The organism is Acinetobacter sp. YH12041 (assembly GCF_013419975.1).
Lineage (GTDB): Bacteria > Pseudomonadota > Gammaproteobacteria > Pseudomonadales > Moraxellaceae > Acinetobacter.
This window is the reverse complement of record NZ_VOZC01000007.1, coordinates 115343-173013: the sequence shown is the minus strand read 5'-3', so window position 1 is coordinate 173013 and position 57671 is coordinate 115343. Positions and strand designations below refer to the sequence as shown.

The following is a 57671-nucleotide window of genomic DNA, read 5'->3' as shown; positions in this document are numbered from 1 at the left end:
ACTATTGACTGATTTTTATCTTCAAAAACCTTTGTAAAATATAAGAATATTCACATAATGTTAAATTTTGTATAAATATATTATTTTTTGTAAGTTTTGACTTACATAGATTGGAGCAAATACTCTATATCCTGTTTCCTCAATTTTTGACATTATGTTTCACATAAAGAGTCAGCAAGGAAAGCTGATAATAATCGCATTACAATGATAATAAAGTCGAAAGACAGCGAACTTACTGGGATGGTAAGTGATAAAAGTAGAGACTACAGCCGCTAAGCCTTATAGTTTTGGGAGAGACTATAAGGCTTTTATTTTATTAGCATCTACTTATTTATTGATTCGGTGATACTCGCCAAATCACGTTCCCTACATCATCAGCAACTAATATTGCGCCTTGAGCATCTGTAGCTACACCCACAGGCCGACCAAATGCATCTCCATTTTTGCTTAAAAATCCGGTCAGAACCTCTTGAGGCTGACCAGAAGGCTGACCATTTTGAAATGGCACAAAAATAACTTTATAACCACTATGAGGTTTCCTATTCCAGGAACCATGCTGGCCAATGAGTGCACCATCACGATATTGGGATATTAAATTAGCCTTATAAAATGTCAGACTCAGTGATGCAGTATGATTCCCCAATGCATAATCTGGCTTAATTGCTTTCGCGACCAGTTCAGGCTTTTGCGGTTTTACCCGGGTATCCACATGCTGGCCATAATAACTATAAGGCCAGCCATAAAAAGCGCCATCTTTTACTGAGGTCATATAATCAGGAACCAGATCATTGCCCAGCTCATCACGCTCATTCACTACAGTCCATAAGGCTCCACTCTGAGGCTGCCAGTCCATGCCATTGGGATTACGCAGGCCTGTAGCAAACGGCCGGGCTTGACCTGTAGAAAGGTCCAATTCCATGATCAGGGCGCGTCCTTCTTCCTGAGCTATGCCATTTTCAGCCACATTACTATTAGAGCCTACCGTAATGTAGAGCTTCTTGCCTGCAGGATTGGCAATAACATTTTTCGTCCAGTGATGATTTAAAGGGCCTGCAGGCAAGTCTAATACATTAGTTCCTTTTTCTTTGATCTGGGTCATACCTGGCTGATAAGAGAATCGCACTAAAGCATCTGTATTTGCGACATAAAGCATATTACCCACTAAGGTCATTCCAAACGGCGAGTTTAAATTTTACAGAAATACCGTTTTCTGGTCAGCAATGCCGTCTTGATTACTGTCACGCAGCAGGCTAATACGGTTGGCGCTTGGATAGGATGATCCTGCTCTTCTCATCACCATTTTCATGATTTTGCCTTTAATCCCTTTACTGTCTTCGGGCTTAGGTGGAGCATCAGTTTCAGCTACCAGTACATCTCCATTCGGCAATACATATAACCAGCGCGGGTGTTGAAGGCCTTGTGCGAATGCTTGCACTTTTAAACCTGGTGCTGGCGTCGGCATGACACCTTCGGGCCAACCTTTTGCAGGGGCAATGTTGACGACCGGAAACAGTCTTGATTTTGGTTCAGGTAAAGACGGCTGAGCGCCATAACTATCTGTTACAGGTGTTTTGGATGAAACTGTATAGCCGGTAAATGCCAATATGATTACGGTACTTAAGGCTGATAGGAGAAATTGAGCCGCCATGGTATTTCCTTGCTTTTTGTTTTTATCTCTCCCATTTTAAAAGGTGGTTGAAATCGTAATGATATAGTTCTTGTAGTTTCTGGTTGTGGATTGATTGCCGTAAATATACTAGTGACGCAAGCTGCCCAAAGCATAGAACACGGTCTAATTTTTTACTTATATTCACTCCAATCTTCTTAAATAAATGGCCATGCAATACTTAATAAAAGTAAAAGTCCTAATACAGCACAACTGATTTGCCAGAAACGTAAAGGATCACGTTCAATCATGGTAGGAGCTTTGGATTTTAATAATTCCTTGGATGGGTGTTCCAGATCATGGATCAATTCAGTCAATGCCTCATAACGATGCATCGGCTCGATATTCAGTGCCTTTTTTAGAATCTGGTCTAACCAGAGTGGTAAATCCGGCCGATATTTTTGAATGGAATGATATTGAACTTTTTTCATCTGTTTCAATGACTTACATCGAGCTAAATCTGTACCATAAGGAAGCTGTTTAGTCAGTAAATAATAAGCCATGGCTGCCAAAGAAAATTGATCGGACTGAATCGATGGTGAATGTTCAATGAAATATTCAGGTGCCATAAATGCCAAGGTACCAAGTGGCCGATTCACATGTTTAGGATTAATTTCGACTAAACCTCGTACAGCAGTTGAACCATAATCAATCAGTTTGACTTTAAGTGTATTATCAACGTTTAAGACCATAACATTTTCAGGACGTACATCTTGATGCAACATTTCCAGTCGGTGCATTGCATTTAAGGCCAATGCTGTTTGCTGCAAAATAGGGAGAATATCTTCCATCTGCAAAGGCTTTTTCTGTTGATGCAGCCAGCGATCTAAGGTTTCTCCCTGCAAATATTCATAACTCTGGAATAAATATTTTTTCTCTGATTGATGCGGATAACATTGCAGCAGATTTTCGTGCTTAAGACGCTTTGAAACCCAGTCTTCAAGTTGAAACTGTTCAACAGCCTGTTCATCTTGTTGTAAATCTACTGCCAGAGTTTTAATCACTAGCGGTTGCCGATCATGATCGTGTGCCAAATACAGGCAACTGCGGTGATTTTGGTGCAGGATTTTGTCAATGGCATAGCCTTCAAATGCTTCACCTTTGCTGAGCTGGGGTGGAAAGACATAATCCTGGTGCATATAAAACTGATCTGGTTCAGGCAACTGCTCAATACGGAGCACTTGAAGACTTAAATTATCATCACTGCCCTGTTTTAAAGCCTGTTCAACCAGGAATTTGGCAAGCTGATTTAAGTGATCTGCTGCTAAGGTGAAATCTAATAATTGTTGGTCTGTAACAAACTCATAAACCCCATCAGTCATGAGTAGAAAGACATCTTTTTCTTTTAGTTCAAGGCTTTGATAATCAATTTCAATACGATAATCCACCCCTAAGGCACGACTGAGATAATGTTCTGTCGAAGACAGACAGACGCGATGATCATGGGTTAATAATTCAATTTCACCATCTCGGATTCGATAAATACGACTATCACCGACGTGAAAAATATGCGCCTGATGCTGCTTTAAAATAAGTGCGGATAAGGTACAGACATAGCCCCGATCTTTATCGAAACGTCCCTGACTTTGTTGAGTTTGTGCATATAACCATGAATTAGTGGCACGAATCACCCGTGCTGCTGAAGTCTGAGTGCTCCAGGCATCCGAAGTCGAATAATAATCAGAGAGAAAACTGCTAACGGCTGTTTCTGCGGCAATGTGACTGACATTGCTACTGCCGATCCCGTCGGCAATCGCACAGCCTATACCTTTTTGCTTCAGTACATGACCTTCTGGCAAATAGATGCCATAAAAATCCTGATTCTGATCTTTAATACCAGCCGTAGAATACTGTCCAATAGCGACTTTTAATGTTTTTTTCATATTGAAAACTCAAAAAGGGATCATATTGATCCCTTTAAAAATGATTCATTATTAGAATTCTTTTTTCGCGCCAGTACGTACATGTGTGGTGTAAAGTGCCAGACCTGTTAAGACTAAACCCCCTACCAGATTACCTAAAGCAACCGGTAATTCATTCCACAGGAAATAATCTGCAATCGAGAAGTCACCACCCATCATCATGGCAAATGGGAACAGGAACATGTTTACCACTGAATGTTCAAAGCCCATGGCAAAGAACAGCATCACTGGCATCCACATTGCGATGAACTTGCCACTCACTGTAGTTGACATCATCGCACCAATCACCCCTAAAGACACCATCCAGTTACACAGCATGCCGCGAATAAAAATAGTTATCCAACCTGAGAAACCATAAGCCGCATAACCTAAGGTACGGTCTTCACCAATATGAGAAATCTTTTCACCGACTGGATTCGGATCAGTCGCAAAGCCCATGGTATAAACAGCAGCCATCAGTACTGCAACGACTAAACACCCAGTAAAGTTACCTAAAAATACCAGTCCCCAGTTTTTTAAAATGCGTGCCCAGGTTACGCCAGGACGTTTATCCAGCCATGCCAGCGGTGTTAATACAAATACCCCGGTTAGCAAGTCATAGCCCAATAAATACAACATGCAGAAGCCGACAGGAAACAGTAATGCGCCAATCAGTGGCACACCAGTTTGCACTGCAATCGTAATTGCAAATACGGCTGCCAAGGCCAAAATCGCACCTGCCATAAAGGCACGAATCAAAACATCACGGGTTGCCATATGAAGCTTGGATTCACCCGCATCTACTACTTTTTTTGCAAACTCCGCAGGAGCAAGATATGCCATGTTGTCGTCCTCTTTTTCAATATACGGACCTGTTTTTCGAAAAAAAGACGCCTAAGATCATTGAAGACCTTAGGCGCCGTTGCCTTGAATATTAGAACAGGTAATGGTGAATGGCGTCGTTGCCATGTATATCGAAATAGAAGCAAAAGCTATGCCACAAATAATTAACAATCACTTAAATATTCATTTTCTATTTAGCATGAACTCTAGAATGCTGTTGGCATGATATCTGCATTATGCGTTCTGCATACATTCATTTGAGAATAATTTGGAGAGGATTATGATTACCCATCGTCAACAAGTAACTGACATGATCATTTCAGCGAAAGTTTTAAAGTCAATTAAGTGGTCAGATGTTGCCAAAGAGATTGGTCTTTCTAAAGAATGGGTAACCGCTGCATGTTTAGGTCAGATGGCGTTTAATAAAGAGCAAGCAGAAAAGATTGGTCAGATTTTTGGCTTAAGTGATGAAGCCGTTGCATGGCTACAGATCGTGCCATATAAAGGTTCCCTGCCAACCAGCGTACCGACCGATCCTTTAATTTATCGTTGGTATGAAGTGGTGAATGTATATGGTTCTACCATTAAAGAACTGATTCATGAAGAATTTGGTGACGGTATTATGAGCGCGATTGATTTTAGTATGGATATTCAACGCGAAGAAAATCCGAATGGCGACCGTGTCAATGTCGTATTGTCTGGCAAGTTCTTGCCTTATAAAACTTATTGATCAATATCATTTATAAAAAGCCATCAATGTGATGGCTTTTTTTTATTTCATTTTTCTTTTTATATTTGAGCATTAATCTCATTCTCTACATGAAAAAAATTTAGCGAATATACTTTATAAATTTAAAAAATTAATATGAAGTCAATAATTTACATATTATTTTACTAAAATAAATCGTTTTTATTTTAAGCAAAATCTTAACCCCTTCTTCTTTTAATCTGCTTTAACTGCAAAGTATTCCTCTATCAATGAGTAATTTTTAATTTAAATTTCCTATTGTATTTAGATTGATTTAAAAATATCTAATCAATAACATTAGCGATAATTATTATCATTTACATTCATTAAAATGTTTTATACCAATCATCCAACTTTCAAGCTATCTTTGCTCAGTTTTGCCATATTGATGACACAGCAAAGTTTTGCAGAAAATAGTCAGCAACTTCCTACCATCACGATAGTCACTGATGCAGCACAAACAACAGAAAGCTCTGAACAGACTAAAAGCTATATTATTCAAAATTCTGCAACAGCTTCTAAACTAAATATTCCTCTTAAGGAAACGCCACAAACAGTGAATGTAGTGACGCGTCAACAATTAGATGACTTTGCACTGGATAATACCCGTGATGTACTCCGCAACTCACCGGGGATCATTGTAAGTAACCAGGAGACCGAACGAACTTCATATCTATCACGTGGTTTTGAAATCTCAAACGTATTGGTAGACGGCGTTGGGATTCCGCTTGAAGGCTATAACTACAATAATGACAATCCAGACAGCTTTTTATTTGACCGTATAGAGATCGTTAAAGGTGCAAATGCCTTAAATAATGGTATTGGCGATCCGGGCGCTACCATTAATATGATTCGAAAACGCCCTACTCAGGAATTTCAGGCCGCGTTTAATACCAGTTATGGATCATGGAATACCCAACGTTATGAAGCGGATGTTTCCTCTCCCCTGACACAGGATGGAAAAATCAGAGGCCGAGTATTTGGCTATCAGCAGACAGGTGATAGTTATCTGGATCACTATGAACTCGAAAAAAATGGAATTGGTGCCGTGGTTGAGGCTGACCTGACTGATTTGACCTTAATAACTGCTGGTTATACCGAAACGAATCATAATCCCAATGGGGTCAATTGGGGTTCTAATCCTTTAATCAATACTGAAGGTGAACAGTTAAGCTATTCAAGAAATTATAATTACAGTCCGGACTGGGCCTACTGGGACAGTAATATTAAAAACTATTTTGCCGAGATCGAACAACAACTTGGCGCTGATTGGAAAGCTAAACTGAGTTATGAGGAAAAACGGACTGACCGGGATTCAAAACTTTTATTCCTGTCCGGTAAACCTGGTGCTGACGGTACTTCAGGTATTTTCTTATATCCAGGTATGTATATTGATGACAACAAGGAACAGCAGGCCAGTCTGAGTTTTAGTGGCACCTATCCACTTTGGGGACAACAACATGAGGCATCTTTTGGTTATATCTGGGCTGAAAACAATCTGAATGAGTTAGGTTATGCAGGCAGCTTTACCAACCCACTTACCACAGATTTATCCAGTTTTACGCCGCCCGAACCAGTTTGGGATATGTCAAAAACCAGTGGTGAGATGCACATCCGGCAAAAAAACCAAAGCCTATATGCCGCCACCCGTTTACATATGACTGACGATCTGAAACTGCTTTTAGGTGCCAACTATGTTCAGGCTGAAAGTACAGGCAGCAGTTATGGAACAGACACGATTTATGATGAGAATAAGCTATTACCTTATGCAGGCCTGACTTATGAATTTAGTCCTGAATATACAGGTTATCTAAGCTATACCTCAATTTTCCGTCCACAAACAACTAAAGCGCTGGATGGCAGTATTAATAAACCGGTTGAAGGTGAAAGTTATGAAGCCGGGATTAAAAGTTCTTGGCTAGATGATAAGCTCACCGCCAACATGGCCGTATTCAGAACAGAACAAAGCAATTATCCGTTGCGAGATTCTGACGGTATCCCGACTTTACGCACAACTCAGGTCAGTGACCTGCGTTCCCAAGGCTACGAGTTTGGCTTGGCGGGACAACTGACCGACCATTTTAACTTAAGCTTTGGTTATACCCAGTTTAGCCTGAAAGATCTGATCAATGGCGGTGATGCGCGTACCTTCAATCCAACCCAGTCTTTTAATCTTTTAACGACCTATCAGGTGCCACAGATTCCAAAACTGAAACTGGGCCTTGGTGTGCAATGGCAGGATAAAACTTATCTAGAAGTTCCTGAAGCTGCTACAGAGGGTGTTGTTACCCAACAAGCAGGCATTATCAAACAGGATGCATATGCGCTTGTGAATCTGATGGCCAGTTATGAACTCAATGATCACATTACTTTGCAGGCCAACGGGAATAATCTGACCAATGAAAAATACTTATTTAATTTCCCGAATCAGCAAGGCTTCTATGGTGCACCGGCAAATTACAGTGTGGCCGTAAAATTCAAATATTAATTTTTCGCTTGAGCTTTGAAAGAATATTCAGAGCTCATTTTCTTATATGTAAACAATAATCAGGTAAAATTCATGAAAAAAATCATTACTTTGACAATTGGACTGTCAATGACCCTTTCTGCTCAGGCCCATATGCTTTGGCTAGAACGTGCTTCAGATGCAAAAACACATGCATTCTTTGGTGAATATAGTGAACAGCTCAAAGAGACTCAAGAAGGTGCCTTAAAGTCTTTCAATCAGGCAAAGGCCATTCAGTCTAGAAAGACCTTTAGTCCTCAAATGCAACAGGATCATTTGCTCTATGCCACCCAAGGCCAGACAGATGTCCAACTCAGTCATGAATTGATCTATGGAGAATCATTGCTGAGCTATCATGCCAAATCCGGCAGACAAAACTTGAAAGCAGAGTCAGAACTGGATATCGTACCGGTTCAACCGAACAGTAATACTTTTACAGTCATGTATCAGGGTAAACCCGCTGCGGATGTCAAAGTGACTGTCTATTCCCCACAGCACTGGCTTAAAAACTATACGACCAACAAGCATGGCCAAATTAATATTGCTACGCCATGGAAGGGTCAATATGTACTAGAGGTGAGTCAAGAAGTAGACAAGACAGGAAAATTGAATCAGCAAGTGTATAAGAAACAGTACCTGGTCACGACCTTAAGCTTCGTGCATTAAGTTGCCTCAATATTTATTTATACAGATTCATATAAAGGCCTTTCCATGATTTCTACCCTTCAGCCACTTGCTATCCTGTATCGATTAGGCATGAGCTTTGGTATTGGTTATTTATGTAGTTATCTGATTGCTCTCGATCTGGCCTATTTTTTACAGGCGAGTTTACCCAAAGCTGAATCGGTTTATCTGGCTGCCTTTATTGCCCTGATTTTTTATGTCTGTTTTGTGATTGGAATCTTCTGTATCCAAAATCTTAAAACACTTTCAGTCTATAGCCTGATTCCTCTCATTGTTTTATTTGTCATTTCCCGCTTCATAGGTTAAACCATGCATAAATCTGTCCGTCAATCTATGGCATGGCTACATTCATGGCTAGGTTTAAGTTTTGGCTGGCTCCTCTTCGCGATCTTTTTAACAGGTGCGGTTACCTATTATCGCCATGAAATTACAATGTGGATGCAGCCACAATTTGTCATGATGCAGGTGAACCAGGAAACAGCTTTAAAAACTGCTTATAGCTATTTACAGCAACATGCACCTGATGCACAGAACTGGTATATCGGGGTAGCAAATCATGATTTACCGGTTAATAAAATTTATTGGCAAACTGCAGAGGGTGCTTATCAACTTAAAACCCTGGATGCTATGACAGGTAAGGAATTAACGCTTTCGGCTACACAGGGCGGAGATTTTTTCTATAACTTTCATTTTCAGCTATATGGCGTACCTTATACCATTGGCCGTCTGATTGTCACCATTGCTGCATTCATCATGTTGATGACCCTGATTTCCGGAATCATTACTCATAAAAAAATTCTGACCGACTTCTTTACTCTGAGAGCTTTTAAAGGACAACGTTCCTATCTGGATTTTCATAATGTCAGTTCCGTCATTGCGCTACCGTTCTTTTTAACTATGACTTTTACTGGACTGGCTATTTTCTTTTATATTGTTTTGCCTTCTGGCATGAAGCAGCTATATCCAGAAAATCCATTTCAATATTTTGAAGAAATCCGAACCAAAAATGTGCTTGCTCCCTCTGCTGTGCCCATTAAAACGGAGATGTTACCGATTCAACATTTTATCACTACGGCGCAGCAGCACTGGGGAAAATCAGAATTTGACAATATTACCGTGAAGCAGCCGAATACCCAGCTGGCAAAGATTACCTTAACCGAATTGAAAGATCATTCTATTACCCGCAATCAGGCACAACTCGTATTCAATGCGACGACAGGCAAATTGCTTGAAAACACCCGTAATGACAGTGCAATTGCTACCCTGAATGCTGGAGTATATGGTTTGCATATGGCACGTTTTGCCGAACCTGTTTTACGTTTCGCCCTATTTTTCTCAGGCATATTAGGCTGTGCCATGATCGCTTCCGGATTATTGCTCTGGAGCCTGAAACGACAGATGCAGAAAAAATCGGATCGTTTTCACTTTGGATATTATCTGGTGAATCGTCTGAATATCACCATGATAATTGGTTTACCTATTGCCATGCTGGCTTATCTTTATGCAAACCGTTTGATTCACATTCCTGTGGGCACCACAAATTATGAAATCTATATCTTCTTTAGTATTTGGCTGATTAGTTTTATCTTGGCCTGTTTAACGCCACAACAGCATTTATGGAAAACGCAGCTTAAAATTCTCATCTGTGCCGCTTTTATGCTTCCACTCATCGACCTGTATTATTTGTGGTCCCAGCATTATCTGGATTCTTTTGCGAACTATTGGCTGTTTTTGCGTATCGATCTGATGCTCTGGATCTTGGCACTTCTCGCTTACTTCCTACATCAGAAAATTACACCTATCCAGCAAAAAGCCGTTCATAAAATTCAGGCCAAGCTTAAAATTGCACAGCAGGAGTCTTCTTCATGATATGGATGGCAATAGTAGGACTGATCTGGATGGCCTGTTTTGGTTTCTATGCCGTGAGTGAAAAACAGATTTTAAAAACCAGACAATCTCGATATTCTTTTCTTGTGAGTTATCCGGTCATCGTTAAATTGATCTCAGACAGTCTTTTTCTATTGGTATTGTTGCTTTTACGAACTCAATTCAGTAGTAGTATTAGCTTTATGGCACTTTGGGTTTTTATAAGTCCAATCGTATTTATATTTATTCTGAAAATGAATAATTTAAAACAAAGAAAAATATAAAAGTTTATAGAGGCCTTAAGAATAAGATATAGCTGAGTATATGAGGCGAGAAAATGATTTTCCCGCCTCATAAATATTAGCTTACATACATATCTGTTTAGAACATCATTCTTAAACCGATTCCATAACGCCAGCCCTGTTCAGAATCAGATGCGTCCTGCCATGAAGTTTTCTCGTTGCCCTTGGAATATTCATAAGCAATATCAAGGTAAGGCATGATCTTTTTATTGATCTCATAACGAGTTTCCAGACCGAATGCCGCATGACTTATTCCAGTCTTTTTAGCATTGGCTGCTTTATCCTTCAAAATGAGGTCAACTTCAACATAAGGCTGCAAAATCAGTTTTTGTGTGAGTAGCAGATCACGTTCTGTTTCTAGCTCAAGTCCGATAAAATCATCTTCACCAAGATACAGATGTGTATTGGTTTCAAAGAAATACGGCGCCAGTCCATGGAATCCAAATACTGCATCTACATGGTCAATATCTTGCCCAGCATTAGGTTGCCCCAAATTTTCCTGATGGTAGCGAAGACCCGCCTGAGCATCCCAGAAATCTGAAATATTCCGGCTATACAGAGCTTGGACTGCATATTCTGTTGCGCTGGATTCCTGCTTGTCAGCTTTGAGTTTAATGAACAGTTTATTTTCATCCGTGCCAATCCAAAGTTCATTCTTGGACTGTAAGCCTCCCTCACCCTCTGAATTTTCGATCCATTTATTGTCCAGTTTAACCTGTGTATAAATTTGCCCTCCATGTTCCTTGCGATGATCATGCTTGCTGGAATAGGTTGAGGCTAAATCTGGAATTAAATTTTCAGCAACTTCCGATGCTACTGAAGTTAAATGATGCTCTGACGATTGGATAGAGTGTTGATGATGCATCGAATGATCAGCATGCTGTTGAGAACTTTCGTCGGCAAAAACAGCCATATTTCCCAACGCCAATACACTAGCCAAAACCGGTTTCAAACAAAGATTAATGGCGCGCATGAGCATCTCCTTGTTTTTCTGCTGATTTTGGCATGTGATGATTGGAATGACCTTCCCGCACAGTATCCTGAGTCGAAACGTCATTTTCCTGAACATTTGCTACGATCAGTTTATTCATCATGCCGGCAGTCATGTGATACAGCAGATGACAATGAATCGCCCATTCACCTAGTTCATCTGCAGTCAGCAAAGTCGTAACGGTTTTTCCAGGTGGGACAATCACTGTATGTTTATTCGGCATATCTATTGCAGACTGGCCATTTTCGAGCTGCATGAACATGCCATGTAAATGCATTGGATGTGCCATCATACTGTCATTGATAAATTTCAGCCTGATCCGTTCCCCAAATTTCACTTTGAGCGGCTCTGCTTCATTAAATTTTTTGCCGTTCATGGTCCAGATATACCGTTCCATGGTGCCGCCTAAACGAATCACCAATTCGCTTTCTGCGTCGCGAATATCTTTTTGCGGAGTTAAAGATTTGAGGTCGCTATATTGCAAAGCTTTATGCCCTACCGGTGTAGAGGCATTGGCCCAGCCGTAAACTGGTTGCTGCGTAAAAGTTTTGGCATCTTTTTCATGTTGCATATCCCCGGTCATATTTGAGTGATTCACATGATCTATAGCGGATGAAGTATCTGAATGCTCGGTATGATTGTCCTCTCCTTGTTCGATAATTTTGGCTGATGCATGCTGCTTATGTCCCATCATCGAATGTTCAGTATCTTTTTTAACATTTATGTCATGGCTAGCATGATTCTGATGATTCATCTGCTCGTGTGCTTCACCCTGCATATTGCCATGTCCCATATCTTCCATGGTCAATAAGGCACGAGGACGGGATATAGGTTTGTGTATGGCATGATGAGCTGGCTTTAATTCATTCTGTAAGCTGCCAATCGCAAAACCGGAACGGTCAATCGATTCAGCTTCAATCTGATAATGTTCCGCAGTGGGCTCCACAATCACATCATAGGTTTCTGCGGCACCAATGCGGAATTCATCGACAACTACAGGTTTGACAGGCTGTCCGTCTGCACTGACCACCGTCATTTTCAACTGTGGAATACGCACATCAAAAAATGACATGGCAGAGGCATTGATAAAACGCAGTCGCACTTTTTCATTCGGTTTAAACTGTCCCATCCAGTTCTGTTCAGGCGTTTTTCCATTCACCAAAAAGGTATAGCCGGTTACATCAGACAGATCAGTTTTCAGCATGCGCATCTGGTTCCACATTTTGCGATCATTCCAGGTGGCTTTAAGCCCTTCCCGTTTGATTTGCTGAAAAACATCGCTCAGAGTTTCACGCTGATTTTGATAATACTCGGCAGATTTTTTTAAATTATTCATGATCTGCTGGCCGGACTGCTCATGAAATTCTGAAAGCATGACCACATAATCACGCTCGGTCTGCTCATGTGCAGGAACTTCCGCCTGGTTTTTGGGATAGATTACAAAGGCGCCGTAAAGGCCGTCCTGTTCCTGCCCCTTGGAATGGGCATGATACCAGTAGGTTCCACTCTGACGAATTTTAAAGCGATAGACAAATTCCTGATTGGGTGCAATGCCCTGAAACCCGTTAAAACCGGGGACACCATCCATCAGGCCGGGTAGCAATAAACCATGCCAATGCAGAGAGCTTTCTTTATTCTTTAGCTTGTTTTTGACGCGAATAACAGCTTCATCACCTTCCTCAAATTCCAGTAAAGGTGCAGGAAATTTTCCATTCACTGTAATACGTTGTACCGTTTTACCGGTGAGATTAACAGGACCTTCTTCAATAACCAGCTGGTATTCTTTTACAGCAGCAAATAATGAAGACGAGATCACTAAACTTAAGCCCAATAACAGGCTTTGACTAATTTTAATCGACATAACTTAATCCTTGATTTTTGAAATATTAATAACGAGGATTAAGCTTTAGGTGGGCGCAGAATTTCCTGCCAATACCCGGCAAGGTGCTTGGCTTGATAATTAGAAATAAAAGTAGTTTCTAAAACATGGATCTCAGGGAGAGATAACTTCGAGATTTCCACATCGATCCAGCTACTCAGGTTATGGCAAGAGCTATAAATACAATCCGGACAGTCATCTTTGTGCTCGTTTAAGTCGGAGTGGCAATCCATGTCCTGACTCATATCATGAGCAGAACCATGCATAGCTTGATGCTGGCGATGTAACTTCTCTATTTTTGCCATTTCCTGACAATGGGAACTCATCTGCTTAGCTGACGTTTCCAGATGCATCGTTTTTGCTGAAGCAACAGACATGCTGCTCCAGCCTACGGTGAAGACCATAAGCATCACAAACCAGATCTGTTTAAAGAACTGTCTGAGCACGACGCACCCTGAAAATATAAAAATGAGTTAACCCAAATAGCATAGAGTGGAATATTAAAATTCGCAAACTTTATAAGCGCTTAATTTAAAGATTAATATTTTGTTCCTGATAAATTGATCACTTCTTAAAATAATTTAGCGGCAGCTTCAAATAAGACACGCCATTGGCTTCTGGCATTGGGAACTGTCCGCCATTCATATTAATCTGGATCGCAGGCAAAATCAGCTTTGGCATACTTAAACCCGCATCACGCTGCCGACGCATCTGCACAAATTCAGATCTGCTAATCCCTTCACGGATATGAATGTTTTGCTGTTTTTGCTGCTGAATCGTGGTTTCACATTGATATTCATGACGTGACTCTGGCAAATAGTCATGACACAAAAATACACGGGTGCTTTCCGGGAGCTGAAACAGCTTGTGAACAGAATCATATAAAACCGAGGCACTGCCATTTGGAAAATCACAACGAGCCGTGCCATAGTCCGGCATAAACAGTGTATCCCCTACAAAGACGGCGTTACCAATCACATAGCTTAAACAGGCAGGTGTATGGCCTGGCGTAGGAATATTATAAACTTCCAGTTCTCCAATCTTGAAATGCTCACCATCCTCAAACAGATAGTCAAAAGGCTGATGCGCATTGATCTGTTTCATGTCCAGATGATATATCTTGGCAAACGTTTCCTGCACCAGCGCAATTTTCTTACTGATTGCAATCTTGCCGCCTAATTGCTGTTTCAGATATTGTGCGGCTGTCAGATGATCAGCATGTACATGGGTTTCCAGAATCCATTCCACGGTCAAAACTTGTGATTTCACATAGGCAATCATCTGATCGGCATGCTCGGTCGATGTGGTGGCAGACGCAGCATCGTAATCCAGCACGCTATCAATAATGGCACATTGGGCAGTTTGAGGATCGCTCACCACATAACTAAAAGTATTGGTATTTTTATCAAAAAATGCTTTGACGTGTGGCTGCTGTGTCATATTTATACTCCTGCCCATTTACGGTGAATCCAGACCCCAAGCAGCATAGCTGCAATAAAATACAAGGCTTGATAATGTCCCAAGCCAATCAGGGTAAAACTGGGTGCCGGACAAATGCCTGCAATTCCCCAACCGATACCAAATAATAAACTACCCGCCAGCAGTTTAGGATCAATCTTTTGATTCTTTGGTAAATCAATGGGTTCATTAAATAAAGTGGTCGGATGTGGATTATGTTTAGCTTTCTGGAAAGGAATAAAAGCCACCAGAATTGCCCCCATCATGACAAAGGTAAGACTGGCATCCCAATCCCCAAACAGATCCAGAAAATCCAGAACTTTTTCAGGATTAGACATACCTGAGAGCATTAAGCCGACTGAAAACAGGCCACCAAATAGAAAAGCGAATAGATTTTTCATTTAGATAGCTCCAACCAGATGACGAACAACATAAACCGTGATAAATCCCGCCAGCATAAAAGACCCGGTCGCAACAAAGGAGCGATTTGACAGACGGCTAATCCCACAGATGCCATGTCCACTGGTACAACCTGAACCTAAACGTGTACCAAAACCAACCAGCAAACCGGCAATGACCATCATCCATGGGCTGGCATTCAGCTCAATTTCTGGCTGAAACAATACGCCGTAGATAAATGGAACTATAAATAGTCCTGCTAAAAACCAGACCGCAGGAGTTTTGAAAATTGTCTTTCGATTAAGTACCTGCCCAACCAACCCACTCACGCCCGCAATACGGCCATTCACATACAGATAGCCGACCACTGAAAGACCAAGCAGTAATCCACCGAGAAACGCTGCCAAAAAGTCATGCATGAGCATATTCCACTTAAAATATATAATTTTATATTATATAATTATAAATATTAATCAAGACGGTTTTTAAATATTGTGTGACTAATACAGGTTTTTTATATGACAGCAGATGAAACTCAGACACGTATTGATTTTTCTCAGGCTCATGTGGTAAGCGAACGCTTAAAAGTGTTGTCGAATTCTGACCGACTGAAAATTCTATGTGTACTGGTCGATAGTGAAATGAATGTGCAACAGATTGAGCTACAAACAGATATTCACCAACCCACTCTCTCACAACAACTTACGGTACTGCGAAAAGCCGAAATGGTCAGCACGCGTCGTGAAGGAAAGCAGATTTTCTATCAGCTTTCCGACCCCAAAGTACTTACCCTGATGCAAACCTTGTATCAGCTTTATTGCAAGGCTTAAGTGATAAGAAAAATCTTTATTTATCCATAATTGGAGAATACAAATTCTTAAAATATTTAAAAATTAAGTATTTTCAGGAATATCTGCTGGAGCTGTTCTGGTATCACTTTGAATCAGGCCGTCAACTAACTTGATGGTGCGATCACAACTAACAGACAAGCGCGGATCATGAGTCACCAGCAAAATGGCACAGCCCTGTTCCTTATTTACTTTACGAAACAGTTCAAAAACTTCAGACGCGGTCTGGGTATCCAGGTTCCCGGTCGGTTCATCGGCCAGTAACAAGGCGGGTTCTGTAATCAGTGCCCGAGCAATTGCAACACGCTGTTGTTGCCCGCCGGAAAGCTCATTCGGTTTTCGATGTGCATACTTTTCCAGCCCGACTGCAGCCAGAAGTTCATAGGCTCGGTCTAGAGCTTTTTGATCCGGTTTACCATGTGCCATCATTAACGGCATTAGGACATTGTCTAATGCATTAAAAGCTTGAATCAGATGATGAAACTGAAATACAAATCCAATACTGCTGCCGCGTAATGCGGTACGTGCAGCGTCATCCATACGGCTGGTGGGTTGACCAAGCAGATACAGTTCACCGCTGGTCGGCTGGTCCAATAGACCCAGAATATTTAATAAGGTACTTTTACCCGATCCTGACGGGCCAATTAGTGCTGCAAAGTCATTACGTTCAATACACAAATCAATGCCATGCAGAACTTCAACTTCATTGGGCTGACCAATATTATAAGATTTACGGAGTGTTTCTAGTCGCAAGACTTCATTCGATGAATCAGACATGACGAATTGCCTCCACAGGATCAAGTGCCGCAGCACGACGGGATGGTATAGCCGCTGCCACTACGCCAGTCAAGGTGGCCAGTAATAAAGCCAGTAATAGCAGATTGATTGAAATTGGGATATAGAACAGGCCTGGCCCAAATTCATTAAAGATCCAGACCAGCAAATAACTGACTGCACTGCCGATAATAGACCCCAACAAGCCAAAAATTGCGCCTTGAAACAGGAAAACACGCAAGATTTGTCTTTGTGTAGCCCCTGTTGCCCTTAAAATGCCAATTTCACGAGTCCGTTGTACGACACTGACTGACAAGACGCTGGCGATACCAAAAGCAACGGAGATGGCCACAAAAATAATAATCATATTGGTTGAAAGGCTTTGCGCTGAGATGGCATTCATTAACTGACCATTGGTTTTAATCCAGCTTTCTGCCTGTAAGGAAGTCAAACGCCCGACCTGCTTTGCAATATTTTCTGCTTCAAAAATATCTTCTACCGTCAGATCGATTACAGTAATCCCGCCTGGCAGGCTGAGTAAGGACTGTGCCTGTTTTAAATCCATATAGACATAGCGCGAATCCAGTTCACGTACTCCAAGTTCAAAAATTCCGGAAATATTTACGACAGTACTGTTGTCCTGACCGGTGTCTAATCGTAATTTGCTACCCACCTGTACACCCAGATCTTTAGCCAGCTGACTGCCAATGAGTACATCATCCGCGCCGACACGTAACTGCCCACTGATCATATATTCTTTAAGTGGAATTATTTTCTGATAACGTTCTGGATCCATGCCCACCAGCGCAACCGATTCCTGAGCTTCACCGCGCTGTGCGAATGCAGGTCCAGAAACTACTGGAGAAACAGCTGTTAATAAAGGCACCTGATCCAAGGTCGTCACAACCTCTTGCCAGTTATTGATAGAACGCAGACGTTGGGCCCGTTTATCTTCCAGAACTAGCTGCACAGTGCCTGCGGGTGCTGGTATAACTTGGTTCACTTCATCGGGGGACAGTAAACGGATATGCGCCTGCGTCCCCAAAGTCCTGTCGATGATATTGGACTGTAAGCCCTGTATCAGTGCCGAGATAAAAACAATCACAGACACCCCTACAGCAACACCCACTGTAATCATCAGAGACTGCATTCGGCCTTCTCGCAAAAAACTGATTGCGATCTTCCATTCAATCCAGAGACGCCCTAGTAATTTTTTCACTCGAATTTCACCGGTAATTCATTTTTATTGCTGGCATCATTATTCTGGTCGGCATAGTTGATTTCTTCGGGCTTAAATCGAACTCGTGTGCCATCTTTTAAAGTTGAAGTTGCATCTGACAGTACCTGGTCACCCACTTTTAAACCGGAAATCACTTCAGACATGGCAAGTCCGCGCAGACCCAGTTTCACTTTTTGTCGCTGGATTTTGCTATCACGTACCAGTAATACGGTGGCCTGATCGCCCTGTACTTTCCCTAGCGCATCATTCGGAATCGCTAAGGTACGATCACGGCGACCTGTCTCGACATTAACCGATACCGTCATATCCTGACGCAGGAAATCTGGTACCGGATCAACCGATAAACGCACTTCTACCGTGCCGCGTTGAGGATCTATACTCGGTGCAATAAAATTAATCCGGGCTGGGAAAGGTTTATCCGGGTAAGCATCGGCAATTGCAGTCGCTTTCTGGGACAACGCCAGTCGTGACAGATTACGTTCATCCAGTGGTACACGGATTTCGGTATTGCCATCCATTGCAATGGTAAATAAGGTACGTCCTGGCTGAACCAGATCGCCAGGCTCAACATCACGGGTCAGCACCGTTCCAGCAACAGTTGCCCGGATTTTAGTTTTAGCCAGTTGAGCCTGTGCTACCGAAAGCTGCTCACGCAATGAAGCCTCTTCTACCTGACCAGGTGCCAGTGCAGCTGCTTTTAAACGCACAGTTTCATAATTATTGCGTGCTACCCTTTCTGCCTCTACAGCCTGTTCAATTTCTTCTGCCGAAAGGATGCCTGCTTCGGCATTGCGACGGCGCGTCGCTTCACGGCTGGCCTGTTCCAGCTGAGCTTTTGCTGAAGCTAATTCTGCTGAGGCTTGTGGACGGCGATTGGTTGCCAGTTCATTCAATGCGACTTCTGCCTGACGAACTTGGGCTGCCAGTTCATCCGATTTAAGTACAACCAGCAAATCGCCCGGTTTGACCCGATCGCCTTCCTTGACCCGACGTTCTAGTACCACGCCGGTTACTTCACTACCGACTTGAGCACGTGAAACGGTGATGACCTGCCCGGTGGCAACCACTGATTGCACCAGCGGCATCGGCTCTAAGGTATAACCTGTGACTTGTGGCCCTTGCCACCAGCGAAATACACCAAATGCAACGAGCAAAAGTAAAAGGATCAGGACAATATATTTATAGCGGATAGCGCGCAATGTGCTTCTCCATTCTGGTTAAAAGCGCAGTTGTAAAGAAATACTTGTAGCTTATCTAGCTGTATATTTTAGATTTATTTGGTTGTAAATAAGTTATTGGTTTTATTTTGCAGATTGGTTCCTAAATCGACTTAACTCTTCTGTAATCCGCTGAAGGTATATTTCTGCTTATCGCTCTTTTCCCTAAAAATGAACCCGATATTTCATTCTAGAAGTGAAATTTGAATAACCAAAACAGGCAGTTCTAAAGTGTCAATTTAAGCTAAATGAATAAATGCTAAATCCTGCACAGGTTCTGTTATGAAATGTTGAGTCTAATTTAATCCCAACTAAAAGCTCCTAATATATTTTTTCCTCAAGAGCAATCAAGGAAAAAATATGAATAACTATCCTGAAACTCCAGCTTCAACTGAAACCCAAGCCCATCAACCGGGTGACCAGACTAAAATGGATCCTAATCCGGAAGTCATTAAAGAGAATTATAAAGGTAGCGATAAATTAAAAGGCAAAGTAGCACTCATTACAGGTGGTGACAGCGGGATCGGTCGCTCTGTATCAGTATTGTTTGCCCGCGAAGGTGCTGATATTGCCATTTGCTATCTGGATGAAGACCGGGATGCGCTTGATACCAAAAAAATGGTTGAAGCAGAAGGACGCCGTTGCCTGCTGATTCAATGCGATTTACAGCATCCTGATGAAATCAAGAAAATGGTTGAGCAGACCCTTCAGGAATTTAAAACCATTAATATTCTGGTAAATAATGCAGGTGTGCAGTATCCGCAGGACAGTATTACCGATATTTCTCCAGATCAGTTATTCAAAACCTTCAATGTCAATATTCTGTCCATGTTCCATCTGACTCAGGCGGTGCTTCCGCATATGCAGGCAGGTGACAGTATTATCAATACCACCAGTATCACCAGCTATCATGGGCATGACACGTTGATAGACTATTCAAGCACCAAAGGTGCGATTACTTCTTTTACCCGCAGCTTATCTACCAATCTGGCGAAAAATAAAACCGGAATTCGTGTGAATGGTGTTGCACCAGGCCCAATCTGGACACCACTCATTCCAAGTAGCTTTGATGAAGAACAACTGGAAGATTTTGGTAAACAGACACCAATGGGACGTATGGGACAACCGAGTGAAGTCGCTCCTGCCTATTTATTTCTGGCCAGTGAAGAAGCTAGCTATATTTCAGGTCAGGTCATTCATGTAAATGGCGGCAGTATTATTAACGGCTAATCAAAGTTTGAAAGTAGATAACAGCCTTTCTAGCTGTTATCTACTTTTTTCTAAAATATTTAACACGTTTTAGTTTTAGAATCTTTGAAAAACAGAATTTGATGGATATCTATAAAATTCATCTTAAAGCTATAAAACAATTCAAACAAATCCTGACAGATGATTACCCGCACCAAAATAATCCCTTGTTATAGTGATTTCAGACCCTACCTGATGAGGATAGTAAAATGTCTAGAGGTGATAAATCAGCTTATACCGAAAAGCAAAAACGACAGGCTAAGCATATTGAAGACAGTGAAAAAGATCGTGGTCGCCCTGAAGACGAAGCAGAGCGTATTGCCTGGTCGACTGTGAATAAGCAGGACGGCGGTGGCAAGAAAAAGAAAAACTGAGCTATCCAAAGTTCAAGGAAAGTGATGCTATTGATTTAGCATCAATTCAACTATCTAGATTTTATTCCTTTTATTTTTAAGCAATCGAAAAAGTCTGATAGCGTTAGGAAGTCAGATTCTTTCCTCTGTTTTGTTATTCCATCAAATCATTCAAGATAATTTTAAGGAAAAATATGAAAATTCTGATTGTATTAACCTCCCATGATCAACTTGGCGAAACGGGTAAAAAAACCGGATTCTGGCTCGAAGAACTGGCTGCTCCTTATTACACTTTTATTGATGCAGGCGCAGACGTAACGTTAGCCTCTCCAGCCGGTGGTCAGCCACCACTTGATCCAAAAAGTAATGAACCTGATGCGCAAACCGAAACTACCAAACGTTTTGAAGCAGATGAACTGGCCATGCAGGCTCTTGCCAATACACATAAATTAAGTGAAGTACTAAATCAGGATTTTGATGCGGTCTTTTATCCGGGCGGCCATGGACCGTTATGGGATCTGGCAAATGACCAGAATTCTATTTCCTTAATTGAACAGACTCTACAGGCCAATAAACCTGTGGCACTCGTCTGTCATGCACCGGGTGTACTTCGCGATGTTAAGAATGCAGAAGGTCGACCTATCGTCGAAAGTAAATCAGTGACCGGTTTTAGTAATACCGAAGAAGATGGTGTTGGTCTGACTGATATTGTACCATTTTTAGTTGAAGATACGCTAAAAGAAAAAGGCGGACAGTATTCCAAGGCTGAGGACTGGCAAGTGCATGTACAGCAAGATGGCCTGTTAATTACCGGACAAAATCCAGCATCTTCTGCTGCAACGGCTGAGGCGCTGTTAAAGTTATTAAAATAATTTCATCCAGATATAAGTCATTGGAGACCAGTTACTTATTTGCTGGTAAAAAACCCTGATGTGATGTCACATCAGGGTTTGTTCAGTTTTATTCTCAGTTCTAATTTGCTACTGCCACAGTTGATGCAATATGCTGGGCCAGTAATTCTCTGAGTTTAAATTTCTGGATTTTCCCCGATGGCGTCATCGGAATCTCGTCCCAAATCTCCAAACGTTCTGGAATATATTGCATTGCCAGATTATGGGTTTTCAGAAAATCCACCAGCTCATTAAAACTTAAAGACTGTGCTTGATCTTTTAACTTGATAATCGCACAGGCACGCTCACCTAGCCGTTCATCTGCATAGGCCACTAAAGCGACCACCGCCACATTGGGATGTTTATATAAAAGTGATTCAATTTCTGCGACCGGAATATTTTCACCGCCACGAATGATTACATCCTTTTTACGGCCACAAATCCGGATATAACCTTTCTCATCTTGATAGGCGATATCGCCCGTATCAAACCAGCCATCTGCATCGATATCATTTAAATGAGCACGTTTAAGATAACCGCCAAAACCGGAACAAGCACGAATCATCAAGCGACCAGATTCATTTACCGGCTTGGTCTGTCCTGTTTTATCGACAATTTTGACGTCTACACCCGGTAAGGCAATACCATCAGTATTAAAAGAACGTTCATCGTCATCTTCTGGACAGGTAGTAGTGACCGCACCACATTCAGTCATCCCCCAAGCTGAAATCACTTTTACGCCTAAAATCTCCCGGGCTTTTTGTACCAGTGGTCCAGGAATTGGCGCACCAGCACAAAGGAAAATTTTCAGTGAATCGACTTTGTCATGCTGTTCAGCCACAGTATTGGATAGGTCATTCAGGAATGGTGTTGAAGCCATGGTGAAATTCACCTGAAGCTGATGAATCAAGTCTACTGCTTTGGAGACATCCCAGACATCCTGTAATACCACTTTGGTATTGAGCTGAATCGGCATCATCAGGCCATACATAAATCCGGTCTGATGCGCCATCGGTGATGCCATCAACACCACATCATTTTCAGTTAAATGCAGTCGCTCTGCATAAGGCACAATATTGGAAAATAAGGTATTGGCCGTATGCATCACGCCTTTCGGTTCACCTGTAGTGCCCGAGGTAAAGATCAGTTGGGTAATATCATCCGGGCCAGATTCCAGCCCATCTAGTGCAACAACGGCTGCAGCATTCTGTTCCAGACCATGGTTGAGTAACAGGCGATCAAAATTATTCTCGCCTTCACCATTTACTACGACGACATGTTGCAGGGTGTCCAGCTTGCTTTGTAGCTGATTGGCCAACTGTTCATGGCTAAAATTGCGGAAAGTTTTAGGCACTACAAAAACTTTAGATTCACCATGTTTCAGCATGAATTCCAGTTCACGCTCACGGAATATCGGCATGAGTGGATTCAATACGGCGCCAATACGACTACAAGCCAGATAAAGCAAGGTAAATTCCCACCAGTTCGGTAACTGGCAAGACACCACATCATTTTTCTCGACACCCAACTGTTTCAAGCCCAGCGCAATTTTATTGGTCATATTCCAAAGCTGCTGGTAGCTGAAGGTCTGTTCAGTTTGATTCTCGACCTTAAAACTCACTAAAGCGGTTTTGTCCGGATTTTTTTCTACCGCACTGCGTAAAAAATCGAGAATTGTTTGATTGAGCCAGTGTCCCTGTTTGAGCATGGCCTCTTTTCTTGTCGGGATCAGAACCGCATCGAAATCCATTCGCTTATTCCTCATTTTTTATAATAGTCTTATTTTGGCGGGGGCATACTTTCCTTAAGCTGGTACAGCCTTACGTCCTGCCTTATGCCGAGCGATAATTGTTTTCATGATCTGTGCTGTGCCATCGCCAATCTGGAAGCCCAGTACATCACGCATGCGCTGTTCCATCACACCACGATCATAACCGGCATGACCAAAAGTCAGCAGGCATTGATGAATCACATCATAGGCCAGTTTCGGCCCCCACCATTTACACATGCCTGCTTCAGAGGTATGTGGCAGATGGTTGTCTTTCAACCATAATGTTTGCAGACAAAGTAAGCGCGCAGCTTCAACTTGCGTTTCATATTCTGCTAACGGATGGGAAACACCCTGGAAAGCAGTCAATGGCTGACCAAAAGCTTCACGTTGCGCAGCATATTCCCAAGCCTCATCCAGACTGACGCGTGCAACCGCCAAAACTTGCAGACCAATCAGGGCACGCGAGAAATCAAAGCCCTGCATAACCTGAACGAAACCTTTATTTTCATTGCCCAGACGATGATTTACTGGTACACGGACATTGTCAAAGAAGATCGAACCGCGACCAATCGCACGCTGACCATGGCAGTCAAATCGTGTGGTGCTGATGCCTGGTAAATTCATCGGAACCAAGAGCGCTGTCACGCCATGTGCACCATCTTCATGGGTGCCAGTGCGACCGAAAACCACCGAAGCATCTGCCTGATCGGCCGCAGAAATTGAGGTCTTTTCGCCGTTAATCACATATTCGTCGCCATCACGTTCAATCTTTAAACGTAAGTTGGCAGCATCTGAACCACCACGCGGCTCGGTCAACGCAATTGAAAAAATCGCTTCACCAGCTGTCAGTTTTTTTAACCACGGCTCCACCACTTCAGGTTGGCCATGTTCTGCCAGAATCTGGCCATTTAACGATGCAAGCAGATTGATATAGGAAAAACTTAAATCAGCCTTGGCAATGGCTTCATGGATAATCCCTGCTGCCAGTCGGCCCATACCCTGACCACCGTATTGTTCAGGGAGTTCGGGGGCTATAAAGCCCATTTCCCCCATTTTTTTCACCAGATCACGATCAAAGACTCGGCTTTGATCACGCTCCAGAAAACCGGGAGCCACATATTTCTGGGCAAACTTTTCTGCCGTTTCAGCTAAAAATTCTAGATCTTCGGTGATATAAGGATTCTTTTTCATTGATCAGTCTCCTTATTTGGCATATTTACGGAATTCAGGCTGACGTTTTTCTTTCAGTGCATTGACGCCTTCACGAGACTCTTCGGTATCGTAATAAAGTTTTAGCGCATACATGCCCATGCCAGCGATCCCTGCCTGATGTGCGGTATCCATATTGAAACTGCGTTTGGCAATCGCGATTGCGGTCGGACTACGCTGACAGATTTCTTCGCCCCATGCCTGAACTTCTGCATCAAGTTGATCTGCTGGTACACATTTATTGGCCAATCCAATTTCAACCGCTTCCTGACCAGAATAACGGCGGCACATGTACCAGATTTCACGGGCTTTCTTCTCACCCACGACGCGTGCTAAAAATGCTGTGCCATAACCTGGATCGACTGAACCCATTTTTGGTCCGACCTGACCAAAGATTGCTTTATCTGAACAGATCGTCAGATCACAAATCGTGGCCAGTACATTACCTCCCCCAATCGCATAACCTTGTACGCGCGCAATTACCGGTTTGGGGACATCACGAATGGCGGTATGCAATTCTTCCATCGGTAAACCAATGGTACCGCGACCGTCATAATTACCATCATGCGCAGACTGATCACCACCAGTACAAAACGCTTTTTCACCCGCGCCGGCCAATACAATCGCCCCAACGTTACGGTCATAGCCTGCCTTATTTAAAGCCTTGATCAGTTCATCACAGGTCGTACCACGAAAGGCATTCATTTTTTCTGGACGGTTAATCGTGATCCAGGCTACACCGTTTTTTACTTCATATAAGATATCTTCAAAATTCATGTTCATTACGTCCTGTACTGTTTTATCTGTCTAATTTAGTGTTAATTAATTTGATGCTTTAACCATTCATGGTCAAACCGCCAGAGACACTAAGGACCTGTCCGGTAATAAAGCTGGCATCTTCACTTAAGAAAAAAGCAATCGCAGAAGCTAAATCATCCGGCTGACCCAAACGGCCCAGTGGAATGGCACGAACAAAGGCTTCACGTAATTTTTCGGGATTCGATGCACCCTCAGTCACGCCTGCAAGTAAAGCGGTGTCTGTTGGGCCTGGGCAAATCACATTAATTTTGATGTTGTGGCGTGAATGTTCGCGTGCCAGAGTTTTGGAGAAAGATAGCAAACCTCCCTTACAGGCGGCATAGACAGCTTCGCCCGAAGAACCGACACGGGCTGCATCTGAGGCAATATTAACAATGCTGCCGGAATTACGTTCGACCATTCCTTTCAGCACAGCAAAGTGCATATTCAGCATACCAACCAGATTGATCTGGATGAGTTTTTGCCATTCATCAGGCGTACTTTTGATGAAAGGTTTGAAAATGTCCCAACCGGCATTATTCACCAGTCCATCGATCGGGCCCAGTTCGGCTTCCGTTTTTTGGACTGCCTGTTCAACGACGTCACTTTGGGTAATATCACACTGAATTGCTAACGCCTGACCGTATTGATTAATTTCATTTGCCAGCTTCTCGGCAGCTTCCAGATTCATATCAAAAATGGCAACTTTTGCGCCTTCTTCAGCCAGACGTCGGCAGGTTGCAGAACCAATTCCGCCAGCACCGCCTGTCACAATCACGACCTTATCTTTTAATCCTTTCATTGTTTTATCCCTACGCTATTCGTTGTCGAATTTAATCGGCTATTGTTCTAATTCGGTGTGTTTTATCTAAAATAGAAAGAGATTGAATTTATGTCAATATATTTACATAAAATAATATTTATATTTTTATAAATATATAAATAACAATTACTTAATAATTTTATTTATTCAATGTATTGACCTATATTGACTTTTATCTTTAGAGTAACCCATATCTAGTCCCAGCTTATTACTAAGCTGTTTCTGTTTCATGAAGGATGTTTTATTTCTTTAAATTGCTAGATGACTGCCTTGATATTCAGCTAGAGAACAAACTGAAACTGTGAATATCAAGAAAGATATTTTTAAATGATTTAATCGCTTAGTTCAGGATTTAAAGATGCAGATTTCTGCTAAAACACTATGATTTTTAAAACAAATTATAAAAGAAACTGATTTATGCGAAAAAGCGATAGGTTATACTTTGCGCCGTTTGGCTATTTCAGTTTTGAGGATGTTGCATATAGTGAGTGATACTTTGTCAAAAAAATATGATCAATCCTTATATTCCGCTCATAACCGGCTGTTTTTCCGGCTGTTTCAGGTGGGAAACAGTCTGGATCGAAAATGCTTAAATGAGCTAAAAATATCTCCCGTGCATTGGGCGGTGCTCGGTGCCCTGTCTCGTCCTAAAGTTAAGTCTGGTATGTCTTTTTCAGATCTGACCGAATATCTGGGTGTAAGCCGACAAAATCTGGATGCCGTCTTAAAACGACTGGAACGTGATGGACTGGTAGAGCGTGTTATCAATGAACAGGATCGACGTGCCAAAATTGTTGCGCTTACCACGGAAGGTTTTCAGACCTGGGATAGCCTGCAGGATGATTTTTTTGAGTTTTATGGACAAGCCTTAAATAAACTGGCTTTTGATGATGTGATTACCCTGATTCATTTACTCAATAAAGTAAATGATGGACTAAAAAGTATTCATCTGCAAAAAGAGTCGGACCAATAAAAAATAGAAAACTTATTTTTAAAATAAATAGATAAAAAAAATGAGCCCTTATGAGGCTCATTTTTAACATCATTGTTTAAAAGATAATTATGCTTTTTGTGGGTCGTATTGACGATCTTTGATAAAGATCCCGGACACTGCACCACACAAGAAATAGGCACCGCCCATAATCAGGAAGCCTAATCCAATTGAACCACCACTCGCTGCTGCGCCAATAATTGCGGGTGCAAACATGGCGCCGATACGTCCTGCATTATAGGCACCACCGACCGCTGTACCGCGGATTGACGTTGCAAAGCTTTCAGTCATATAAGTTGCGTTAATTGCGTATGGAATACCATAAAGGAAGCCGAAGAAAATCAGCAAATAGGCAATATTATCTGGGGTGTTGAACAGCACAATTACCGGTAGGAAAATCGCTGTACCGATCGCGCCAAACGAGAAAACGGCGCGTCGACCTAAACGGTCTGCAGCAAAACCGGCCAGAACTTTACCAAAAATCATGGCGACATAAGTCCCGATCATATAGCCCGCCATTGATTTAAAGTTCATGTGTAATTCAGATTCTAAATAAGCAGGCATCCAGTTATTTACACCGTAATAGCCAAACTGCAGGAACCCAGCCGTAAAAATCCATAAAATAAACATCTTGCGATTCGCAGGATCTGCAAAGATTTCTTTGACGGTACTTTTCTTAACAGGCTGTTTGGTGGTATCTTCAGCGGGTGCATATAAACGTAGTAATCTTGCACGCTGCCACGATTCTGGTTCAGGAACCAGTTTCTGGATAAAAATCGCCATAACGGATGGGATAATCGCGACAAAAAACAGTGTACGCCAGCCATATTCAGGAATAATCCAACCTGCCAATACAGTAGCTACGATATAGCCAACGGTCCAACCTGCCTGTAATGTGCCTAAAATTGTAGTCCGGTATTTGGTTGGTACATATTCAGCCATCAGTGTACTGGCTGCAATATATAAAGACCCGATCCCAAACGCAGACAGGAAACGTAGTACGGCGAACTGTTCATAGTTTTGGGTAAAGCCCAAGGCTGCAGTTAATACTGAAAAGATCAGAATTGAAATAACGACTGTACGTACCCGGCCTAAACGGTCACAAGCCCAGCCACCAATAAAACCACCAATCGCCATACCCGCGAGTGTAAAACTACCCAAGGTGCCGGCTTGTAAATTACTTAAACCAAATTCTGCTTTCAGGCTATTTAAGCTGAAGGACAGCAGTAGCATATCCGCGCCATCGACCAGGAGTGCCAAAAAGGCAAAGACAAAGGCAATCTGCTGGGTTCGTTTGGTAGTGGGTTTTATCTTTGCGAGTTCTCTTTCTAAAACTTGTTCTCTTACTAATTCCGTCATATTTAAATCTCTATTCCTATCCTTAGGTTTTTTCATTCTGATCTTGTGTATGCACACTTCTGTATGCATGCGCTTTAAGCGCGATCCGTTTTCAAAGCACAGTACTTACTCCTGTTCTTGTAGTCTCATTCCCGAGACTTTTCCCTCTCCTGTTATTTTTGAATCGTATTTATTCTCGTCATCAGGCTAAAGAAGTTAGGATGATTTTTCAATTATTTTAGATGTTTTATTTTGTTAGACGAAATTAAGTATCGTAAAGTTGATTGTTTTTCCATTTTCATATAGCTTTAAAGCGATTATTAAAATGACATGTAATCTAAATAACATCGAACAGGGAGCGTAACGATGGGTGCTTTAACGGGCTTTCGTGTACTGGATTTAAGCCGGATTTTGGCTGGTCCTTGGTGTAGCCAGATTCTGGCGGACTTAGGTGCGGAAGTGATTAAAATTGAAAAGCCTGATCATGGAGATGACACACGCATCTGGGGACCACCTTGGCTTAAAAATAATCAGCAGGAAGATACCCATGAATCGGCTTACTATCTTTCAGCCAATCGCGGTAAACATTCAGTTGCCGTAGATTTATCTACTCCGGAAGGTCAACGCATTATCAAGAAACTCGCAGAACAGAGTGATGTAGTGATTGAGAACTATAAAGCGGGTTCGTTGAAAAGATATGGTCTGGATTATGAAAGTCTGAGCCAGATAAATCCGCGTCTGGTGTACTGTTCAATTACCGGCTTTGGCCAGAATGGCCCGCGTGCGCAAGAACCAGGCTATGACTTCATTGTTCAGGGTATGGGCGGTATGATGAGTGTTACGGGTGAACGTGATGACCTTCCAGGGGGTGGTCCGCAAAAAGCAGGTCTAGCCTTTGCTGATCTGACCACTGGCTTATATGCTGCAATTGCGATTCAAGCTGCTTTATTGTCCCGTGAAAAAACTGGTGAAGGTCAGCATATTGATATGGCACTGCTGGATACCCAGGTCGCTTCCCTCTCTGTTCTAGCCATGAATTATCTGACCTCAGGTAAAGTCCCTGGCCGCTTCGGAAATGCCCATGCCAATATTGTGCCTTATCAGGTGTTTAAAGCACAGGAAGGTGAGTTCATTATTGCCTGTGGGAATGACCTGCAATTTCAAGCGCTGTGTCAGGCCGTGGGTTTGACCAAAGTGGCAGAAGATCCGCGTTTCTTGAAAAATTCAGGCCGGGTTACACATCGTGAAGAACTGACCACCCTTCTGCAGGCGCATTTCTATTCTCAACCGGCAAAACACTGGGTAGATCTGATTCATGCAGTCAAAGTCCCAGTGGGCATGATCAATAACCTGAAACAGGCTTTGGAAGAAGAACAGGTTCTGGCGCGTGAAATGGTCATTCAGATGCCGCATACTCTACGTGACGATTACACCTCGATTGGTTCGCCGATTAAACTTTCCAAGACCCCGGTAGAATATAAAAAAGCCCCACCTTGTCTGGGTGAAGATACAGATGCCATTTTGAGTCAGTATTTAAGCCCTGATGAAATGCAAGAATTAAAAAATAAAAAAGTCATCCAGCAGCGCTAAACTGCTCAGCAACAAAAAAAGGAATCGAAAGATTCCTTTTTTATTTTGACTATGTCATTTCTCAGCAGGCTTTGGCATCCGGCTGCACGGTTTTAGGCAACTCACGGCGTAGAATTTTACCGACTGCAGACTTTGGCAATCCAGACACAAACTCAATATATTTTGGCAGCTTATAACTGGTCAATTGTAGTCTCAGATAAGTCATGACTTCATTCTCGGTCAGACTGGTATCCTGTTTTACAATAAAGGCTTTCGGAACTTGTCCAGATTTTTCATCATCCACTCCAATGACGGCACATTCCAGTACTTTTGGATGTTTGGATAAAACGCCTTCCAGCTCATTTGGATAGACATTAAAGCCGGAGACCAGAATCATGTCCTTTTTACGGTCCAGAATGGTGATATAACCCTGCTCGTCCATACAACCGATATCACCTGTCAGGAAGAAACCATCTTTGGTAAATACCTGTGCTGTTGCTTCCGGTTGCTTCCAGTAACCTTTCATCACCTGAGGGCCGCGAATAGCAATTTCTCCAGCCTGATGAAGTGCTACAGGTTTTCCTTCATCATCCAGAATTCGAATTTCTGTGCCTGCCAATGGCAAGCCAATACTACCGCTAAAGCGCTTGCTTAAAGGCGGGTTAAATGTTGCCGTTGGTGAGGTCTCAGAAAGACCGTAGCCTTCATAGATATGACAGCCTGTGACTTCATACCATAATTCTGCCGTATTTTTTAAAACAGATGCACCGCCACCTGTCGTGGTTTTTAGGCGTGAGTGATCCAGCTCGCGAAAACGTGGATGATGAGCCAATGCATTAAACATGGTATTCACGCCCGGAAACACCGTCGGAGGATGTTTATGATATTGATCTACCAATGCATCCAGATCTCTTGGATTTGGAATCAGGACATTGGCAAAACCGCGACTCAGACCATAACTGAACAGGCAAATAGTAAAACCATAAATGTGATACAGCGGCAAGGCACAAAACACATATTCTTCTTCAGTGGCATAACGATCGCCAAAATGGCTAATGAACACCGTACTGTTCTGGGCAATATTAAATAAGATATTGCGATGACTGAGTTCAGCCCCTTTGGAAACACCTGTAGTCCCACCGGTATATTGCAGAATGACAGTATCTTCCTGCTGCTGTACAGGCGCTACAAAATCAATCACCTGTACCTGATCAATGGCCTGCTTAAAGTCAGAAAAATGTTTATCAGGATATTGCGCTGTTTGGCTATAAATTGAAACTGACTGATCCTGAATGAAATCGAGCGGATGGGTAGAAATCACATGTTTTAGCGCAGAACATTCATCCAGATTATTTAACTGTTCTAAGGTTGAGCCCAGAATAATCAAGGCTTCTGCTCCTGAATCCTGAACTTGATGATACAACTCACGCTGGGTGTACATCGGGTTTACATTAACCAGAATATAACCCGCACGAATAATCGCGAAAGTCGCAATCGGATATTGAATAATATTCGGCAACATCACCGCGATGCGGCTACCGGCTGCTAGGCCTAGATTCTGTAGGTAAGTAGCCAGTTTCTGGCTATAAACATCAATCTCCTGATAGCTGAACTTTCGATCCAGATAAAAGAATGCAGTCTTATCCTTAAACTTAAGCAGATTCTCAGCAATCGTCGTACTCAAAGTTTTGTCAGGATCGGGCCGGGTAAATTCCGGATTGACGTTCCATTTTTTATATTCTTCCATCCATGGCTGACTTGTCATTACAGCACTCCTATCCTTGATTTTAAATTTATTTTGTATTGTGAAACTTTATTTTGATTAAAAAATAATAACGTTATCTTTCCTCCCAAATCAATGCAATATTTGGCTAATTTCAAATTTTTACAAATAAAATCACGAATTTTATGGCTAATTATTTGGATATATTTTATCAATTAATAATATAAAATTTCTTATAGCGAAATAATAAATCAGTAAAAGCAACAAAAGAATGTGGATTCATTCTTATAAAACAACAACGTAACAAGAAAAGGATGTCGATGATGACGTATGAAACTTCAGTGCTAGAAGCTGAACGGGTCACAGTTCAGCCTAAAAAAATATGGATGACCGCGTTTATTCTATGTTTTCTTATTTTACTTGCAGACGGTGTTGATCTGGCTTTTTTGGCCTATAGCCTCACCAGTATCAAAGCTGAATTTAATTTAACCACAGTTCAGGCAGGTGCCTTAGGGAGCTGGAGTCTGGTCGGTGGAGTGATTGGCGGATTAATTGGCGGTTGGGCCTGTGACCGTTTTGGCCGGGTGAAAGTTATTGTATTTTATATGATTCTTGCTTCCAGCTTATCCTGCACCTTGGGCTTTGTAGAATCTTACCATCAGTTTTTAATTATCCGCAGTATTGCAGCTATTGGACTGGGTTCCCTATACATCGCCTGTAATACCTTAATGTCAGAATATGTTCCGACAAAATACCGGACAACTGTTCTGGCGGCACTTATGACCGGTTTTACCCTAGGTTCATTATGTGCAACTTTACTGGCGGGCTGGATTATTCCTGAATATGGCTGGCGTATGCTGTACTGGATTACCATTTGCCCTATTGTTCTGGCTTTTCTGCTTTATTTTCTTGTTCCTGAACCGGATTCATGGCTACGTTCACGTGAATTAAAACGTCAGGAAGCAGCTAGCAAAGTTAAGGTGAAAAAGCAGAATCCTTATAAAGTCATTCTCAAAGATAAAAATCACCGCTGGATGTTTTTACTATGGATTTTAAGTGCAGGTGCCCTGCAATTTGGTTATGCCGGTTTAAGTAACTGGTTACCTGCCTATCTCGAATCGGATCTGGGCATCAGTTTTAAGGCCATGACTGGCTATATGGTTGGCACGTTTATGATCATGATTTTTGCCAAGATCGTCGCAGGCATTCTGGCAGATCGTTTCGGACGACGTGCCTTGTTCGCTTTTGGAACCATGGGCACAGCCCTGTTTCTTCCGATTGTAATTTATTTCAATACACCGACCAATATTTTGTACCTGATGCTCATGTTCGGCTTCTTATATGGTATGCCATTTGCCATTAATGCCACATATATGACTGAAAGCTTCCCTACTTCGATTCGTGGTACGGCTGTAGGTGGTGCATTCAATATAGGCCGTATTGGAGCAGTATTTGCACCCCTCACAATTGGATATTTTGCTCATGGAGGCTCAATTGGAACGGGACTACTGGTAATGGCAGGTGCCTATTTTATTTGCGGCCTGATTCCTGCACTGTTTATAAGTGACCGCTTATATGATCCGCAAAAAGCAGATTAATCTCCATCATCTTTTGATAAAAAACCAGTCAAATAGACTGGTTTTTTAATGAATAAAATTTAAAAATCAGACGACTTTTCTTTGAACATTTTCCATGTATTCATAATGGTAACCACTGCGAATAAAATGCTGGTTTTTGTCTCTAAATGAATGCGCATAATCTGGCCAGACCAAAGTCAGCTTGCGGCTCACCGGGTCCAGATACCAACTTTTACAGCTTTCTGATAACCAGACACTGCCTTGGGAAAGCTGCTGTAACTCTTGCATATAGCGATTTTCAGCATCTTGATCAGCTTCAAAGACCTGAATCTGTTCCTGTTCAAAAAACTGCAAGGCATCCAGTACCAGATCAAATTGGGTTTCCAGGAAATAAAGCGCTGAGTTATGCCCACTTCCGGTATTAGGACCATTTAGAATGAACAGGTTTGGAAAATTATGGACTGTCGTAGATTGATAACCCTGCATACCACTAGACCATTGCTGCTCAAGGCTTAAGCCATGTTTACCTACCACCTTTGCCGCATAAGGTGGACGTGCTGCTTCAAATCCAGTAGCAAAGACGATGATATCTGCAGAAAACTCATTGCCGGACTTACTGATCACACCATCTTTCGTAATTTCAGTCAAAGCTGAGTCTTCAAGCGTGACATTGGGTTTTAGAAAAGTCGGATAATAATCATTGGACAGCAATAAACGCTTGCAGCCCGGTTCATAATTCGGTGTGAGTTTCTGCTGTAATTTAGGATCTGAAATCTGGTGTTTCAAGAATTGCAGGCAGTTTTTTTTGACCCGCTCGATCTGACTTTTCAGATTACGGCGCTGGGCAAAATTGTATTCATTGCCCCAGAACAAAGAATGTCTTAACACTGCCATGCTGTCTGGTTCTTTGCGGAAAAGCTGTTTTTCTGACTCAGAATAAGGCCGGTCTGGTCGCGGTAAAATATACGGCGCACTGCGTTGCAATACGGTCAGACTTTTTGCTGTTTTGGCAATTTCCGGTACAAGCTGGATAGCTGAAGCCCCTGAACCCACGACAACCACACGCTGATTATCCAGATTCACTTCGTGATTCCAACGTGCAGAATGCATGACCTGACCTTGAAATTCTTCTAGTCCCGGAATTTGTGGCAGATGTTCATCTGCCAGATGCCCGGTTGCTGTAATTAAAAAATTTGCTTCATAAGAACCTTTAGATGTCTGAATATTCCAGATACGTTTTTCGGTATTCCAGCTGGCTTTTTCGAGCTGAGTATGAAAATCAATATGTGGCCGGATATTTTCCTGATCACAGCATTGAATTAAGTAACGTTGAATTTCTGCCCCTTGCGGAAAGACACGTGACCAGTTGGGATTTTTAATAAACGAGAAAGAATATAAATGTGACGGTACATCACAGGCGACACCGGGATAGGTATTATCACGCCATGTTCCGCCCACTTCTGCTGCACGTTCAATGATTTTAAAATCGTGAATGCCCTGCTGTTTAAGACGGATCGCCATGCCTAATCCACCAAAACCGCTGCCTACAATTAAAATCTTGCTGCGCTGTCCTTGAGCTTGCATTATTTTTCTCCTTTTTTTAAGGCATCATGGGCTGGATTTTCTGATTCGCCGGATACTGTTCTGGATGCTGGCTAAACTGGTTGATCAGTTGCACCACTTCCGCTGGCGTTTCAATATGGATTGCATGTCCTGAAGCTATTTCGATATAGCGGCTGTTCTGAATCGAAGCAAACAGTAATTTTGCTTGCGCTAAAGGCACCATCCGGTCTTCACGGCAAGCCACGATCAAAGTCTCCGCAGAGATGTTCGGCAAAATGGCGGTGATGTCAATGCGATAATTCAGTTCACGCTGTTTGGCTGCATCTTGAGAAGGCTTAACGAAGCGTGCCAGATCCAACACCTGCTGTTCACTACGTGCAGACAAATAATCATCGCTATACAGGCAATAATTCACAAAATGCGGTAAAGCTGCGGATTGATCGTTAAATAGCTGTTGCCAGATCGTGGTCCGTAGTTGTTGCACCGAGCTGGTTTTTGCCCAACCTGCTAACAGAATCAAACGTGCCACGCGCTGTTTAAGACTCGCAGCTACTTGTGCAGCAATCACAGCACCAAGTGAATAACCCACCACAGTAATTGCTTCATCTTCTGCAACTGCATGCTGGATCAGTGCTTCAACTTGTTGACTAAAATCAGTCACTGCCAGATCGGCTTTATCTGGAGTATGCAAATCAAGCGATAAAACCCGCTGATGGATACCGAGCATGGGGAAAATATAGCTGAAATGTTTGTCCGTATTTCCACCCGTACCATGGATCAGAATGATGGTGGGATATGAGGATTTCTGTCCGACTTCATGATAAGTGAGGTGTTGATCACCATAAGGACATTGTCGCGTAATCGTGTCTAAATCCATATAGACTCCTGATCTTGTTGTTTTATGGCCGATGTAATACTGAAAAGTACCCATCGATATTGAATTTTGTGCAGGATAAAAAAGTAGTAAGAAAAAAAGACCCACGATCGAGAGATTGATCGTGGGCAAAAGGATTAATCGAATTTAAACTCTTCAGGAGTCAGCAGGAACAGGCTCTCACCACCCGCCTGAATATTGGCAATGTGGGTTGAAGTTCTTGGCAGAATCCGGGCAAAGAAGAATTGCGCGGTTTTGATCTTCGCTGCATAGAACGGATCAGTATTGCCTTCCTCAATTTTTTGCTGCGCCGTAATCGCCATTTTCAGCCATAAATACGAAGACACCACATAACCAGAGAAATATAGGTAATCCACAGATGCCGCACCGATTTCATTGGCAGACTGTTGCGCCTGAGCCTGAATCGTTTTGGTTAATTCTAGCCATTGCTCAGTCAGCTGGCTCACTTGTGCAACCTGCTGGTTAAACTGGGCATGTTGCTGATGCTCTTTAACAAAGCCCTGAATCTCATCCGTTAATGCAGTGAGCAAACCCAATTTTGAACCTAGCACTTTACGCGCCAGCAAGTCGATTGATTGAATTTCAGTAGTACCTTCATACAGACTGGCAATACGTGCATCACGGGCAATCTGTTCCATGCCATGTTCAGCAATATAGCCGTGTCCACCAAAGACCTGCATACCGTGTTTGGCAGCTTCTACACCTGTTTCGGTCATTAAGGCTTTAGCAATTGGGGTCAATAATGCCAGACGGTCTTCTGCAGCTTTCTTCTCTTCAGGATTATCCGTTGCTTCAGCGATATCAGCATACGTTGCCAGATAATAAGCCAAGGCACGTGAACCTTCTGCAAATACCTTTTGAGTCAGTAGCATATTACGCACTGCCGGATGCACGATAATTGGATCCGCAGGCAGGTTTGGCTCTTTAGCACCTTCAAGTGAACGCATGGCCAGACGGTCTTTGGCATAAGCCAATGCGCCTTGATAAGAAGATTCAGCTGCAGCCAAACCTTGAATCGCTGTACCAATACGCGCAGAGTTCATAAAAGTAAACATGCAGTTCAAGCCGCGGTTTTCAGGCCCGATCAGGAAACCTTTGGCATTATCAAAATTCAGTACACAGGTCGCATTGCCATGAATACCCATCTTGTGTTCAATTGCGCTACACACCACGCCATTGCGTGAAGCCACATTTCCAGCTTCATCCAGATTGTATTTAGGCACGATAAACAGTGAAATACCTTTAGTACCTGCTGGTGCATCCGGTAAACGTGCCAATACGATATGCACGATATTTTCCGCCAGGTCATGCTCACCTGCAGAAATAAAGATTTTCTCACCGCTGATGCTATAACTGCCATCTTTATTTGGCACTGCCTTAGTACGGATCAGACCTAAATCAGAACCTGCATGTGATTCAGTTAAACACATAGTTCCGGTCCAGCGACCTGCAATTAAAGGCACCAGGAATTTCTGTTTCTGTTCGTCGCTACCGTGATGCTCTAAGGTACGCATCGCACCATGTGACAGGCCTGGGTACATACCCCAAGACCAGTTAGTCGCCGTAATAATTTCTGAAATGGCAATACGGTATAAGGTCGGGAAGCCTTGGCCACCATATTTTTCATCACCAGTTAATGAGGTAAAACCAAGTTCTACATATTTGTCATAAGCAGCTTTAAAACCATCCGGTGTAGTCACGACGCCATCTTGCAGACGGCAGCCCTGCTGGTCGCCTGTCGCATTAATTGGTAGAAGTTCGTTTTGGCAAAAATCAGCAGCGACTTCCAGATATTGTTCCATAATATCCATAGAAACTTTGTCTGCGAACTTTGCATAGCCTTCGTATTTCTGTTCAACATTGAGCAGATCTTTCAGGACAAACTTCATGTCTTTTAATGGCGCAATATAATTTCTCATCGTAATTCCCTTGTATGAGTTCTAATTTGTATATTTATGACAATTAATTTCATAATACGAAATTATGTTTTAGGTCGAATATAATATAAGTGCATGGATAAAATCTAGTCATGACATAAAAAATCACATTTAAAAAATTAAAACTTTGGTATAAAAAAGCCATTCGGTAATGAATGGCTTTTTATTAAATGATCAAAATAAATCGATCTAGCGCGGGAAAAACTGAGCCAAACGTTGCTGAACAATCTGTTCTGCTTCTTGCATGATATTGTCAATCAGCGTTTGACAGGTTGGAATGTCATGGATTAACCCCATCACTTGACCTGCTGTCAGTACGCCTGCATCTACATCGCCATTTTCCAAAGCCAGCTTGCCTTTTAAGCCACTGACATAAGGGCGAATCTGTTCAAATTCCAGATTTGGATCTTCCCCCATTTTAACGACGAGGTCAGATACCGCATTTTTCGCAACACGCGCAGTATTTCTGAACTGGCGGTAAAGCAGATGCGTTGCCCTTTCATCATTGTCGACATAAAACTGCTTGATGTTTGGATGGATCGGCGCTTCTTGTGTGGCACAGAAACGTGTCCCCATATTGATGCCTTCAGCACCTAAAGCAAGTGCTGCCACCAGACCACGCCCATCGGCAAAACCACCACTAGCAACAATCGGTACGGTAAGCTGATCAGCGGCTGCAGGAATCAGAATCAGTCCGGGAATATCATCTTCACCCGGGTGACCAGCACATTCAAAACCATCAATCGAGATTACATCGGCACCGATTCTTTGTGCTGAAAGTGCATGACGGACCGAGGTACATTTATGAATCACAATGATGCCATGCTGTTTAAAGGCCTCAATATGTTCATGTGGCTTGTTACCTGCCGTTTCTACAATCTTGATTCCACTTTCAATAATGGCCTGACGATATTCGGCATACGGCGGTGGGTTTACAGCGGGTAATAAAGTTAAATTGACCGCAAAAGGCTGATCCGTCATTTCACGGCAACGTGCAATTTCCTTGGTCAGCGCTTCAGGTGTGGGTTGTGTCAATGCCGTCAGCGTTCCCAAACCACCCGCATTGGAGACTGCACTGGCCATTTCTGCGGTACCGACCCACATCATGCCGCCCTGAATAATCGGATAGCGAATGCCTAAAAGCTCGGTGATACGCGTTTGAATTTTCATGAATGCTCTCCTTAGCGTCCGGTAAATTGTGCAGGGCGTTTTTCGACAAAGGCCTGCACACCCTCTTTGTAGTCCTGGCTACTTAAGGCCAAGTATTGCAGGTTTTGTTCCAGCTCCAGTTGCTGATCCATGCTATTTTCAGCACTGCGTTGCAAAGCCTGTTTGGTTAAGGCCAGTGCATAGGTCGGCTGTCGTGCCAGTCGCTGTGCAAGCTCATCGATATAAGCATCAAATTCTGCATCAGGGATCATTTTCCAGACCATACCCATTTCAGCCGCTTCTTTGGCATGTACAGGCTCACCAAGTAAAGTCAGTGCCATGGCACGTGCATAGCCGATCAAACGCGGCAACATCCAGGTGCCGCCGGCATCAGGAATTAAGCCAATTTTAGAAAAGGCTTGAATAAATTTGGCACTTTCCTTGGCAATAACCAGATCGCAAGCCAGCGCGATATTGGCCCCTGCACCGGCAGCCACACCATTTACTGCCGCAAGCACCGGTTTGGGACTTTTACGAATCAGGTTGATCAAAGGATTATAATATTTGGCTAGAGAGCCTTCGGGAGGCAACGGCACACTACCGAGCTGCCCGGCACGTTCTTTTAAATCCTGTCCCGCTGAAAATGCCCGACCATTACCACGAATCACAATCACCCGAATATCCGAGTCTGTATTCCAGCTTTTCAGCACCTGCTGCACTTCCTCATGCATTTGCCGGTTAAAACTGTTCAGTGAATCTGGCCGATTAAAACTTAAAGTCGCGACGCCTTGCTGAACCTGGGTCTGAATCATTTCCCACATCATCAATTTCCTTATTTTTTTGTCTGTATCCCTACACTTAATAGCCTTTATTGACATCCACCTGATGACACAAATCCAGCCCTTGATTTAAACGACGGTCATTTTCCAGAATCTGCTCTACCACCACAGACATCGGCGCATGTGAGGCGACATGTGGCGTTACCACAATTTTTTCGTGCTGCCAGAATGGATGGTCCGCAGGTAACGGCTCCTGCTCAAAGACATCGACAATTGCACCACGCAGATGACCAGAATCCAGCGCATCCAATAAATCCTGCTCGATTAAATGCTGGCCACGCCCGACATGAATCAAAGCCGACTGTTCAGGCAGTTGCTGAAATAATTCAGCAGAAAGAATCCCAGTATTCTCTTCGGTAAGGGGTAGCAGGTTAATCAGAATCTGACTTTGCGCCAGGAACTCGGAAAGCTGTTCTTGACCCACATAACTTTTGACTTGATTAATGTCTTTTGGGGAATTCGACCAACCAGAGACTTGATAGCCCATGTCTGCGAAACGTTCTGCTACGTATCCGCCCATATGCCCCAGTCCCATAATCCCGATCTGGATATGATGGCTATAGCTCTGGCGATACTGCTTCCACAGCTGCTGCTTTTGCTGTTGGATCATGCGGTCAAAATAACGCTGAAAATACAGCACGCCCCAAAGCAGATAATCAAACATGCCCTTTTGGTGATGTGGATCCAGTACCCGGCAAACGGCTTGATCTGGGCGTACAGCATTTAAGTTTAAATGTTCTACCCCAGCAGCAATCGAATGAATCAGGCCAAGCTTTGGTAGCTGCTGCACTTTTTCCAGATCTGGAAACCAGGCAGCAACCGTGGTTGCCTGTTCAGCTTCAGGGCTGTCAACTGTACAGAAACTACCAGCTGGCGCATATTTTTGAAAAGACTTGACCAGAATGGCTTCAATATTTGGTACAGAACTGGAAATAACAATCATGATGCATACTCCGTATATTGATGCTCAATCAGGGACAAAGCGGCCTGCCAGGCACGCTGTAAAATGGGTTCAATGAGAGGACTGGCGAACTGCTTCGCTGTTTTAATTCGGACTTCTTCTGCTGGATAATGCAACTCGGCACCGCCGCTTAAGGCCTTCACCTGTGCCTGACAGGCGCGCTCCAGGAAATAGATTTCATGAAAAGCCCGTGCAATGGTCTCCCCAGCCGTTAATAGCCCATGATTTCTTAAAATCATGGCACGATGGTCGCCCAAGTCCTGAATCAGGCGCTCCTGCTCATCTGTTGAGAGTGCAACGCCTTCGTATTCGTGATAGGCCACATGCTGATAAAATTTCATGGCGTGTTGGGAAATTGGAAGAAGCCCGTGTTTCTGAGCAGAGACGGCAATTCCATCCGCGGTATGCGTATGAATGACACAGTTCAGATGAGGATGCGCGTCATGAATTGCAGAGTGGATCACAAAGCCTGCCATATTCACCGGCTTGTCTTGTTCATAGCTTTCTACCACTTGCCCTTCATGATTAATCTTCACCAGCGTTGAGGCACGCATTTTTTCAAATGCGACACCATATTGATTAATCAGAAAGCAGTCTGGTTGATCTGGGACTCTTATGCTGATGTGGGTATCAATCAGGTCAGTCATCCGATAATGCGCAATAATGCGATAAAGCGCAGCCAGTTCACAGCGTGCCTGCCATTCAGCATCTGTGACGAGATTTTTTATTGTCATCATTCCATCCTGGAAAAATATAGCATTTCGATCACTATCTGTTATATCATAATTTTAGAAAAACAGAATATTATTTCATAAAGCGAAATATTTTATTAAAGGGAAGTTATATGACTACAGCTCAAATGAATGGACTTGAATATCTAACTGCAATTAAAAATGGCGAATTACCTGGCTCAGCGATGGGACAACTCATTCCCATGAAACTCAGTGTAGTCCGTGAAAACTATGTGGAATATGAAGTTTATCCAGATGAACGTCATTTCAACCTGCAAGGCGGCATTCATGGTGGATTCTGCGCCACGGTTCTAGACAGCGTAACCGGTGCAGCAGTTCATACTACAGTTGATGCGGGCGTGAGTTTTTCCACTATTGACCTGAATGTCAAAATGCTCAAAGCCATGAAAAATAGCGAAACTTATACTGCGATTGGCGAAGTGATCCGGATTGGACGCAATGTGTTGACTTCAGAAGGCCGAATTGTAGATAAAGACGGTAAACTTTATGCTTTCGGTTCAGCAACTTTATTGGTTACTGGCCGTAAATAATCCTTACGCTGATTTAAACATTCCCTGCATTTGCAGGGATTTGTATTTCTATATAAATAGCCCAATAAAAAATGCCATGCATATCATCTATACATGGCATTAATACGATAACTAAAGCTGTTATGCAGCTTCAGGGTTTTCAATCACCATCGCCAGGCCTTGACCCAGACCGATACACAGGCTGATCACGGCATATTTTTTACCAGTACGCTGTAATTGACGCGCAACAGTTAAAGCCAAACGCGCACCTGAACAGCCTAGTGGATGGCCAATCGCAATGCCACCACCATTTGGGTTGACACGCGGATCATCAAAAGCCACATCCAGACCTTTCAGGCAAGATAACACCTGGCTGGCAAATGCTTCATTGATCTCGATAATGTCCATATCATCTAGCGTCAAACCTGCACGTTTTACAGCTTTTTTGATTGCTTCAATTGGGCCCGCACCCATGATGCGTGGCTCAATGCCAGCGGCTGCAGAAGACAGAATACGAGCTAAAGGTTTTAAGCCATACTGTTCCTGAACTTTTTCACTGCCGATAATCAGTGCTGCAGCGCCGTCATTGATACCTGATGCATTACCTGCAGTCACAACACCACCTTCGAAAAGCGGTTTTAACTTGGATAATGCTTCAAATGTCGAAGATGGACGTGGATGTTCATCTTCAGTCACTAATTTAGGCGGCAATTTACGCCCTTGTGAAACTTCAATCGGGGTAATTTCACCTTCAAAGAAACCTGCTTCTTTTGCAGCTTGATATTTCGCTTGTGATGCAGCAGCAAAAGTATCTGCCTGTTCACGCGTAATGCCAAACTCTTCAGCGACGTTATCACCTGTTTCTGGCATGCTGTGCGCGCCAAACTGATCGGTGAATTTACGGTTCGGGAAACGTGTACCAATCGTGGTGTCATAGATTTTGGCATCACGTGAATACGCGCTTTCAGCTTTACCCATTACAAACGGTGCACGCGTCATGCTTTCTACACCACCTGCAATATACAGTTCGCCTTCACCTGCGGTAATGGCACGTGCTGAATCGATCACAGCACCCAGGCCCGACGCACATAGACGGTTCACTGTTTGACCTGGAACTGTCACTGGCATACCAGCAAGCAATGCTGCAAATCGAGCCACATTACGGCTGTCTTCACCGGCTTGGTTCGTGCTACCAAAGATCACATCTTCTACGTCCGCTGCTGGAATACTGGTTTTTTCTAGCAGATTTTTAATGACTGTTGCTGCCAGATCATCTGGACGTACAGTTGCCAGGCTTCCTGCGTGGCGACCGATTGGTGAACGTAAACCATCATAAATATAGGCATTTAACATGAGTGTTATTCCTTTAACTTTTTAATTAATGTGTAGTATGAACAAGAGGTAAACCGAGCTGAACGCGGCGGCGCAACCAAGGACTTGGGCGGTAACGCTGGTCACGAGTAATCGCAGTCATGCGGTCTAAAATTTTCAGAATTTTTTCAGCACCTAATACATCGCCCCATTCAATTGGGCCGTATGGATAACCAAGGCCTAATTTCACGGCAATATTAATGTCTTCTACAGTGGCAACACCTTGCTGGGCAATATCACAGCCAAGATTCACGATCATGGCCAAAGCACGCTGAGCCACAAAGCCGACGCTTTCCTGAATTGTGCTCGCAGTCACACCATCCAGATTGAAAATCGATTGTGCTGCGGTTACCAGTTCAGCTTTGGTCACAAACGTTGGCATTAAAGTACGGTGTTTATTCAGACCGTAAAGCAGATCAATACAGACTACTTGCTGCGGAGACACCTGATAGCGGACTGCGGCTGAAGTTGCATCTTCACCATAAGTCGCAATCAGAATTAAAACATCTGCTGAAGGTGTTTCAGTCTGCTCGATCTGGATGTTGAACTGCTGCAGATATTGCTCAAGCGCCTGACGGTCTTCGCTATATTCTGTACCTAACCAAACCGATGGATATTGATCCAGCTTTTCAACCAATGTTGGAGCCACATCACCTACTTTGCTACCTGAAGTGTAATCATAAAAACCTTTACCAGTTTTACGACCTAGCTGTTTAGCAATAAAACGCTGGCGGGTAATCACGCTTGGGCGGTAACGCGCTTCTTCATAATATTGGTGATAGATCGATTCGCTCACTGGATGAGATACATCCATCCCGGTCAGATCGCCTAACTCGAATGGCCCCATCTTGAAACCGATCCCGTCACGGTAGATGCGATCAATTTCATAAAATGGAGTGACATTTTCATTCAGAATTGCATAGGCTTCGCTACCAAAGGCACGACCTGCATGGTTAATGATAAATCCTGGAGTGTCTTTAGCTTTTACCGGGCGATGTCCCATCTTGGTCGACAGCTGAGTAAGTGCATCCACAATATCAGCACGGGTATTAAAACCTTCAATGACCTCAACCACTTTCATCAGTGGAACCGGGTTAAAGAAGTGATAACCGGCAACGCGTTCCGGCTGGCTGCAATTGGCAGCAATCGCACTAATGGATAGTGAAGATGTATTGGATGCCAGAATCGCTTCAGGTTTCACAATGCCTTCAAGTTGCTGCATCAGCTTTTGTTTGATTTCCAGATTTTCAATAATCGCTTCAACGATTAAATCGCAATCTTTCAGGTCTTCGATCTGATGAGCAATCGATAAATGAGCAAGATCTTCAGCAGCTTTTTCATGGCTGAATTTACCTTTATCAGCCAGGGTATTTAATGTTTTAGCCAGCTTTTCCTGTGCCTGTTCAGCAGCACCCGCTTTGGCATCAAACAACACCACATCATGACCGGACTGAATCGCGATTTGGGCAATGCCCGCACCCATGGTACCTACGCCAATAATACCGATTTTCTGAATTTGAATGCTCATGCTTATCGTCCCTGATAATTTGGTTTACGTTTTTCGATAAAGGCTTGCATACCTTCTTTTTGATCTTCTGAAGAAAACAGCATCTGGAAGGATTTACGTTCCAGCATTAAGCCGGCATTGAGTGGCACATCTTCAGCCAGTAAAGCCACTTCCTTGATTTGTTCAAGCGCAATTGGCGGCATTTTTGCCAAACCTTCAGCCATTTTGATTGCTGTTGCAAGGGTTTCGCTGTCTTCAGTTACTTGAGACACCAGACCAATCTGATACGCTTCTGGTGCAGGAACCAGACAACCCGTCATAATGATGCGCATTGCATGAAATTTACCCACGGCACGGAATAAACGCTGTGTACCACCAGCACCCGGCATTACCCCTACTTTGACTTCAGGCTGACCGAACTGGGCACTTTTTCCAGCAATGATAATGTCCGCATGCATTGCCAGTTCACAACCGCCGCCCAATGCATAACCGTTTACTGCTGCAATCACTGGTTTTGAACATTGTGCAATCGCTTGCCAGTAACGTTCGGTACGACGCTGCATCATCTGGATCGTTTCAGCATTTGCCAGTTCTTTAAGGTCAGCGCCTGCAGCGAAGTCAGTTTCACCGCCAGTGAGAATAATGGCACGGATATTTTCATCGTCATTCAATTGCAGAAAAGCCGCAGCCAGTTTCTGACGCACTTCTGTATTCAGGGCATTTTTAGCTTCTGGACGATGGATCTTGACCATCGCCACATGTGTCGAAATTTGCTCTACTTGAACTACCTGTTCCATCAAAAATCTCCATTTATTTTGTATAGCGAAATTTTATTTTATATAAAACTACGGTTTCTAGACCCATAAATCAAGATTTTTTCTCTCAAAAACTCAAAAAAGTTATTTTTTAATAAAAATTAGAGTAAAAACTCTTGTTCAGTTGGCTATTTTATGATTAATTGATTTCGCAATACGGAATTAATTATTTAATTCGAATTTTGGTTATTCATTTATGTAAATATTAACCACAATACAAAATAAAAAAATTAATTTCCGTCATAAGGATACTACGTTGTTCAGTGATTTTTCACTCAAGGTGAAACGGAAAAATCAGATCCAGCCTGATCATAACAGGGCGAATGCGCACAGACGCTTAGACCTTAGATGAGGAAAATGCTTTTCCGTGAGGAAGAAAATGGATTTAGCGGTAGCAGAGGAATGCTACTTTAATATATAGAGGATATAAGAATGACAAGCGATACCATCGTAGCTGAGGAAACTAAAACGGGGGTCTCCTCCGACGACACCGTTAAGCAGGCACCTAAACGCCTGTGGATGACGGCCTTTGTCTTCGCTTTTTTGATTTTACTATGTGACGGTGCAGACATTGGTATTCTGGCTTTCAGCTTGACCAGTTTGAAAGCAGAATGGGGGCTAACTTCTGTACAGGCCGGTGCCTTGGGAAGTTATTCTCTTTTGGGTATGGGGATCGGTGGCTTTATTGGCGGATGGGCCTGTGACAAATTCGGTCGCGTACGTGTCATCGTATTGGCCACTATTTCCTTCTCAATTTTGTCTGCCTATTCAGGTTTTTCCCAGTCTTATCAAGAGTTTGCGATTTTACGTACCCTTTCGTGCTTAGGTTTAGGCTGTTTATATATTGCCTGTAATACCCTGATGTCAGAATACGTACCGACCAAATACCGTACTACAGTATTGGCAACATTAATGACTGGTTTCACTTTAGGTTCATTGGTGATTACCATGCTTTCTGGCTGGATTATTCCTGAATTCGGCTGGCGTATGCTGTACTGGGTGACAATTGCCCCATTAGCTTTGGGTATTTTGATGCACTTCATGGTACCAGAGCCAGAGTCATGGAAACGTGTCCGTGAAATGAAAAGAACTGGTCAGATCGTGGATAATGATGCCAAAAAAGGCAATCCATATATCACCATTCTTAAAGATAAGACCCATGGCAAGATGTTCATCTTATGGTCTTTCAGCTCTTGTTTCCTGCTATTCGGTTATTTCGGTGTAAGTAACTGGTTACCAAGTTATCTTGAAGCTGAATTGGGCATTAAATTCAAGGAAATGGCGTTATACATGGTAGGTACCTTTATTACCATGATGTTTGCCAAAATCATTGCAGGTTATGTGGCTGATAAAATTGGTCGCCGTATTGTGTTTGCTTTCGGCACCATGGGAACAGCGCTATTTATTCCTGTTGTCGTGTATATGCACAATGCCGATAACATTGGTGTACTGATGCTGATCTTCGGCTTCCTGTACGGTATTCCATATGCGATTAATGCAACCTATCTAACTGAAAGTTTCCCAACTGGAGTTCGTGGTACAGCAGTTGGCGGTGCGTTCAATATTGGTCGTATCGGTGCAATCTTCGCTCCAATTACCATTGGTTATCTTGCGATGAATGGTTCGATCGGTACGGGTCTATTGGTGATGGGTGCAGCTTACTTCCTATGCGGTTTGATTCCTGCCCTGTTTATTAAGGACCGTTTATACGATCCACAAAAAGCTGAATAACTTTTAACTCAAGAGGGTGGTAAATTTACTGCCCTCCTTCATCCATATTTTTATGACTTTAAATATCGAATACATACCCTTTGACCTGAACAGGATGTTTCTTGGTTGAACGAGAATCGTATTCATCATTCAAAAGTCAGCATCTCTGCATTTAGCAATGAGAGCAATGACAAGGAAAGATTTTCCTTTTTAGATATCAGAAAATTTCTTTAGGGATTAAGAAATGAAAAAATTAGTTTTAGCGACATTATGTGGTATTGCTTCAGCACAGGCATTTTCAGCAGAAGCGTCTGAAGACCGGATGCAGTTTTTAGAATCACAGTTAAAGCAAATCCAGGCTGAACTGGAACAGCAAAAGGCTGCACAACTTGCGTTAAAGAACCAGCAGGAAGAAGCCAAAGCGCAAGACTCTAAAACTTTGAGTTCGATGGTGGATAATGTCGATGTTTATGGCTTGATCCGCTTTGATGGCGCAGTCGATTTCAAAAGTACCACTGAAGCTCGTGGCCGTACCATTAACCAGATTAATAAAGTGCCTTTCACTGAACCTGACTCTACCCGTTCAGATTTTACTGCAGCTGCCAGCCGAATTGGTTTCCTGGCGAAAGACTTGGGTGGAAACCCGAATGTTTCTGCACGTTTAGAAGCTGACTTCTGGACCAATAATGGTAAAGGCGATGGTGGACTACGTATTCGTCATGCACATTTAAAATACTATAACTGGACTTTTGGTCAGGCCTGGTCATTGATGTCGACACCGGAAATTAGTACTGAAGCTGTCGACTACAGTTTATTGCTGGGTGGATCAGTCCTACGTACGCCTCAAGTCAGCTATGCTTTCAAACTTGATCCGGAAAATACCTGGAATGTAGGTCTGGAGTATATGGCCGGTGGCGATCGCTCTTCTGCCTTGCCTGCTTTAACCACTAAATATGTTCATCAATCAGGTCCGCTGCATTTATTGGCTCAAGGCTTTGTCAATCAAAAGCAGGCACAAACTGATACAGGTGATATTGAAAAAGTTGGTTGGGGTGTAGGCCTTGGTGGACGTTACCGTTTTAATGATCAGAACTCGATCCAAGGTAACTATTTCCATATGGTCGGCGACCAGCGTATTGCAGCTTTCTTGACTCAAGGTTCAACCACCGACGGTGCTGCCTGGGGTGGAGATTACTCAGTTGATCCAATCAATAATGAACTTTTGCTCAATGAGTTTAATAGTTTAAGTATCGGCTTTACGCATAAATTCACGCCGAAACTACGTAGTAGCATCAATGCCAGCGTTGTTGATTTTGATGATTCCAGCGACTATGCACGCGCGAATCCTAAGACCAATAAACGTTTAACTGACTATGTAGCAAACGTGATCTACTCTCCTGTTCCAAAGATTAATCTCGGTGCAGAGTACCATCACGGTAAACGTGAAACTTTTGATAATAGAGAAGCGGATGTTTCACGTATCAACCTCTCTGCCAACTATAGTTTTTAAAGCTTCAGGAGACAAGGATGTCAGCCCAAGGGCAAATTTCACGCCGTTTCATGTTCATGATGGCAATGACCTGCGCACTCTGCGCAGGTTGTAACTATTTTAACCAGCCCTTGATTTATTCTATCGCAGAGGATCTGCAAATCAGTGTAGCTCAGTCTGGCTGGACTGTGGTTTTAACCCAGATTGGCTATGCCACCGGGTTATTTTTGTTTGTGCCTCTAGGCGATTTATTTGAAAAACGTCTCTACATTTGTAGCCTCATGCTATGTACCGGTCTGGCATTGATCGGGCTTTCTGCCAGTACTAATCTGCATATGCTGTATGGTTTTACCCTGCTCGCCTCTTTCTGTTCGATTACCACCCAGATTCTGATTCCTTTTGCCGCTAACCTGTCTCAACGAGAAAAAAGTGCTGAAGTGGTCGGTCTGCTGATGAGTGGTGTTCTAGTCGGTATTCTATTTGCCCGAACTGTATCAGGACTGATTTCTACCTTATGGTCCTGGCATGCCGTTTACCTATTGAGTGGCTGTTCTATTCTCTTGCTCAGCATCGCCATGTGGTATCAGTTACCTAAAGCGAAAAGCCAGCTACAAATGAGCATCTTGCAGATTTATCGCTCACTATTTACCTTTGCCAAAACCGAACCGATGCTGATTCGACGCAGCATCATTGGTGGTTTGGGCTTTGGTATGCTGAGTATTATTTTTACCACCATGACTTTTGTACTGGCGGAAGCCCCCTATCATTTTAATGATTTCCAGATTGGGTTAATGGGCATCGTTGGTATAGTCGGCATCTGGTCATCACAATGGACCGGTAAAATGATTGGTCGACATCGGGAAAAATGGGTCGCACAACTCGCTACCACAGGTTTAATTCTGGCCTGGATTCCCTTGTTTTTTGCGCAAAGCTATTTATGGGTATATATCATTGGATTAATTCCTGCCTATTTTGGGATTTCTTCGCTACATGTTTTAAATCAGAATCTGGTATATCGGATCTCAGTGCAGGCCCGTTCCCGTATTAATGCCATTTATATGACCTGTTATTTTTCAGGTGCCGGGATCGGTGCATTTCTATCGCTAAACCTATGGAAAATGTATGGCTGGTCAGCATGCGTTGCATTAGGCTTTGTCTTTGCCTTGCTGATCTTTAGTATTAACCGTTACGACCTAAGCCGAGAACGCAATCTGGTCAATATCCAGTCCCAGTCATAATCAATCTAAACTCATACCTTGTGCACTCATAGAATATAAGATTGGGTGCGCAGTACATGACACATTATCTATGTTAATTTTAGAAATTCTTTAAAGCTCATTTGTCGCTTTTTTACATAAAGATAGACTCCAAATTGGAGTATTACAAAGAAGCCTATGTTTCTTAAAATAGTAAACAATAAGTCTAAATTGCCAAAAATTGAGTCTGTAGCGAAGAGCAAGATCACTAATACGGAATGTAAGTATAAGGTTTGTTGAGTCTTACTTTGCAGTGCGGTAGCTGCATTGATATAACCAATGAGCGTTAATCCTAATATCATAAGAATGATTCCGCAGATAATACCTAGGGTCATATAAGGCCCAGAGCTATATGCAAACAGTGTTAATACAGCACCAGTTAAAGCTACTAAACCTACAAATGAGCCTAATAAATTTCTTAAATAATATGCCATTTGTTACATGATCTCTTCTAATGAAAGTTTAGAATTTTTAGCCTTGTAGTTGCTAAGAAATGTTTTCTCTTGTTCCAGGTATATCTATTACTTCTTGTACAAATACATTAGATTGATGGCACTTAATCTTTTGAATAAAACCGAATGAAGATGCAATCATATTTCAAGTATTTCTGTTTTGGATTTGCAGCATTCTCTTTATTCCAAATTTATTCGGATATTGTAGATGGTAAAACAGAAATTAGTGCATATTTAGGAAATATCGGGTTATTTCTAGTATGTATTGAAATGGGCGTTCTAATGACTTATGAACAACTCACAGCTGAAGTAACGTTAAGAAATTTCTTTTCCAAAGATAAATTTCTATCTCTCTCACCAGTTGGGATCTTTGCTCATACACTAGGGAAAATTGGATGTATCTTATTAATTATTGATTTTGTAATAAGCTTTGCCTAAAAATTTCTAGCTCATTTAACATAATGGCGATTATGCAAAATTTAGTTGTAAGCTAAAAATAGAAATGTCCGCTTTTAGAATACGCAACTAAACGCATAAATATACAGCGTATAAAAAATCGCAGCCTAAGCTGCGATTTTTAACCATATTTAAATGATTTAGCTTATTATACGGATGCTTTTAACTGTGCAGCTGCACGGCCATCGAGCAACTTGCAACCTGTCTGTTGCTGAAGTTCCTCAAAACTCAAGCCATCGACCATTTCTAGCACCCAAGCCTGATTATCTTTGAGTTCAATAATACACAAATCGGTATAAATACGGTCAACGCAGTTTTTACCAGTAATTGGATAAGTCAGCTCTTCCACAATTCGTGGTTCGCCATTTTTTGTGACATGTTCCATGCAAACATAGACACAGCGAGCACCAACCGCCAGATCCATCGCCCCACCCACCGCTGGAACCGCATCCAGTGCACCGGTATGCCAGTTAGCGAGATCACCGTTCACAGCAACCTGAAAGGCGCCCATAATACAGAAATCTAAATGGCCGCCACGCATAATATCGAAGGAATCTGCAGAATTCATAAAACTGCCGCCATCCAGCATACTCACCAGTTCTTTACCGGCATTAATCAGATCATCATCAGCTTGATCAGGATCAGTTAAAGCGGTAAAACCCAGAACGCCATTTTCGGAATGCAAGACAATATCTTGCTCAGGCTTTAAATAACCGGCAACGCGTGTTGGTAAGCCAATGCCTAAATTCACATAAGAACCGGTCGGAATATCCTGTGCAACTTTTTCTACAATCTGTTCGCGTGTACGTTTTTGAATTGTCATTATTTGATATCTCCTACCTTCACCACATGCTGCACAAAAATACCCGGCGTCACGATAATCTCTGGATCAAGCTGTCCTAGCTCCACAATTTCATGCACTTGGGCAATCGTGGTTTTGGCTGCTTTTGCCATTAACGGGCCAAAGTTTCGCGCTGCTTTACGGTAGGTTAAATTGCCCCATTGATCAGCCTGATTGCCATAAACCAAGGCATAGTCTGCATGAATTGGATATTCCAGCACATAGTCCTTGCCATTGATATGGCGGGTTTCTTTGCCTTCAGCAATCTTGGTGCCGTAACCTGTAGGCGTAAAAATAGCGCCCAGACCTGCACCCGCTGCCTGAATACGGCAAGCCAAGTTGCCTTGTGGTACCAACTCTAGTTCAACCTTTCCAGCTTTATACAGCTCTTCAAAAACCTTGGAATTATTGGCACGAGGAAATGAACAGATCATTTTTTTCACCAGTCCTGACAATAACAGGTTGGTTAGACCACGGTCACCAGAAGCTGCATTATTATTAATAATAGTCAGATCTTTAGGACCAATATCAATCAAAGCTTCAATCAGTTCGATTGGCTGTCCTGCCAGACCGAAGCCACTGGTCATAATATGTGCACCATCTGGAATCTGCTTCAGTATGGTTTCGATATCCTGTGTGATTTTATTCATTTAATTGCTTCCTAGCATCTTCCTGTCTTTATAAATGTTTGATTAATCAATTAGTCAGCTTTTTGTGGGTCAAATAAACGGTTTTTAATGAAAATTGCCGGGATCAGGCCACAAATAAAATAAGCCACACTCATGATGAGTAGACCTGTACCAATTGAGCCACCTTGCGCAAAATAACCGATGGTTAAAGGTGCCAATACTGCGCCTAGACGGCCAATGTTATAAGCGCCACCTGTAGCCGTACCACGGACTTTGGTAGAGAAACTTTCGGTCATATAAGTTGCGTTAATGCCATATGGAATACCGTAAAGGAATCCGAAAAACAGCATCAGCCATAAGATATTGTCCGGTGTGTTACCAAAGACAATGATAGGAATAAAGATTGCGGTGCCCATGGTACCGAAAGCAAATACAGCACGACGACCAATTTTATCCGCAATAATGCCCGCGATCACTTTGGTACACATCATGATCAGGAAGGTCCCAATCATATAGGTAGTCATTTCTTTAAATTTGATACCTAAGTCTGATTCCAGATAAGCCGGTAACCAGTTACTTACACCGTAATAACCAAACTGTAAAAATGCAGTACTGAATGACCAGAGGATGAACATGCGACGGCTTAACGCATCGGCAAAGATCATTTTAAACGTATTCTTCGGTTTTTCCTGCACTATGCCGCTGGCTTTGGCGGCCAATCTTTCTTGACGTGCCTTTAACCAAGCTTGTGGTTCTGGTACCAGGAAGAACATGCCAATCGCAAGAACAATCGGAACAATGGCAATATAGTAAAGATAACGCCAGCCTAGCTCTGGAAGCAGCCATCCTGCAAGTACAGTGGCAACGACTGAACCAAGTGTCCAACCTGTCATTAAGGCAGCAAGTACTGTAGAACGATATTTTGTTGGCACATATTCTGCCATTAGAGTATTACAGGCAATATAGAGGGCACCCAAGCCAATTGCTGAAAAGAATCGCAACCACTTAAATTCTTCATAGCTTTGAGTGAAGCCCAGCCAGAAGGTTAATGAAGAGAATAAAGCGATCGCAACAACAATCACCCGCACTCGTCCGAAGCGGTCACAAGCCCAGCCACCAAAAAAGCCACCAATGGCCATACCAGCAAGTGTCCAGCTACCGAGTGCACCTGCCTGAATACTACTTAAAGAAAATTCTTGTTTGAGGCTGGTTAGACTGTAGGCTAATAGTGCAAGATCTGCACCATCTACCAATAACGCTAAAAATGAAAAGATAAAAGCCAGAATCCAGACCTTTTTCTTAGGCATATTTTCTTCTGGTAGAAGGTTTTGTTGTGAATTAAGCGTATTCATAATGTCCTTTACACTTTGCTGGCACTCCTGTGCCCTTTAGAAGTTTATGGTTCACCTAATTAATTAAATGAAACATAGAATGTTGAATTGATCTTTAATTCTGAATCTGACTAGATTTTTAAAATCCATCCCAGAACTGGATTGGCTGACTTTAATTAAAGTCAGCCAAAACAAACTAGCCAGCAATGCTGGCTAGAAGTTGATCTGCATTTAGTTGGAGAATGCAGCAATACCTGTTTGAGCACGACCTAGAATTAGGGCATGTACATCATGGGTACCTTCATAAGTATTGACCACTTCCAGGTTTACCAGATGACGTGCCACACCAAATTCATCAGAAATCCCGTTCCCGCCCATCATGTCACGCGCTAAACGGGCAATGTCTAAAGCTTTACCACAGTTATTACGTTTGATCAGTGAAGTACCTTCGACTGATGCAATGCCTTCGTCTTTCATACGGCCAAAACGTAATGCTACTTGCAGACCCAACGCAATTTCAGTTTGCATGTCTGCCAGTTTTTTCTGGATCAGCTGATTCGCAGCCAATGGACGACCGAACTGTTTACGGTCCATGGTGTACTGGTGAGCAGTGTGCCAGCAGAATTCAGCTGCGCCCATCGCACCCCAAGCAATACCGTAACGGGCACTATTCAGACAGGTAAATGGACCTTTTAGACCACGAATTTCCGGGAACGCGTTTTCTTCTGGAACGAAAACATTGTCCATCACGATTTCACCAGTGATCGAAGCACGCAGACCTACCTTACCGTGAATCGCTGGTGCAGAAAGCCCTTCCCAGCCTTTTTCTAAAATAAAGCCACGAATGTCACCGACATTGCCTTCAGGAGACACTTCTTTTGCCCAAACCACAAAGACATCCGCAATCGGACTGTTGGTAATCCACATTTTCGCGCCAGTCAGACGGTAACCACCATCCACCTTTTTTGCACGAGTAATCATGCTACCCGGATCAGAACCGTGATCTGGTTCAGTCAGGCCGAAACAGCCGATATATTCACCGGTCGCCAGCTTCGGTAAATATTTCTGTTTCTGTTCTTCAGACCCAAATTCATTGATTGGCACCATCACTAGCGAGCTTTGTACGCTGGCCATAGAACGGTAACCCGAATCTACACGCTCTACTTCACGAGCAATCAGACCATAGCTGACATAATTTAAACCTGCACCGCCGTATTGCTCTGGAATGGTTGGACCAAGCAAACCGAGTTCACCCATTTCACGGAAAATGGTTGGATCAGTTTTTTCATGACGGAACTGCTCTAATACGCGTGGCATCAGCTTGTCCTGACAGTACGCATGTGCGCTGTCACGGATCATGCGTTCTTCTTCAGTCAGTTGCTGTTCCAGTAAAAATGGGTCTTGCCAGTCAAATCTAATTCTTGTGCTCATTTTAATATTTCCAATATTCTAAAATTTGCTGCTTAAGCGGTTGCTTGTTTAATCATTTCACGTGCAATGATGATTTGCTGGATTTGAGTAGTACCTTCATACAGACGGAACAAACGCACATCACGGTAGAAACGTTCAATTGAATATTCACTGATATAGCCTGCGCCACCATGAATTTGCAGACAGCGATCCGCTACACGGCCACACATTTCAGTCGCAAACATTTTCGCGCATGAAGATTCAGTGGTCACATTCTTGCCTTCGTCACGCAGACGAGCAGCATCTAGAACCATACATTTCGCCGCATAAATCTCAGCTTTAGAGTCTGCCAGCATGCCTTGGATGAGCTGGAAATTCGCAATCGGTTGACCGAACTGCTTACGTTCCACTGCATAATTTAAAGCATCTTCCAGCATACGCTCTGCCATACCTACGCTATAGCCAGCAATGTGCAGACGGCCTTTATCCAGGACACGCATTGCAGTTTTAAAGCCAATGCCTTCAACACCACCGATCAACTGATCTTTATGAACTTTACAGTTGTCAAAAATCACGTCACAAGTGTATGAACCGTGTTGACCCATTTTTTTATCAATTTTGCCCAGACTTAGGCCCGGTGTATTCGCTTCTACCAGGAATGCAGAAATGCCGCTTGCACCTTTGATATCAGGATTGGTACGCGCCATCACCGTAAATGTTGTTGCACGCGGTGCATTGGTAATAAAACGTTTGGTACCGTTTAAAATATAGTAATCGCCATCTTTAACCGCGCTGGTTTTTAAAGATGCTGCATCTGAACCTGAATCTGGCTCAGTTAAACAGAATGAACCAATGATTTCACCAGTCGCATAACGTGGCAGGTATTTCTGTTTTTGCTCTTCTGTACCGTCAATCACGATCCCGCTTGAACCGATCCCGTTATTGGTCCCGATCAAAGAACGGAATGCAGCCGATGTACGGCCTAATTCCATTGCGACCAGAATTTCCTCTTCCATGGTGATACCTAAACCGCCGTATTCCTCTGGAATGGTTAGGCCAAACAGACCCAATTCTTTCATCTGCTCGACAATACGCTCAGGAATCGCGTTGCTTTCTTCAACTTCATGTTCTAAAGGGACTAGTTCATTTTTGACAAAGTTACGAATAGTCGAAAGAAGTTGCTCAAGCATTTCCGGATCGCGAATCATAGGGATCTCCATGTTATTTAGTTCATCTGGGTAAATTCCTTTACCCTTTAATTTTAGTTTCGTAATACGAAATAAATAATCATAAAAATTCATTTTGAGCAAGAAAAATTATTAAAAATTTTATTTTTTAAGCAAAAAAGCAAATTTTTCTAGCTTTAATTAAAAATTATAGTTAGAATTTTATTTCACAATGCGAAATTTTTTAGATTGTTAGTAGATTTAGAAAAGAGTTAGATGATCTGAATCAGATCATAATTGATTCTATAAAAGCGCAGCGAGATAAGAATGTTTCAATTAAATCGTGCTGATGATTCTAGTTTTGATTGGCTCCATTTTCCTGAAATTTTATCTGGCGAACTTTAAATTTTCTAAAGATACTTAAAGATCATTACAGGTCTCAAAAACCTGTAAATTCTGCATCGTTTTTAGCTGAATAGCGCTAATTGACTTAAATACAGATAAAATGAGCACTTTTTTATTTATTTTTATCATTAATAGAAGTGTTTTATTTTGTATCGTGAAATTTAATTGCTATCATATTTATTAATTTACCTTTAATTGCTCTGACCATGACAAAAAATAAAACTGGCGAAATACCTAATTTTGATGAGATCCGTTTAGATCCGATTTCACATATTCATAGAGAAAATAACCCGCAATTTATCGCGTCTATTGCACGTGGTTTAGAAATCCTGAGATGTTTTTCTGCAACGAATCAATTACTGGGCAACCAGGAAATTGCACAACTGACTAATCTGCCAAAACCGACTGTTGCCCGGATCACCAGCACGCTGGTTTCTTTAGGTTATCTAAAACAGTTACCCAATACGACCAAATACCTATTGGATGTTGGCGTATTGGCTTTGGGTTATGCGGCGCTAAGCAATATTTCGGCTCGTACACAGGCTTATCCATTTATGGAAGAAATGTCACGTTATGCGCAAGCGCCAGTGGCAATGGCAACCCGTGATCGCCTGAG

Annotated in this window: 52 protein-coding genes and 1 pseudogene (1 of these 53 cut by a window edge); 19 read left to right on the top strand and 34 right to left on the bottom strand. The window is 42.7% G+C overall.

Features of this window, described 5'->3' with window-relative positions:
• Positions 1–331 precede the first annotated feature (331 nt).
• The 3 genes and pseudogenes from FTU00_RS08350 to FTU00_RS08340 form a co-directional block, all read right to left on the bottom strand.
• Positions 332–1648: pseudogene (locus tag FTU00_RS08350) on the bottom strand (sorbosone dehydrogenase family protein).
• A gap of 176 nt (positions 1649–1824) precedes the next feature.
• The gene (locus FTU00_RS08345; protein ID WP_180179506.1) at positions 1825–3549 is read right to left on the bottom strand and encodes a bifunctional protein-serine/threonine kinase/phosphatase; all 1725 of its coding nucleotides are present in this window, start codon (positions 3547–3549) and stop codon (positions 1825–1827) included.
• 51 nt (positions 3550–3600) lie between these two features.
• Positions 3601–4410, bottom strand: coding sequence for a formate/nitrite transporter family protein (locus FTU00_RS08340; protein ID WP_180179505.1), 810 nt, complete (start codon positions 4408–4410; stop codon positions 3601–3603).
• Between the two features lie 280 nt (positions 4411–4690).
• Here FTU00_RS08340 and cynS point away from each other — a divergent pair, with 280 nt between their 5' ends.
• The 6 genes from cynS (at position 4691) to FTU00_RS15655 (ending at position 10498) form a co-directional block, all read left to right on the top strand.
• Positions 4691–5140: a cyanase gene (gene cynS, locus FTU00_RS08335; protein ID WP_004785763.1), complete on the top strand. Its 450-nt coding sequence runs from the start codon at positions 4691–4693 to the stop codon at positions 5138–5140.
• Positions 5141–5489: 349 nt separating this feature from the next.
• Entirely contained in the window at positions 5490–7646 is a 2157-nt protein-coding gene (locus FTU00_RS08330) for a TonB-dependent siderophore receptor (protein WP_180179504.1), read from the top strand.
• A gap of 72 nt (positions 7647–7718) precedes the next feature.
• Positions 7719–8330, top strand: coding sequence for a DUF4198 domain-containing protein (locus FTU00_RS08325; protein WP_180053288.1), 612 nt, complete (start codon positions 7719–7721; stop codon positions 8328–8330).
• A gap of 45 nt (positions 8331–8375) precedes the next feature.
• Positions 8376–8654, top strand: a complete 279-nt coding sequence (locus tag FTU00_RS08320; protein WP_159123564.1) for a hypothetical protein — start codon at positions 8376–8378, stop codon at positions 8652–8654.
• A gap of 3 nt (positions 8655–8657) precedes the next feature.
• Complete coding sequence (locus FTU00_RS08315; protein ID WP_180179503.1) at positions 8658–10217, top strand: PepSY domain-containing protein; 1560 nt, start codon at positions 8658–8660, stop codon at positions 10215–10217.
• Positions 10214–10498, top strand: a complete 285-nt coding sequence (locus tag FTU00_RS15655) for a hypothetical protein (protein WP_306670401.1) — start codon at positions 10214–10216, stop codon at positions 10496–10498. The genes FTU00_RS08315 and FTU00_RS15655 overlap by 4 nt, the downstream gene beginning before the upstream one ends.
• 97 nt (positions 10499–10595) lie before the next feature.
• On the opposite strand, the gene FTU00_RS08310 is transcribed toward FTU00_RS15655, so the two are convergent.
• The 6 genes from FTU00_RS08310 to FTU00_RS08285 all read right to left on the bottom strand — a co-directional run bounded on the left by FTU00_RS08310 (position 10596) and on the right by FTU00_RS08285 (position 15662).
• Entirely contained in the window at positions 10596–11489 is an 894-nt protein-coding gene (locus FTU00_RS08310; protein ID WP_180179502.1) for a copper resistance protein B, read from the bottom strand.
• Positions 11476–13368, bottom strand: coding sequence for a copper resistance system multicopper oxidase (locus FTU00_RS08305; protein ID WP_180179501.1), 1893 nt, complete (start codon positions 13366–13368; stop codon positions 11476–11478). The genes FTU00_RS08310 and FTU00_RS08305 overlap by 14 nt, the downstream gene beginning before the upstream one ends.
• Before the next feature lie 38 nt (positions 13369–13406).
• Positions 13407–13832, bottom strand: a complete 426-nt coding sequence (locus FTU00_RS08300) for a hypothetical protein (RefSeq protein WP_180179500.1) — start codon at positions 13830–13832, stop codon at positions 13407–13409.
• 118 nt (positions 13833–13950) lie between these two features.
• Positions 13951–14826: an MBL fold metallo-hydrolase gene (locus FTU00_RS08295; RefSeq protein WP_180179499.1), complete on the bottom strand. Its 876-nt coding sequence runs from the start codon at positions 14824–14826 to the stop codon at positions 13951–13953.
• 2 nt (positions 14827–14828) lie between these two features.
• Positions 14829–15245 carry a DUF6691 family protein gene (locus FTU00_RS08290; RefSeq protein ID WP_180179498.1) on the bottom strand — a complete coding sequence of 139 codons (417 nt, stop codon included), beginning with the start codon at positions 15243–15245 and terminating at the stop codon, positions 14829–14831.
• Positions 15246–15662 (bottom strand): YeeE/YedE family protein, encoded by a 417-nt coding sequence (locus FTU00_RS08285; RefSeq protein WP_034170880.1) that lies wholly within the window; start codon positions 15660–15662, stop codon positions 15246–15248.
• Between the two features lie 99 nt (positions 15663–15761).
• Between FTU00_RS08285 and FTU00_RS08280 the strand changes: the two genes are divergently transcribed.
• Positions 15762–16073 carry a metalloregulator ArsR/SmtB family transcription factor gene (locus FTU00_RS08280; protein WP_125278654.1) on the top strand — a complete coding sequence of 104 codons (312 nt, stop codon included), beginning with the start codon at positions 15762–15764 and terminating at the stop codon, positions 16071–16073.
• Between the two features lie 63 nt (positions 16074–16136).
• On the opposite strand, the gene FTU00_RS08275 is transcribed toward FTU00_RS08280, so the two are convergent.
• Genes FTU00_RS08275 through FTU00_RS08265 form a run of 3 tightly spaced genes read right to left on the bottom strand, consistent with a single transcriptional unit; the run spans position 16137 to position 19304 of the window.
• On the bottom strand, positions 16137–16868 hold the full coding sequence (locus tag FTU00_RS08275) for an ABC transporter ATP-binding protein (RefSeq protein ID WP_180179497.1): 732 nt from the start codon (positions 16866–16868) through the stop codon (positions 16137–16139).
• The gene (locus tag FTU00_RS08270) at positions 16861–18084 is read right to left on the bottom strand and encodes an ABC transporter permease (protein ID WP_180179496.1); all 1224 of its coding nucleotides are present in this window, start codon (positions 18082–18084) and stop codon (positions 16861–16863) included. Before FTU00_RS08270 ends, FTU00_RS08275 begins: the two co-directional genes overlap by 8 nt.
• A complete protein-coding gene (locus FTU00_RS08265) occupies positions 18081–19304 on the bottom strand; it encodes an efflux RND transporter periplasmic adaptor subunit (protein WP_179993039.1) in 1224 nt (407 codons plus the stop codon). The genes FTU00_RS08270 and FTU00_RS08265 overlap by 4 nt, the downstream gene beginning before the upstream one ends.
• Before the next feature lie 378 nt (positions 19305–19682).
• Here FTU00_RS08265 and FTU00_RS08260 point away from each other — a divergent pair, with 378 nt between their 5' ends.
• The 3 genes from FTU00_RS08260 to FTU00_RS08250 all read left to right on the top strand — a co-directional run bounded on the left by FTU00_RS08260 (position 19683) and on the right by FTU00_RS08250 (position 21795).
• A complete protein-coding gene (locus FTU00_RS08260) occupies positions 19683–20552 on the top strand; it encodes an SDR family oxidoreductase (protein ID WP_180179495.1) in 870 nt (289 codons plus the stop codon).
• A gap of 227 nt (positions 20553–20779) precedes the next feature.
• Positions 20780–20944, top strand: a complete 165-nt coding sequence (locus tag FTU00_RS08255; protein ID WP_166138732.1) for a hypothetical protein — start codon at positions 20780–20782, stop codon at positions 20942–20944.
• Between the two features lie 173 nt (positions 20945–21117).
• On the top strand, positions 21118–21795 hold the full coding sequence (locus FTU00_RS08250; RefSeq protein WP_180179494.1) for a type 1 glutamine amidotransferase domain-containing protein: 678 nt from the start codon (positions 21118–21120) through the stop codon (positions 21793–21795).
• A 100-nt stretch (positions 21796–21895) separates the two neighbouring features.
• On the opposite strand, the gene aliA is transcribed toward FTU00_RS08250, so the two are convergent.
• The 4 genes from aliA to FTU00_RS08230 are packed head-to-tail and all read right to left on the bottom strand — an operon-like array spanning position 21896 to position 26393.
• Positions 21896–23563, bottom strand: coding sequence for a cyclohexanecarboxylate-CoA ligase (gene aliA, locus FTU00_RS08245; protein WP_180179493.1), 1668 nt, complete (start codon positions 23561–23563; stop codon positions 21896–21898).
• 54 nt (positions 23564–23617) lie between these two features.
• The gene (gene aliB / locus FTU00_RS08240) at positions 23618–24775 is read right to left on the bottom strand and encodes a cyclohexanecarboxyl-CoA dehydrogenase (protein WP_159123579.1); all 1158 of its coding nucleotides are present in this window, start codon (positions 24773–24775) and stop codon (positions 23618–23620) included.
• A gap of 12 nt (positions 24776–24787) precedes the next feature.
• A complete protein-coding gene (badI, locus tag FTU00_RS08235; protein ID WP_179993043.1) occupies positions 24788–25570 on the bottom strand; it encodes a 2-ketocyclohexanecarboxyl-CoA hydrolase in 783 nt (260 codons plus the stop codon).
• A 58-nt stretch (positions 25571–25628) separates the two neighbouring features.
• The gene (locus FTU00_RS08230; RefSeq protein WP_159123581.1) at positions 25629–26393 is read right to left on the bottom strand and encodes a glucose 1-dehydrogenase; all 765 of its coding nucleotides are present in this window, start codon (positions 26391–26393) and stop codon (positions 25629–25631) included.
• Between the two features lie 505 nt (positions 26394–26898).
• Here FTU00_RS08230 and FTU00_RS08225 point away from each other — a divergent pair.
• Positions 26899–27387: a MarR family winged helix-turn-helix transcriptional regulator gene (locus FTU00_RS08225; protein ID WP_034706362.1), complete on the top strand. Its 489-nt coding sequence runs from the start codon at positions 26899–26901 to the stop codon at positions 27385–27387.
• Between the two features lie 87 nt (positions 27388–27474).
• On the opposite strand, the gene FTU00_RS08220 is transcribed toward FTU00_RS08225, so the two are convergent.
• Complete coding sequence (locus FTU00_RS08220; RefSeq protein ID WP_180179492.1) at positions 27475–28764, bottom strand: MFS transporter; 1290 nt, start codon at positions 28762–28764, stop codon at positions 27475–27477.
• A 345-nt stretch (positions 28765–29109) separates the two neighbouring features.
• On the opposite strand from FTU00_RS08220, the gene FTU00_RS08215 reads away from it, so the two are divergent.
• Positions 29110–30333, top strand: a complete 1224-nt coding sequence (locus tag FTU00_RS08215; RefSeq protein WP_180179491.1) for a CaiB/BaiF CoA-transferase family protein — start codon at positions 29110–29112, stop codon at positions 30331–30333.
• A 61-nt stretch (positions 30334–30394) separates the two neighbouring features.
• Here the strand turns inward: FTU00_RS08215 and FTU00_RS08210 are convergent, their stop codons facing one another.
• Positions 30395–32077: an AMP-binding protein gene (locus FTU00_RS08210; RefSeq protein WP_180179490.1), complete on the bottom strand. Its 1683-nt coding sequence runs from the start codon at positions 32075–32077 to the stop codon at positions 30395–30397.
• Positions 32078–32358: 281 nt separating this feature from the next.
• Here FTU00_RS08210 and FTU00_RS08205 point away from each other — a divergent pair, with 281 nt between their 5' ends.
• Positions 32359–33633, top strand: coding sequence for an MFS transporter (locus tag FTU00_RS08205; protein ID WP_180179534.1), 1275 nt, complete (start codon positions 32359–32361; stop codon positions 33631–33633).
• Positions 33634–33699: 66 nt separating this feature from the next.
• On the opposite strand, the gene FTU00_RS08200 is transcribed toward FTU00_RS08205, so the two are convergent.
• The 7 genes from FTU00_RS08200 to FTU00_RS08170 all read right to left on the bottom strand — a co-directional run bounded on the left by FTU00_RS08200 (position 33700) and on the right by FTU00_RS08170 (position 41690).
• Entirely contained in the window at positions 33700–35196 is a 1497-nt protein-coding gene (locus FTU00_RS08200; RefSeq protein ID WP_180179489.1) for an NAD(P)/FAD-dependent oxidoreductase, read from the bottom strand.
• A gap of 16 nt (positions 35197–35212) precedes the next feature.
• On the bottom strand, positions 35213–36052 hold the full coding sequence (locus FTU00_RS08195; RefSeq protein ID WP_180179488.1) for an alpha/beta fold hydrolase: 840 nt from the start codon (positions 36050–36052) through the stop codon (positions 35213–35215).
• Positions 36053–36186: 134 nt separating this feature from the next.
• Positions 36187–37989: an acyl-CoA dehydrogenase C-terminal domain-containing protein gene (locus FTU00_RS08190; protein ID WP_180104861.1), complete on the bottom strand. Its 1803-nt coding sequence runs from the start codon at positions 37987–37989 to the stop codon at positions 36187–36189.
• 207 nt (positions 37990–38196) lie between these two features.
• Positions 38197–39177: a nitronate monooxygenase family protein gene (locus FTU00_RS08185; RefSeq protein ID WP_180002008.1), complete on the bottom strand. Its 981-nt coding sequence runs from the start codon at positions 39175–39177 to the stop codon at positions 38197–38199.
• Between the two features lie 11 nt (positions 39178–39188).
• Complete coding sequence (locus FTU00_RS08180; protein ID WP_180018609.1) at positions 39189–39977, bottom strand: enoyl-CoA hydratase-related protein; 789 nt, start codon at positions 39975–39977, stop codon at positions 39189–39191.
• Positions 39978–40014: 37 nt separating this feature from the next.
• Positions 40015–40938: a glyoxylate/hydroxypyruvate reductase A gene (locus tag FTU00_RS08175; protein ID WP_125278513.1), complete on the bottom strand. Its 924-nt coding sequence runs from the start codon at positions 40936–40938 to the stop codon at positions 40015–40017.
• Positions 40935–41690: a class II aldolase/adducin family protein gene (locus tag FTU00_RS08170; RefSeq protein ID WP_180179487.1), complete on the bottom strand. Its 756-nt coding sequence runs from the start codon at positions 41688–41690 to the stop codon at positions 40935–40937. The genes FTU00_RS08175 and FTU00_RS08170 overlap by 4 nt, the downstream gene beginning before the upstream one ends.
• 110 nt (positions 41691–41800) lie before the next feature.
• On the opposite strand from FTU00_RS08170, the gene FTU00_RS08165 reads away from it, so the two are divergent.
• Entirely contained in the window at positions 41801–42238 is a 438-nt protein-coding gene (locus FTU00_RS08165; protein WP_180002010.1) for a PaaI family thioesterase, read from the top strand.
• A gap of 120 nt (positions 42239–42358) precedes the next feature.
• Here the strand turns inward: FTU00_RS08165 and FTU00_RS08160 are convergent, their stop codons facing one another.
• The 3 genes from FTU00_RS08160 to FTU00_RS08150 are packed head-to-tail and all read right to left on the bottom strand — an operon-like array spanning position 42359 to position 45892.
• Positions 42359–43570: a 3-oxoadipyl-CoA thiolase gene (locus FTU00_RS08160; RefSeq protein WP_180179486.1), complete on the bottom strand. Its 1212-nt coding sequence runs from the start codon at positions 43568–43570 to the stop codon at positions 42359–42361.
• 25 nt (positions 43571–43595) lie between these two features.
• Positions 43596–45116: a 3-hydroxyacyl-CoA dehydrogenase gene (locus FTU00_RS08155; protein WP_180179485.1), complete on the bottom strand. Its 1521-nt coding sequence runs from the start codon at positions 45114–45116 to the stop codon at positions 43596–43598.
• A gap of 2 nt (positions 45117–45118) precedes the next feature.
• Positions 45119–45892 (bottom strand): enoyl-CoA hydratase, encoded by a 774-nt coding sequence (locus FTU00_RS08150; RefSeq protein ID WP_004785705.1) that lies wholly within the window; start codon positions 45890–45892, stop codon positions 45119–45121.
• A gap of 450 nt (positions 45893–46342) precedes the next feature.
• On the opposite strand from FTU00_RS08150, the gene FTU00_RS08145 reads away from it, so the two are divergent.
• The 3 genes from FTU00_RS08145 to FTU00_RS08135 all read left to right on the top strand — a co-directional run bounded on the left by FTU00_RS08145 (position 46343) and on the right by FTU00_RS08135 (position 50347).
• Positions 46343–47641 (top strand): MFS transporter, encoded by a 1299-nt coding sequence (locus FTU00_RS08145; protein WP_180179484.1) that lies wholly within the window; start codon positions 46343–46345, stop codon positions 47639–47641.
• Positions 47642–47864: 223 nt separating this feature from the next.
• Positions 47865–49130, top strand: a complete 1266-nt coding sequence (locus tag FTU00_RS08140) for a DcaP family trimeric outer membrane transporter (RefSeq protein WP_180036351.1) — start codon at positions 47865–47867, stop codon at positions 49128–49130.
• 17 nt (positions 49131–49147) lie between these two features.
• On the top strand, positions 49148–50347 hold the full coding sequence (locus FTU00_RS08135) for an MFS transporter (protein WP_180053269.1): 1200 nt from the start codon (positions 49148–49150) through the stop codon (positions 50345–50347).
• A 68-nt stretch (positions 50348–50415) separates the two neighbouring features.
• On the opposite strand, the gene FTU00_RS08130 is transcribed toward FTU00_RS08135, so the two are convergent.
• A complete protein-coding gene (locus tag FTU00_RS08130) occupies positions 50416–50799 on the bottom strand; it encodes a hypothetical protein (RefSeq protein WP_180179483.1) in 384 nt (127 codons plus the stop codon).
• Positions 50800–50943: 144 nt separating this feature from the next.
• Between FTU00_RS08130 and FTU00_RS08125 the strand changes: the two genes are divergently transcribed.
• Positions 50944–51255: a hypothetical protein gene (locus FTU00_RS08125; protein ID WP_180053267.1), complete on the top strand. Its 312-nt coding sequence runs from the start codon at positions 50944–50946 to the stop codon at positions 51253–51255.
• Between the two features lie 166 nt (positions 51256–51421).
• Here the strand turns inward: FTU00_RS08125 and FTU00_RS08120 are convergent, their stop codons facing one another.
• From FTU00_RS08120 to FTU00_RS08100, 5 genes are all read right to left on the bottom strand, one after another.
• Entirely contained in the window at positions 51422–52096 is a 675-nt protein-coding gene (locus tag FTU00_RS08120; protein WP_125278503.1) for a 3-oxoacid CoA-transferase subunit B, read from the bottom strand.
• On the bottom strand, positions 52096–52764 hold the full coding sequence (locus FTU00_RS08115; RefSeq protein WP_180179482.1) for a 3-oxoacid CoA-transferase subunit A: 669 nt from the start codon (positions 52762–52764) through the stop codon (positions 52096–52098). The genes FTU00_RS08120 and FTU00_RS08115 overlap by 1 nt, the downstream gene beginning before the upstream one ends.
• A gap of 50 nt (positions 52765–52814) precedes the next feature.
• The gene (locus FTU00_RS08110) at positions 52815–54095 is read right to left on the bottom strand and encodes an MFS transporter (RefSeq protein WP_180130531.1); all 1281 of its coding nucleotides are present in this window, start codon (positions 54093–54095) and stop codon (positions 52815–52817) included.
• A gap of 210 nt (positions 54096–54305) precedes the next feature.
• Positions 54306–55505, bottom strand: coding sequence for an acyl-CoA dehydrogenase (locus FTU00_RS08105; RefSeq protein WP_005235711.1), 1200 nt, complete (start codon positions 55503–55505; stop codon positions 54306–54308).
• Positions 55506–55537: 32 nt separating this feature from the next.
• Positions 55538–56692: an acyl-CoA dehydrogenase family protein gene (locus tag FTU00_RS08100; RefSeq protein ID WP_034171043.1), complete on the bottom strand. Its 1155-nt coding sequence runs from the start codon at positions 56690–56692 to the stop codon at positions 55538–55540.
• Between the two features lie 569 nt (positions 56693–57261).
• On the opposite strand from FTU00_RS08100, the gene FTU00_RS08095 reads away from it, so the two are divergent.
• On the top strand, positions 57262–57671 hold the start of the coding sequence (locus FTU00_RS08095; RefSeq protein WP_004785687.1) for an IclR family transcriptional regulator. 427 nt of this gene lie beyond the right edge of the window; 410 of the gene's 837 nt are visible here — the first part of the coding sequence; the start codon lies at positions 57262–57264; its stop codon lies off the right edge, out of view.

What these genes read in the sequence shown, in the direction of transcription:
- FTU00_RS08345 (WP_180179506.1), bottom strand. Translation starts at nt 3,549, where the DNA reads ATGAAAAAAACATTAAAAGTCGCTATTGGACAGTATTCTACGGCTGGT.
- FTU00_RS08340 (WP_180179505.1), bottom strand. Translation starts at nt 4,410, where the DNA reads ATGGCATATCTTGCTCCTGCGGAGTTTGCAAAAAAAGTAGTAGATGCG.
- cynS (WP_004785763.1), top strand. Translation starts at nt 4,691, where the DNA reads ATGATTACCCATCGTCAACAAGTAACTGACATGATCATTTCAGCGAAA.
- FTU00_RS08330 (WP_180179504.1), top strand. Translation starts at nt 5,490, where the DNA reads ATGTTTTATACCAATCATCCAACTTTCAAGCTATCTTTGCTCAGTTTT.
- FTU00_RS08325 (WP_180053288.1), top strand. Translation starts at nt 7,719, where the DNA reads ATGAAAAAAATCATTACTTTGACAATTGGACTGTCAATGACCCTTTCT.
- FTU00_RS08320 (WP_159123564.1), top strand. Translation starts at nt 8,376, where the DNA reads ATGATTTCTACCCTTCAGCCACTTGCTATCCTGTATCGATTAGGCATG.
- FTU00_RS08315 (WP_180179503.1), top strand. Translation starts at nt 8,658, where the DNA reads ATGCATAAATCTGTCCGTCAATCTATGGCATGGCTACATTCATGGCTA.
- FTU00_RS15655 (WP_306670401.1), top strand. Translation starts at nt 10,214, where the DNA reads ATGATATGGATGGCAATAGTAGGACTGATCTGGATGGCCTGTTTTGGT.
- FTU00_RS08310 (WP_180179502.1), bottom strand. Translation starts at nt 11,489, where the DNA reads ATGCGCGCCATTAATCTTTGTTTGAAACCGGTTTTGGCTAGTGTATTG.
- FTU00_RS08305 (WP_180179501.1), bottom strand. Translation starts at nt 13,368, where the DNA reads ATGTCGATTAAAATTAGTCAAAGCCTGTTATTGGGCTTAAGTTTAGTG.
- FTU00_RS08295 (WP_180179499.1), bottom strand. Translation starts at nt 14,826, where the DNA reads ATGACACAGCAGCCACACGTCAAAGCATTTTTTGATAAAAATACCAAT.
- FTU00_RS08290 (WP_180179498.1), bottom strand. Translation starts at nt 15,245, where the DNA reads ATGAAAAATCTATTCGCTTTTCTATTTGGTGGCCTGTTTTCAGTCGGC.
- FTU00_RS08285 (WP_034170880.1), bottom strand. Translation starts at nt 15,662, where the DNA reads ATGCATGACTTTTTGGCAGCGTTTCTCGGTGGATTACTGCTTGGTCTT.
- FTU00_RS08280 (WP_125278654.1), top strand. Translation starts at nt 15,762, where the DNA reads ATGACAGCAGATGAAACTCAGACACGTATTGATTTTTCTCAGGCTCAT.
- FTU00_RS08275 (WP_180179497.1), bottom strand. Translation starts at nt 16,868, where the DNA reads ATGTCTGATTCATCGAATGAAGTCTTGCGACTAGAAACACTCCGTAAA.
- FTU00_RS08260 (WP_180179495.1), top strand. Translation starts at nt 19,683, where the DNA reads ATGAATAACTATCCTGAAACTCCAGCTTCAACTGAAACCCAAGCCCAT.
- FTU00_RS08255 (WP_166138732.1), top strand. Translation starts at nt 20,780, where the DNA reads ATGTCTAGAGGTGATAAATCAGCTTATACCGAAAAGCAAAAACGACAG.
- FTU00_RS08250 (WP_180179494.1), top strand. Translation starts at nt 21,118, where the DNA reads ATGAAAATTCTGATTGTATTAACCTCCCATGATCAACTTGGCGAAACG.
- aliA (WP_180179493.1), bottom strand. Translation starts at nt 23,563, where the DNA reads ATGGATTTCGATGCGGTTCTGATCCCGACAAGAAAAGAGGCCATGCTC.
- aliB (WP_159123579.1), bottom strand. Translation starts at nt 24,775, where the DNA reads ATGAAAAAGAATCCTTATATCACCGAAGATCTAGAATTTTTAGCTGAA.
- badI (WP_179993043.1), bottom strand. Translation starts at nt 25,570, where the DNA reads ATGAATTTTGAAGATATCTTATATGAAGTAAAAAACGGTGTAGCCTGG.
- FTU00_RS08230 (WP_159123581.1), bottom strand. Translation starts at nt 26,393, where the DNA reads ATGAAAGGATTAAAAGATAAGGTCGTGATTGTGACAGGCGGTGCTGGC.
- FTU00_RS08220 (WP_180179492.1), bottom strand. Translation starts at nt 28,764, where the DNA reads ATGACGGAATTAGTAAGAGAACAAGTTTTAGAAAGAGAACTCGCAAAG.
- FTU00_RS08215 (WP_180179491.1), top strand. Translation starts at nt 29,110, where the DNA reads ATGGGTGCTTTAACGGGCTTTCGTGTACTGGATTTAAGCCGGATTTTG.
- FTU00_RS08210 (WP_180179490.1), bottom strand. Translation starts at nt 32,077, where the DNA reads ATGACAAGTCAGCCATGGATGGAAGAATATAAAAAATGGAACGTCAAT.
- FTU00_RS08205 (WP_180179534.1), top strand. Translation starts at nt 32,359, where the DNA reads ATGACGTATGAAACTTCAGTGCTAGAAGCTGAACGGGTCACAGTTCAG.
- FTU00_RS08200 (WP_180179489.1), bottom strand. Translation starts at nt 35,196, where the DNA reads ATGCAAGCTCAAGGACAGCGCAGCAAGATTTTAATTGTAGGCAGCGGT.
- FTU00_RS08195 (WP_180179488.1), bottom strand. Translation starts at nt 36,052, where the DNA reads ATGGATTTAGACACGATTACGCGACAATGTCCTTATGGTGATCAACAC.
- FTU00_RS08190 (WP_180104861.1), bottom strand. Translation starts at nt 37,989, where the DNA reads ATGAGAAATTATATTGCGCCATTAAAAGACATGAAGTTTGTCCTGAAA.
- FTU00_RS08185 (WP_180002008.1), bottom strand. Translation starts at nt 39,177, where the DNA reads ATGAAAATTCAAACGCGTATCACCGAGCTTTTAGGCATTCGCTATCCG.
- FTU00_RS08180 (WP_180018609.1), bottom strand. Translation starts at nt 39,977, where the DNA reads ATGTGGGAAATGATTCAGACCCAGGTTCAGCAAGGCGTCGCGACTTTA.
- FTU00_RS08175 (WP_125278513.1), bottom strand. Translation starts at nt 40,938, where the DNA reads ATGATTGTTATTTCCAGTTCTGTACCAAATATTGAAGCCATTCTGGTC.
- FTU00_RS08170 (WP_180179487.1), bottom strand. Translation starts at nt 41,690, where the DNA reads ATGACAATAAAAAATCTCGTCACAGATGCTGAATGGCAGGCACGCTGT.
- FTU00_RS08165 (WP_180002010.1), top strand. Translation starts at nt 41,801, where the DNA reads ATGACTACAGCTCAAATGAATGGACTTGAATATCTAACTGCAATTAAA.
- FTU00_RS08160 (WP_180179486.1), bottom strand. Translation starts at nt 43,570, where the DNA reads ATGTTAAATGCCTATATTTATGATGGTTTACGTTCACCAATCGGTCGC.
- FTU00_RS08155 (WP_180179485.1), bottom strand. Translation starts at nt 45,116, where the DNA reads ATGAGCATTCAAATTCAGAAAATCGGTATTATTGGCGTAGGTACCATG.
- FTU00_RS08150 (WP_004785705.1), bottom strand. Translation starts at nt 45,892, where the DNA reads ATGGAACAGGTAGTTCAAGTAGAGCAAATTTCGACACATGTGGCGATG.
- FTU00_RS08145 (WP_180179484.1), top strand. Translation starts at nt 46,343, where the DNA reads ATGACAAGCGATACCATCGTAGCTGAGGAAACTAAAACGGGGGTCTCC.
- FTU00_RS08140 (WP_180036351.1), top strand. Translation starts at nt 47,865, where the DNA reads ATGAAAAAATTAGTTTTAGCGACATTATGTGGTATTGCTTCAGCACAG.
- FTU00_RS08135 (WP_180053269.1), top strand. Translation starts at nt 49,148, where the DNA reads ATGTCAGCCCAAGGGCAAATTTCACGCCGTTTCATGTTCATGATGGCA.
- FTU00_RS08130 (WP_180179483.1), bottom strand. Translation starts at nt 50,799, where the DNA reads ATGGCATATTATTTAAGAAATTTATTAGGCTCATTTGTAGGTTTAGTA.
- FTU00_RS08125 (WP_180053267.1), top strand. Translation starts at nt 50,944, where the DNA reads ATGAAGATGCAATCATATTTCAAGTATTTCTGTTTTGGATTTGCAGCA.
- FTU00_RS08120 (WP_125278503.1), bottom strand. Translation starts at nt 52,096, where the DNA reads ATGACAATTCAAAAACGTACACGCGAACAGATTGTAGAAAAAGTTGCA.
- FTU00_RS08115 (WP_180179482.1), bottom strand. Translation starts at nt 52,764, where the DNA reads ATGAATAAAATCACACAGGATATCGAAACCATACTGAAGCAGATTCCA.
- FTU00_RS08110 (WP_180130531.1), bottom strand. Translation starts at nt 54,095, where the DNA reads ATGAATACGCTTAATTCACAACAAAACCTTCTACCAGAAGAAAATATG.
- FTU00_RS08105 (WP_005235711.1), bottom strand. Translation starts at nt 55,505, where the DNA reads ATGAGCACAAGAATTAGATTTGACTGGCAAGACCCATTTTTACTGGAA.
- FTU00_RS08100 (WP_034171043.1), bottom strand. Translation starts at nt 56,692, where the DNA reads ATGATTCGCGATCCGGAAATGCTTGAGCAACTTCTTTCGACTATTCGT.